This is a genomic window from Vreelandella lutescens (genome assembly GCF_014640815.1).
GTDB classification, from domain to species: domain Bacteria; phylum Pseudomonadota; class Gammaproteobacteria; order Pseudomonadales; family Halomonadaceae; genus Vreelandella; species Vreelandella lutescens.
Genome location: NZ_BMHM01000002.1, coordinates 1 through 57,671, shown reverse-complemented (window position 1 = coordinate 57,671; position 57,671 = coordinate 1). Strand labels below are relative to the sequence as shown.

At 56.4% G+C, this 57,671-nt stretch carries 43 protein-coding genes and 1 tRNA gene (1 of these 44 running past the window's edge); 19 read left to right on the top strand and 25 right to left on the bottom strand.

The window, feature by feature from the left end; all coding sequences use genetic code 11:
• Positions 1-1,334, bottom strand: the 5' portion of a protein-coding gene (gene pgi / locus IEW65_RS04535) for a glucose-6-phosphate isomerase (protein WP_188638325.1). It extends 370 nt beyond the left edge of the window; the window shows 1,334 of its 1,704 coding nt (coding positions 1-1,334); its start codon is at positions 1,332-1,334; the stop codon falls past the left edge of the window.
• 114 nt (positions 1,335-1,448) lie between these two features.
• Here pgi and cmoA point away from each other — a divergent pair, with 114 nt between their 5' ends.
• Both cmoA and cmoB read left to right on the top strand, forming a co-directional pair.
• Positions 1,449-2,192 carry a carboxy-S-adenosyl-L-methionine synthase CmoA gene (cmoA, locus tag IEW65_RS04530; protein WP_188638324.1) on the top strand — a complete coding sequence of 248 codons (744 nt, stop codon included), beginning with the start codon at positions 1,449-1,451 and terminating at the stop codon, positions 2,190-2,192.
• Between the two features lies 1 nt (position 2,193).
• Complete coding sequence (gene cmoB / locus IEW65_RS04525; protein ID WP_188638323.1) at positions 2,194-3,222, top strand: tRNA 5-methoxyuridine(34)/uridine 5-oxyacetic acid(34) synthase CmoB; 1,029 nt, start codon at positions 2,194-2,196, stop codon at positions 3,220-3,222.
• A gap of 9 nt (positions 3,223-3,231) precedes the next feature.
• Here cmoB and IEW65_RS04520 read toward each other — a convergent pair whose 3' ends face one another.
• From IEW65_RS04520 to IEW65_RS04505, 4 genes are all read right to left on the bottom strand, one after another.
• Positions 3,232-3,906 (bottom strand): zinc metallopeptidase, encoded by a 675-nt coding sequence (locus IEW65_RS04520; RefSeq protein WP_188638322.1) that lies wholly within the window; start codon positions 3,904-3,906, stop codon positions 3,232-3,234.
• Positions 3,907-4,042: 136 nt separating this feature from the next.
• On the bottom strand, positions 4,043-5,161 hold the full coding sequence (locus tag IEW65_RS04515) for an App1 family protein (protein ID WP_188638321.1): 1,119 nt from the start codon (positions 5,159-5,161) through the stop codon (positions 4,043-4,045).
• A complete protein-coding gene (locus IEW65_RS04510) occupies positions 5,161-5,724 on the bottom strand; it encodes a type 1 glutamine amidotransferase domain-containing protein (protein WP_188638320.1) in 564 nt (187 codons plus the stop codon). Before IEW65_RS04510 ends, IEW65_RS04515 begins: the two co-directional genes overlap by 1 nt.
• Positions 5,725-5,859: 135 nt before the next feature.
• Entirely contained in the window at positions 5,860-6,741 is an 882-nt protein-coding gene (locus tag IEW65_RS04505; RefSeq protein WP_188638319.1) for a helix-turn-helix transcriptional regulator, read from the bottom strand.
• A gap of 150 nt (positions 6,742-6,891) precedes the next feature.
• Here IEW65_RS04505 and IEW65_RS04500 point away from each other — a divergent pair, with 150 nt between their 5' ends.
• Genes IEW65_RS04500 through IEW65_RS04490 form a run of 3 tightly spaced genes read left to right on the top strand, consistent with a single transcriptional unit; the run spans position 6,892 to position 9,199 of the window.
• Positions 6,892-7,596, top strand: a complete 705-nt coding sequence (locus IEW65_RS04500; protein ID WP_188638318.1) for an ABC transporter permease — start codon at positions 6,892-6,894, stop codon at positions 7,594-7,596.
• The gene (locus tag IEW65_RS04495; RefSeq protein WP_188638317.1) at positions 7,593-8,345 is read left to right on the top strand and encodes an ATP-binding cassette domain-containing protein; all 753 of its coding nucleotides are present in this window, start codon (positions 7,593-7,595) and stop codon (positions 8,343-8,345) included. The genes IEW65_RS04500 and IEW65_RS04495 overlap by 4 nt, the downstream gene beginning before the upstream one ends.
• 38 nt (positions 8,346-8,383) lie before the next feature.
• Positions 8,384-9,199, top strand: coding sequence for an ABC transporter substrate-binding protein (locus tag IEW65_RS04490; protein ID WP_188638316.1), 816 nt, complete (start codon positions 8,384-8,386; stop codon positions 9,197-9,199).
• Positions 9,200-9,272: 73 nt separating this feature from the next.
• Here IEW65_RS04490 and IEW65_RS04485 read toward each other — a convergent pair whose 3' ends face one another.
• The 8 genes from IEW65_RS04485 to IEW65_RS04450 all read right to left on the bottom strand — a co-directional run bounded on the left by IEW65_RS04485 (position 9,273) and on the right by IEW65_RS04450 (position 17,179).
• A complete protein-coding gene (locus IEW65_RS04485) occupies positions 9,273-10,856 on the bottom strand; it encodes an ABC transporter substrate-binding protein (protein WP_188638315.1) in 1,584 nt (527 codons plus the stop codon).
• A 68-nt stretch (positions 10,857-10,924) separates the two neighbouring features.
• Positions 10,925-11,815: a homocysteine S-methyltransferase family protein gene (locus tag IEW65_RS04480; RefSeq protein WP_188638314.1), complete on the bottom strand. Its 891-nt coding sequence runs from the start codon at positions 11,813-11,815 to the stop codon at positions 10,925-10,927.
• Between the two features lie 120 nt (positions 11,816-11,935).
• On the bottom strand, positions 11,936-13,381 hold the full coding sequence (cysN, locus tag IEW65_RS04475; protein ID WP_188638313.1) for a sulfate adenylyltransferase subunit CysN: 1,446 nt from the start codon (positions 13,379-13,381) through the stop codon (positions 11,936-11,938).
• A complete protein-coding gene (cysD, locus tag IEW65_RS04470; RefSeq protein ID WP_188638312.1) occupies positions 13,381-14,340 on the bottom strand; it encodes a sulfate adenylyltransferase subunit CysD in 960 nt (319 codons plus the stop codon). Before cysD ends, cysN begins: the two co-directional genes overlap by 1 nt.
• A 189-nt stretch (positions 14,341-14,529) precedes the next feature.
• A complete protein-coding gene (locus tag IEW65_RS04465; RefSeq protein WP_188638311.1) occupies positions 14,530-15,264 on the bottom strand; it encodes a phosphodiesterase in 735 nt (244 codons plus the stop codon).
• A gap of 54 nt (positions 15,265-15,318) precedes the next feature.
• Positions 15,319-15,765, bottom strand: coding sequence for a DUF1249 domain-containing protein (locus IEW65_RS04460; RefSeq protein ID WP_188638310.1), 447 nt, complete (start codon positions 15,763-15,765; stop codon positions 15,319-15,321).
• A gap of 9 nt (positions 15,766-15,774) precedes the next feature.
• Positions 15,775-16,425: an NUDIX domain-containing protein gene (locus IEW65_RS04455; RefSeq protein ID WP_188638309.1), complete on the bottom strand. Its 651-nt coding sequence runs from the start codon at positions 16,423-16,425 to the stop codon at positions 15,775-15,777.
• 109 nt (positions 16,426-16,534) lie between these two features.
• Entirely contained in the window at positions 16,535-17,179 is a 645-nt protein-coding gene (locus IEW65_RS04450) for a TRAP transporter TatT component family protein (protein ID WP_188638308.1), read from the bottom strand.
• A 185-nt stretch (positions 17,180-17,364) separates the two neighbouring features.
• Here IEW65_RS04450 and greB point away from each other — a divergent pair, with 185 nt between their 5' ends.
• Complete coding sequence (gene greB, locus IEW65_RS04445; protein WP_188638307.1) at positions 17,365-17,907, top strand: transcription elongation factor GreB; 543 nt, start codon at positions 17,365-17,367, stop codon at positions 17,905-17,907.
• Positions 17,908-17,960: 53 nt separating this feature from the next.
• Here greB and IEW65_RS04440 read toward each other — a convergent pair whose 3' ends face one another.
• The 6 genes from IEW65_RS04440 to IEW65_RS04415 all read right to left on the bottom strand — a co-directional run bounded on the left by IEW65_RS04440 (position 17,961) and on the right by IEW65_RS04415 (position 25,063).
• On the bottom strand, positions 17,961-18,692 hold the full coding sequence (locus IEW65_RS04440; protein ID WP_188638306.1) for an SIMPL domain-containing protein: 732 nt from the start codon (positions 18,690-18,692) through the stop codon (positions 17,961-17,963).
• A gap of 116 nt (positions 18,693-18,808) precedes the next feature.
• Positions 18,809-19,798, bottom strand: coding sequence for a methyltransferase (locus IEW65_RS04435; protein ID WP_188638305.1), 990 nt, complete (start codon positions 19,796-19,798; stop codon positions 18,809-18,811).
• Entirely contained in the window at positions 19,795-20,613 is an 819-nt protein-coding gene (locus tag IEW65_RS04430) for a methyltransferase domain-containing protein (protein WP_188638304.1), read from the bottom strand. The genes IEW65_RS04435 and IEW65_RS04430 overlap by 4 nt, the downstream gene beginning before the upstream one ends.
• Positions 20,614-20,736: 123 nt before the next feature.
• Positions 20,737-22,422 (bottom strand): methyl-accepting chemotaxis protein, encoded by a 1,686-nt coding sequence (locus IEW65_RS04425; protein ID WP_188638303.1) that lies wholly within the window; start codon positions 22,420-22,422, stop codon positions 20,737-20,739.
• 542 nt (positions 22,423-22,964) lie between these two features.
• The gene (locus IEW65_RS04420; protein ID WP_188638302.1) at positions 22,965-24,698 is read right to left on the bottom strand and encodes a GGDEF domain-containing protein; all 1,734 of its coding nucleotides are present in this window, start codon (positions 24,696-24,698) and stop codon (positions 22,965-22,967) included.
• Between the two features lie 122 nt (positions 24,699-24,820).
• A complete protein-coding gene (locus IEW65_RS04415; RefSeq protein WP_229755476.1) occupies positions 24,821-25,063 on the bottom strand; it encodes a putative hemolysin in 243 nt (80 codons plus the stop codon).
• 226 nt (positions 25,064-25,289) lie between these two features.
• On the opposite strand from IEW65_RS04415, the gene IEW65_RS04410 reads away from it, so the two are divergent.
• The gene (locus IEW65_RS04410; RefSeq protein ID WP_188638301.1) at positions 25,290-28,538 is read left to right on the top strand and encodes a PAS domain-containing protein; all 3,249 of its coding nucleotides are present in this window, start codon (positions 25,290-25,292) and stop codon (positions 28,536-28,538) included.
• Between the two features lie 128 nt (positions 28,539-28,666).
• Positions 28,667-29,155: a pyridoxamine 5'-phosphate oxidase family protein gene (locus tag IEW65_RS04405; RefSeq protein WP_188638300.1), complete on the top strand. Its 489-nt coding sequence runs from the start codon at positions 28,667-28,669 to the stop codon at positions 29,153-29,155.
• 475 nt (positions 29,156-29,630) lie between these two features.
• On the opposite strand, the gene IEW65_RS04400 is transcribed toward IEW65_RS04405, so the two are convergent.
• From IEW65_RS04400 to IEW65_RS04390, 3 genes are all read right to left on the bottom strand, one after another.
• Positions 29,631-29,807 carry a hypothetical protein gene (locus tag IEW65_RS04400; RefSeq protein ID WP_188638299.1) on the bottom strand — a complete coding sequence of 59 codons (177 nt, stop codon included), beginning with the start codon at positions 29,805-29,807 and terminating at the stop codon, positions 29,631-29,633.
• A gap of 62 nt (positions 29,808-29,869) precedes the next feature.
• Positions 29,870-30,280: a hydroxyisourate hydrolase gene (gene uraH / locus IEW65_RS04395; RefSeq protein ID WP_188638298.1), complete on the bottom strand. Its 411-nt coding sequence runs from the start codon at positions 30,278-30,280 to the stop codon at positions 29,870-29,872.
• Between the two features lie 79 nt (positions 30,281-30,359).
• Positions 30,360-30,851 carry a GlcG/HbpS family heme-binding protein gene (locus IEW65_RS04390; protein WP_188638297.1) on the bottom strand — a complete coding sequence of 164 codons (492 nt, stop codon included), beginning with the start codon at positions 30,849-30,851 and terminating at the stop codon, positions 30,360-30,362.
• Between the two features lie 136 nt (positions 30,852-30,987).
• On the opposite strand from IEW65_RS04390, the gene IEW65_RS04385 reads away from it, so the two are divergent.
• Both IEW65_RS04385 and IEW65_RS04380 read left to right on the top strand, forming a co-directional pair.
• The gene (locus IEW65_RS04385) at positions 30,988-31,659 is read left to right on the top strand and encodes a heavy metal response regulator transcription factor (protein ID WP_188638296.1); all 672 of its coding nucleotides are present in this window, start codon (positions 30,988-30,990) and stop codon (positions 31,657-31,659) included.
• A complete protein-coding gene (locus IEW65_RS04380; RefSeq protein ID WP_188638295.1) occupies positions 31,659-33,023 on the top strand; it encodes a heavy metal sensor histidine kinase in 1,365 nt (454 codons plus the stop codon). The genes IEW65_RS04385 and IEW65_RS04380 overlap by 1 nt, the downstream gene beginning before the upstream one ends.
• A 697-nt stretch (positions 33,024-33,720) precedes the next feature.
• On the opposite strand, the gene IEW65_RS04375 is transcribed toward IEW65_RS04380, so the two are convergent.
• Together IEW65_RS04375 and IEW65_RS04370 are read right to left on the bottom strand one after the other, a co-directional pair.
• Positions 33,721-33,797: transfer RNA gene (locus IEW65_RS04375), tRNA-Arg, on the bottom strand.
• 69 nt (positions 33,798-33,866) lie between these two features.
• Positions 33,867-34,814 carry an AEC family transporter gene (locus tag IEW65_RS04370; RefSeq protein ID WP_188638294.1) on the bottom strand — a complete coding sequence of 316 codons (948 nt, stop codon included), beginning with the start codon at positions 34,812-34,814 and terminating at the stop codon, positions 33,867-33,869.
• Positions 34,815-34,944: 130 nt separating this feature from the next.
• Between IEW65_RS04370 and IEW65_RS04365 the strand changes: the two genes are divergently transcribed.
• Entirely contained in the window at positions 34,945-38,022 is a 3,078-nt protein-coding gene (locus IEW65_RS04365; RefSeq protein ID WP_188638293.1) for a bifunctional diguanylate cyclase/phosphodiesterase, read from the top strand.
• Here the strand turns inward: IEW65_RS04365 and IEW65_RS04360 are convergent.
• Positions 38,019-39,899 carry a sensor domain-containing diguanylate cyclase gene (locus tag IEW65_RS04360; RefSeq protein ID WP_229755475.1) on the bottom strand — a complete coding sequence of 627 codons (1,881 nt, stop codon included), beginning with the start codon at positions 39,897-39,899 and terminating at the stop codon, positions 38,019-38,021. The two genes, IEW65_RS04365 and IEW65_RS04360, sit on opposite strands and share 4 nt — an antisense overlap.
• A 399-nt stretch (positions 39,900-40,298) precedes the next feature.
• On the opposite strand from IEW65_RS04360, the gene IEW65_RS04355 reads away from it, so the two are divergent.
• From IEW65_RS04355 to IEW65_RS04320, 8 genes are all read left to right on the top strand, one after another.
• Positions 40,299-42,317: a capsular polysaccharide biosynthesis protein gene (locus IEW65_RS04355; protein WP_188638291.1), complete on the top strand. Its 2,019-nt coding sequence runs from the start codon at positions 40,299-40,301 to the stop codon at positions 42,315-42,317.
• Between the two features lies 1 nt (position 42,318).
• The gene (locus tag IEW65_RS04350; RefSeq protein ID WP_188638290.1) at positions 42,319-43,554 is read left to right on the top strand and encodes a capsule biosynthesis protein; all 1,236 of its coding nucleotides are present in this window, start codon (positions 42,319-42,321) and stop codon (positions 43,552-43,554) included.
• An 80-nt stretch (positions 43,555-43,634) separates the two neighbouring features.
• A complete protein-coding gene (locus IEW65_RS04345; RefSeq protein ID WP_229755493.1) occupies positions 43,635-44,396 on the top strand; it encodes an SDR family NAD(P)-dependent oxidoreductase in 762 nt (253 codons plus the stop codon).
• A 1-nt stretch (position 44,397) separates the two neighbouring features.
• Entirely contained in the window at positions 44,398-46,017 is a 1,620-nt protein-coding gene (locus IEW65_RS04340) for an LTA synthase family protein (protein WP_188638289.1), read from the top strand.
• Entirely contained in the window at positions 46,014-53,345 is a 7,332-nt protein-coding gene (locus IEW65_RS04335) for a type I polyketide synthase (protein ID WP_188638288.1), read from the top strand. Before IEW65_RS04340 ends, IEW65_RS04335 begins: the two co-directional genes overlap by 4 nt.
• The gene (locus IEW65_RS04330; protein ID WP_188638287.1) at positions 53,342-54,673 is read left to right on the top strand and encodes an aminotransferase class I/II-fold pyridoxal phosphate-dependent enzyme; all 1,332 of its coding nucleotides are present in this window, start codon (positions 53,342-53,344) and stop codon (positions 54,671-54,673) included. The genes IEW65_RS04335 and IEW65_RS04330 overlap by 4 nt, the downstream gene beginning before the upstream one ends.
• A gap of 356 nt (positions 54,674-55,029) precedes the next feature.
• Positions 55,030-55,545: a transcription/translation regulatory transformer protein RfaH gene (gene rfaH / locus IEW65_RS04325; protein ID WP_188638286.1), complete on the top strand. Its 516-nt coding sequence runs from the start codon at positions 55,030-55,032 to the stop codon at positions 55,543-55,545.
• 250 nt (positions 55,546-55,795) lie between these two features.
• Complete coding sequence (locus IEW65_RS04320) at positions 55,796-56,305, top strand: REP-associated tyrosine transposase (protein WP_188638285.1); 510 nt, start codon at positions 55,796-55,798, stop codon at positions 56,303-56,305.
• Positions 56,306-57,671 lie beyond the last annotated feature (1,366 nt).

Here is a 57,671-nt window from a genome sequence, read left to right as displayed (position 1 = left end):
GCTTTCAAATGGCGGCGGGTATCCGGATTTTCGACCTCATCGTAACGCTTAAGCGGCGCGATAAAGTCGCACACTACCGGTTGGGTGCCCTGGTGAAGCAACTGATAAAACGCATGCTGGGCATTAGGGCCTAGCTGGCCCCACAGCACGGGGCAGGTGGAGTAGTTCACCGCTTGGCCCTGGCGGGTGACCGATTTGCCGTTGGACTCCATCTCCAGCTGCTCAAGGTAGGCGGCAAAATACTCAAGTCGCCCATCGTAGGGCAGAATCGAGTGGGCGCGAATATCCAGAAAATTCACGTTCCAGATGCCTGCCAAGCCCAGCAACACCGGCAAATTATCGTCTAGCGGCGCATCACGGAAGTGGCTATCCATGGCATGGGCACCCGCCAACAGCTCGCGGAAGTTTTCCATCCCAATCACTAGCGCAATCGGCAGACCAATCGTGCCCCACAAGGAGTAACGCCCCCCGACCCACTCCCAGAACATCAGCTGATGGTCGGGGGTAATCCCCCACTCGCTCATTTTTTCAGGGCTGGCGGATACGCCAATAAAGTGCTGGCGCACAATCAGCTCTGCGCTGATCGGTTTGGCATGGGGGCTGGCTTCCGGCAGGTCGGCGTGCTGCGTGAGCCGCCCAATCAGCCAGTCGCGGGCCGTGTTGGCGTTGGAGAGCGTATCAATGGTGGTGAACGACTTAGACGAGAGCACAAACAGCGTGTTTTCTGGATTGAATCGGCTGAGGTAGTCCGCCAGCTGTGAGCCATCCATGGTGGAGGCAAAATGGACTTCTACCGGGTGGATATCGCTGGGTCGATAGTCCGCCAGCGCATGGGTGACCATCAGCGGCCCTAAATCTGAGCCGCCCACGCCCAAGTTCACCACATGGCGAATGGGCTTGCCGGTCGCTCCACGCCACTGGCCCGCGTGCAGGCGCTGCACCAGCTGCTCCATTTGCGCCAAGCTGTCATGCACGGCCCCCACGATATCTTCACCCTCAACTTCCAGGTGGGCATCTGCGGGCAAACGCAGGGCGGTATGCAGCGCTGGGCGATTCTCGCTGACGTTCACTCGCTTACCGCTCAGCAGCGCTTGAATGGCTCCTGGCACGCCCGCTTCTTCTGCCAACGCCAGCAGGTGCTCTAGCGTATCGTCATCCCAACGCTGCTTGGAAAGATCGAGAGTGAGCCCCGCCACCTGCCGAGTAAACTGCTGCCAGCGGCCTGGATCATCACCAAACAAATTTTTTAAATGGACGTGCTTAAGCGCCTGAGCATGCTGCGTAAGCGTTTGCCAAGCGGGTAATGTATCGGGAGTTGCTGTTGCTGAAGCCATATGCCCTCTCCTGTGGCGTCGTTCCGTGAGACAGGAATCTGAATGGATCAGGCCTGTTCTGCGTTACCAAGGGCGCGTAAACTACGCAGCCTCATTAACCATCCTGGCTTGCCCATGAGTGATGCATCTTACCGCGACGCTATCTTTTCAACACCCCTAGACAAGGTGGCTAGGTTCTCCTTTGATGAACAGGTGGTCGCGTGCTTCCCCGATATGATTCGCCGCTCGGTGCCCGGCTACGGCCAAATCCTGGGTATGCTGAGCCTGATTGCCAAACGCCATCTGCGCCACGGCGCCCATGTTTATGATCTGGGCTGCTCGCTGGGCGCATCCGGCCTCGCGTTGGCAGGCGCGCTGCCCGCCGACGCGTTTCGCTATACCGGTATTGATCTTTCACCGGCCATGGCTACCCGAGCAAAACAGACCTTTCTTGATGAGTGCCCCGATCACGCCATGCAGGTGGAAGAAGCCGATATTCGTACCTACGAGTATGCGCCTTCGGGGATGATCATTCTCAACTTTACGCTGCAGTTTCTGCCCCCGGCAGATCGTGATGCGCTGCTCAAGCGGCTTTTTGATGCGCTCGAGCCCGGCGGTGTGCTGATTTTGTCGGAAAAAACCATCGATGCCGACGAGCGCGACAACGCTTGGCGGGTCGAACGCTATCACGACTTCAAGCGTGCCAATGGCTACAGCGACATGGAGATCAGCCAAAAGCGCACCGCGCTTGAGAACGTGCTGATTCCTGACACGCTGGATGCCCTGCACGAGCGCTTGTCGCTGGCGGGCTTTCCCCGTTCCATGACCTGGTTCCAGTACCTGAACTTCACTTCGCTGATCGCTTTTAAGGAGGGTTAAGGTGGCGCTACTCCCAAACGATCACCGAGTGCTGTATCAGGCGTTTTTAGATCAGGCCACGCAGGATGCCTCGCTAACGCCCTGGCTTGCCAAACTGCCCGAGCAGCTTGCAAACGGGCTAGACCGCCAGCGCCACGGCGACCTTTCCGCCTGGGAAAAGGCCGTGGCCAAGCTGCCACCACTGCCGGAACAGCGCCGCGTGGATCTGAATAGCGATACGCTGACGGTTGAACTCGACCTCACCGACAGCCAGCAGCGCCAGTGTTTTAACCTACTGCGCAAGCTGGCACCTTGGCGTAAAGGGCCGTTTAGCCTGGGTGGTATCGAAATCGATACCGAGTGGCGCTCTGACTGGAAATGGCAGCGTGTCTCCCCGCATCTTGCGCCGTTGAAGTACCGTAAAGTGCTGGATGTAGGCGGCGGCAGCGGCTACCACGCTTGGCGAATGGCGGGTGCAGGCGCTGCTTTTGTGCTGGTGATCGACCCTTCACCGCGCTTTTACTGGCAGTTTCAGGCGGTGCGCCACTTTGTCGGCAACGCCGATGAAGGTCGCACACAGTTTCTGCCGGTGGGCATTGAAGACGTACCCGAGAACCTGGGCTTTTTTGATACGGTGTTCTCCATGGGCGTGCTGTACCACCGCCCTTCGCCCCTTGAGCACCTGCAGCAGCTAAAAGGCGCGCTGGCTCCCGGTGGAGAACTAGTGCTGGAAACCCTGGTGGTAGAAGGCGATGAGCAAACCGTGTTTGTGCCCGGTGAACGCTACGCGGCAATGCCAAATGTCTACTTTCTGCCCTCTTCCAAAGCGCTGTGCCACTGGCTGGAGCGCTGTGGCTTCACCAACGTCCGCGTGGTGGATGAGGCCGTCACCACCTTGGATGAGCAGCGCTCTACTGAGTGGATGACGTACCAGTCATTGGCCGACTTCCTAGACCCAGAAGACCGCACCCGGACGATTGAAGGCTACCCCGCCCCTCGCCGCGCGGTGATTTTGGCCAATAAGCCGGAAGCGTCAGTGGCAACCGCCTAGGTCTTAAAATCAGCGCCTTAAAATCACCAGCCAGCGGCCGAGGTTCATCACGCTGGCCAACGAGGCGGCCACATAGGTAAACGCACAGGCGGTGAGTACGTGGCGTGCACCGGCCATATCGGCGGGCGGCACGTACTCTTTTAGCAGCGGCAGCGCGCGGTTGAAGCTGGCGTCAAACTCCACCGGCAGCGTGACGAGATGCACCAGCGCCGCCGTGCCAAAGCTAATCACCGCCATGATGATAATCATCGCAAGCCCACCGGGCAGCCGTGTGAGCACAAACAAAAACGGCGCGGCCATCATCAAAATAGCCCCCAGCTTTTCGGCTTTTTGCGCCACCTGCACCAAGCGGCTACGGGCCAGCAGCGGCGCGTAACCTTCATGGTGCTGAATAGCGTGGCCCACTTCGTGTGCTGCCACGGTGACGGCGGTTAGCGAACGACCATCGTAGTGATCAGGCGTTAAGCGCACACAGCGAGCTTCAGGGTCGTAGTGGTCGCCGTGTTCAGTACGCTCCACCCGCACGCCCTCCACGCCCATCCGGCGCAGCAGGTGTTCGGCCAATTCCGCACCGGTGCCTGGGTAGTCGTCACGACCTCGGGTATGGCGCTTTAACACCCATTTCGCCCATAGGTTGGGCAGCACAAAAATGGCTAGCGCCATGACAATCAAGAGAATCAACATCGTAACACCGGGACCCTGCCAGTTAGGAAGAGGTAAACGCGAGAGGAGAACCCGCTAAAAGGCCACCTGTATTTAATCAATAAGGTGACCTTTTGAATGGCGTTTAGTTTTACCACGAATGGCCCAATTTCGCAGCTTAGGCGGGCTCGTTACGATGGGCTTCCACGTCACGCTGAACCGCTTGCAAACCGCGTGCTGAGATATCGCCTTTGGCATGGGCATGCTCTGCCATCAAAATGCTATCGGCGGCCAGCACCAGCTCACACTCGGTATGGGCTAGTTCATCACGCAGACGCTGAATGGCGGATTCTCGCTGCGGGTCGCTGTCGACGCGGCGAATGTAAATCGCCTTAATACGATCCGGATAGGCCTTCACCACCTCAGTGTAAACCTCGGGGTCGTGCTGGCCGCTATCGCCAATCAAAATGCAGGGCATGTCATCGTACAGCGCGAGCATGCGATCAATCAGATCCCGTTTGTGCGCTTCTGCACGGCGCGGCCAAGGCTTGCGCCAGGAGATCCCCCATTCTCGCAAGAACAGAATAGGCCCCACCGGAATACGGTTGAGCTGAAAGAACGTTTCCAGCATTTCATAAATAGCCCAGGGGCCACGCGACACATACAGAATGGGCCGTTCAGCTTTATCCGTGTGGCCGCGATAAAGCGCCTGATACAGCGATGCTACGCCAGGAAAGGCCGTTCGACGATGGGGCTTACGCACAAACAGCCGATAGAGCATTTTCAGTTTTTCAGCCACGCCGGTAAACATGACCGTGTCATCAATATCACTGATCACCAATAGGTCTGCTTCCGGAGGAGGCACATACACTTCCACACTCGTGCGCACGGGCGGATGCCCTTTCGCGTGTACTAAGATATCGGCGCGATGCCAGGAAACATCGACAGGTAAAGACGTCGAGATGGGGATATGAGCATCAAAGTAGCCATCGCGGTCGGTGGTCATGCAGAGCTCGTTATCGCCCACGCGGACTTCCACTTTGGCGTCGGCCAGCCCGCGACGAAAAATGCGCCGGGCCACGTCGGCCGTATCACGCAGCATGCCCCGTCGGGGAATGGCGCGGCCGAGAGCCGCTTGGCGGAACACTCGACCCATGACGAATATCTCTCGTTGCGAACCGTAACCACGATAAGGATGCACCATCATCCCGCTGCGGCCACTGTCCCGCTTCATCGGTTTGGCAACAACATGGGCAAGCCTTTTGGCAAAGCTTGCCCACTGGTGATACCACGCCATTAAGCGTGCTGACCTGAATGACGCCCTTCCTGCAGCTCTTCTAGCAGCTTGGCGTTAAAGGCATCCAGGTCTTTGGGAGTGCGGCTGGTCACGAGGCCGTTATCAACCATTACCGGCTCATCGACCCAGTTGACCCCCGCATTGCGCAGGTCTTGGGCGACGCTCGGCACCGAGGTCATCTTGCGCCCTTTTACCACGCCGGCGTTGATCAAAATCCACGGCGCGTGGCAAATAGCGGCTACGGGTTTACCCGCCCGGAAGAACGCTTTCACAAAGCTAAGAGCGTTTTCGTTCAGGCGCAGTTCGTCAGGGTTAAACAGGCCGCCGGGGAGCACTAAGGCGTGATAGTCAGAGGCGTTAGCATCTGCCAAGGCTTTATCGGCCTCGTAGGTGTCGCCCCAATCGGTTTCTGCCCAAGCGCGAATGCCCTTACCTTCTGGTGAGATCACGTGTACCTCAACGCCCTCTTTTTGCAGCGCCGCGCGGGGAACGCTCAACTCAGACTCTTCAAAACCGTCGGTGGCTAAAATAGCAACACGTTTACCGTTCAGTGCTTGATTCATCATGCTCTCCTTTTCGTGATGATCTTGTCGTGATGATCTTGTCGTGATGAAGTGACATCTACAACGCCTCTCCAGTTTGGCGCATCTTATACAATCGTCAAGCGTAGAGACCGAATCGCACCCGTCACGATGCGCCTAGGCGTTGTACAATACACGGCCTAGCTGGCTCACATTGTACCCCCTCAGCGTGCTGGCACGCTGTACAAAACGGGGCTCTCGGGCAAACTCAAACAGCGCTTGAACGGCAGGCTCAAAATAGCTGCGCCGGTGCATCACCACATCGAACGACTCTTCTATTAGCGGGATGAAATCAAGCTGCTGGCGCAGTGCCGCAGCCTCCATGCCCAGCCCCACATCGGCTTCGCCTTGGGCAATGGCCAGCGCTAAATCGTCTTCGCTGAGCGCAGGATGAGCCGCCCAGTTTAGCGTATCAAGCGCTATATCGGCCTGCTGTAGAAAGCAGTGCAGCAGTTGAGCTGCCCCCGCCCCCGGCTGACGATGTGCGAGCGTCGCGCCGTGCTTGGCAATATCTCTCACTGAACGAATGCCCAGCGGGTTGCCAGCGGCCACTAACAGCCCCTGACGGCGCGTAGCCCAGTGCAGCACGATCAGGTCACGAACGCCCCCTAACCCTAGCGATGCCGGTTCGTTGTAGCGCCCTGAGGCCGCATTGAGCAGGTGAATGCCTGCCAACATCGCCTTGCCTTCCAGCAAGCGTCTTATGCCATCGCCACTGCCATGACATAACGAGGCCAAGTCACTCCCGCTCTCTCTCACTGCCCACTCCAAGAGCGGGTCCTGGCTGCCTGCTAGCACCGATGGAGGCGGCACCCGCTGTGCTTGGTCCCCCTCTAAATGGCTAAGCACCCACATATCGATATGCTGCCGAGGGAACAGCAGCTTCCCTGTCGCGCGGCTGCAGGGGATATGGCCTTGGCGCACCAGATCGTAGACCTTGCGCTCTTTCAAGCGCAGGTAATCAGCGACCTCTGCAGTGGTTAAGTACTCGTTCGACATGGTCACTCTGCATTTTTATGCGTATGGCTGCATATATTTCAGCAGCCAGTGCATAACTGCAAGTTTACGTACACTATGCCGCCTATCTTTAGGCGTTGTGGAAACGTTGGCGCGACCCCACAACTGTTCATGACCCTATGTCAGGTGCTTATGTCTGCAAGTGATAACCCTTTTTATACCGCGCTCGCGCTGATTCTCGGAATAGATTCAGGCTTGTTCGACATCGTAGCGCTCTCACTGCAGGTGTCTCTGATCGCCGTGCTGATCGCCAGCGCCTTGGCACTACCCGTAGGTGCGGCACTGGCGTTATGGCGTTTCCCCGGCCGTAACGCGCTTATTGTGGCCCTCAATGCATTGATGGGCCTACCCCCGGTGGTTGCCGGGCTGTGTGTCTATTTGCTGCTTTCTCGCGCAGGGCCGCTGGGCAGTTTCGGGCTGCTCTTCACCCCCACTGCCATGGTAGTCGCCCAGGTAATTTTAGTATTTCCTATCATCGCAGCACTCACACGGCAGCAGGTAGAAGCGCTGCACAGTGAGTACGCCGAACAGCTACGCTCGCTGGGTTTGAGCCAGCTACGTATGATGCCCACCTTGCTTTGGGATGCCCGCTTTGGGCTACTCACGGTGATTTTGGCGGGCTTTGGCCGCGCCAGCGCCGAGGTGGGTGCTGTGATGATTGTGGGCGGCAACATTGATGGCGTGACCCGTGTGATGACCACCAGCATTGTGCTGGAAACCAGCAAAGGCAACCTGCCGTTGGCGCTGGGCTTGGGCATCATCTTGCTTACCCTCGTCACGCTGATTAATGCCCTGGCGCATCTCGTGAGTGAAGCCGCGAAGAGGCGACTAGGATGAACGCACCCCTCAAGACGCTCTCGCACTCACCAGTAGGGCAGCACTCCTTATCCAGCGTGCCTGCCCTGCACTTTCAGCAAGCAAGCTTTGAGCATCGCGGCCACGCCCTGTTAACACCCACAACGCTCACGCTATCCGGCTGCCAGCGCACGCTGATTATGGGCCCCAACGGCGCAGGCAAAAGCCTGTTGATGCGTTTGGCACACGGGCTGCTTCGCCCCAGCAGCGGCCACGTTCGCTGGGAAGGCACGCCCCCGGTGCAAGCCATGGTCTTTCAGCGGCCGGTACTGCTGCGCCGCTCGGCCATCGACAACCTAATCTATGCCTTAGCCGTGCAGCGCGTGCCACGCCGAGAGCGCAAGGCGCTCGCTCTCCAGGCGTTAGAAAAATTTGGTTTGGCCTCCCTTGCCAAGCGCCCTGCCAGAGTGCTGTCTGGCGGCGAGCAGCAGCGCCTAACGCTAGCCCGCGCATGGCTGTTAAAGCCCGCCGTGCTGTTTTTGGATGAGCCGACTTCCGCCCTCGACCCTGCGGCCATTAAAGCCGTGGAAGAGGCGGTGAATGAGTTCCATCACAACGGCACGCGCATCGTGATGACGACCCACGATCTTCATCAGGCCAAGCGCCTGGCCGATGACGTGCTGTTTATGTACAGCGGACAGGTGTTGGAACACACCCCCGCCGAGCGCTTTTTCGACACCCCGGCCTCATCACAGGCCAGGGCGTTTATCCGGGGCGAGCTGGTGTGGTAAGCCCTAGCAGCGTTGAAGTATATCCAAAGGAGCAGACCGTGAAAAAAACCACCGCGCTGATCACCGCCAGTGTATGCACCACCGCGCTTACCTTTAGCGCCTCCCTACTGGCGGATGACAACTTCATTACGCTGGCCTCCACCACCTCCACCGAAAACTCTGGCTTGTTTGGTGCCATTATCCCCACGTTTACCGAGGCCACCGGTATCGACGTGCGCGTAGTGGCGGTCGGCACCGGCCAAGCGTTTGAAATTGCCCGCCGTGGCGATGCCGACAGCCTGCTGGTACACGATACGACGGGCGAAGAGCAGTTTGTCGCGGATGGCTATGCCAGCGAACGTTTAGACGTGATGTATAACGACTTCGTGATTGTTGGCCCCAGCGACGACCCGGCGGGCATCCGCGAGAGCGAAAGCGTGTCCGATGCCTTTGCACTGATTGCCGAAAGCGAATCGCCATTTGCCTCACGCGGTGATGACAGCGGCACAAATCGCGCCGAGCTGCGCTTGTGGGAAGATGCGGGTGTCACGCCACAAGGTGCATGGTACCGCGAGCTGGGCAGCGGCATGGGCCCCACGCTGAACACCGCCGCGGGCATGAATGCCTATACCTTCACCGACCGCGCCACCTGGGCCGCCTTTGAGAACCCGCAAGACTTAACGCTGCTGTTTGAAGGCGATGAAGCGCTGTTTAATCAGTACGGCAGCCTGCTGCTGTCGGAAGAGCAGCATCCGCATCTAAAGCATGCGTTAGCCGCCCAGTGGCATGAGTGGCTAGTCTCTGAAGAGGGCCAGCAAGCGATTGCTGATTTTGAGGTAGGCGGTCAACCGCTGTTTTTTCCTAACGCCAAATAATGCTATCTCCCAATAAACCTATCGCCAAAGCGCCAGCCCGCTGTTACCGGGCTGGCGCTTTATCATCAACGGCTTAGCTTTCGATCCACATCTTTTCGACCGAGCGGGTGGCCACTTCTCCCGGCACATCGACATAACCCCGCACGTTGGTGCGATTGGCCGAAATCGAATCCATATAGAGCGGCGCCACGGTGCTGCCTTCCTGCTGATACAACACCTGAATGTCGTGATACATCTGACGCCGCGTGGCCTCATCCTGCTCGCCGCGGGCCGCCACAATCAGTTGGTCCAATTGCTCATTGGCCCAGCGCGCTTCGTTCCACGGCGCATTCGACAGATTCACCATCGAGAGATAAGCGTCGGCCGTCGGGCGGCTAGACCAACCCGAGGCGCAGAACTCATGCTGACGCCACACTTCCGACCAGTAGCCATCCGCAGGCACGCGGTTGACCTCCAACGGTATCCCCGCACGCTGGGCCGACTGCTGATAAAGCTCTGCGGCCGAGACCGCGCCTTCAAAGGTCGCCCCGTCGGCGGTGCTTAACCGAATGGGCCTATCCACGCCCGACTTACGCCAGTGATGCAGCGCTTTATCCGGGTCGAAGGCATGGCTAGGCAGGTCGTTAGTGAAATACGGATTGCTGGGGAACAGCGGCGAGTCGTTGCCCACCTGGCCATACCCCTGCACCAGCAAATTCAGCAGCTGCTCTCGGTCGAGGGCGTGCTTCATCGCTAGGCGAACATCCATATTATTGAACGGCGCACGGTCAGCCAAACCGGGAAAGGTCACCTGGAAACTTCCCACGTTGCGATTAATCGTGAGCGATGACGCGCTTTCCAAACGGCTCACAATGCTGGGCGTTACCCGGTTAACAAAATGCACCGAGCCGCTCATCAGCGCGGCCACTCGCGCAGTTGCATCGTTAAAGGCGCGGGTTTCGACGCTATCAACGAAGGCGCGATCCGACTTCCAGTAGTTGTCGTTGCGCTTAACCAGGGTACGCACCCCAGGTTCAAAGCTTTCCAGCACGAAAGGCCCCGTGCCAATACCGTCATCGAAATTCGCACCGGCCGGGGTAATGGCAAAGTTCACCTCTCCCAGCAGAGACGGTAAATCCATGTTGGGGGCGGAGAGCGTCATGACCACTTCATGGCTGCCACGGGCGGTCAGCTCGGTGATCTGCTCCATATAGCCTTTCACCGCCGACGGCGAATCTTCGGCACGATGATGGTTGAGCGAGTACACCACATCGTCGGCGGTAAGGGTTTTGCCGTTATGGAAGGTCACACCCTGGCGCAGCGTAAACACCCACTGCGTCGCGTCACTCGTCTCCCAAGACTCTGCCAGCCCAGGCGCGAGCGTGCCGTCATCATTGAGTTCCGTCAGCGTATTAAACAGCTGCCGCCCCACGTGGTACATGTACTGCTCGAAGTAGTAGGCGGGGTCTAAGCGGTCGCTGCTGGAAGCGTTATCAATCGCTAAAATCAGATGCCCGCCGCGCTGAGGCGTCCCCTCCTGAGCACTTGCCCAGCGTGGCAGTAAAAGCCCGCCCAAGGCGCTGGCAGAGACAGACAGTGCCGCCGACTGCTGTAAAAACTGACGCCGTGTAACGCCTGCTATGCGCCGCTCAACGGGCGCTTTACTTCGTTTCGTCATGCTGGTGACTCACCCTGTGGAATCAATCCTGTGGAACCAATCCTGTGAAACCAATGCACAAAACGCTCTTAACCGCGCACCGCTTCTGCCAGCTTGGCAATATGCTCTGGCCCAATGCCGCAGCAGCCGCCAATCATGGTGGCCCCTGCCGCCTGCCAGCGCTGGGCGAAGGCCGCATAGGCGTCTGGCCCCAGGTCATCGCGCATATCGCTAACGCCGGAGTTCGCTGCGATGCGATTCGTTTGGGGCACAAAGCTGTTGGCGTAGACCCCTAGGCGCAGCGTTGCGTCTTGGGCGGCCACCGCTGCCTGCGCTTGGGAAAGCGCCTCTTCCATCACTTCAGCCTGGCTGCAGTTAAACAGCAGCGCTTCACCGCCCGCTTCCAGCACCGCAGCAACGGCCTCTTCAATACGCTCACCGGAGCGCAGTGCGCAGGGCAGTTCGTCATTTTCATCGGCGTCTTTCAGCGTGAACGAGAACCAGCGCGGGCGAGTGTCGTTACCCAGTGCGCTGGCAACGGCTAGCGCTTCTTCCGTGGCGCTCAGTGTCTCGGCTAGCCACACGTCTACGTAAGGCGCTTGGCCTTCAATTAGCGTGGACAGCAGTTCCGGCGCGCGCTTGGCATCAAAGAGCTCCGGCTGATAAGAGCCAAACAGCGGCGGGAGCGAGCCCGCGACGGTCACCGCTTGCCCGGCCACGCTGTCACGGGCAAGCTTGCCCGCCAGCGTGGCAAGCGCCAGGCCGCGTTCCGCAAAGCTCTCCTCGCCGATATGAAACGGCACCACGGAATAGGCATTGGTAGTGATCACCTCGGCACCGGCTTGAATAAATGCCTGATGTGCCTGGGTCACACACTCGGGGGCTTCCATCAGTGCCAGCGCCGACCACTCTGGCTGACGGAAAGGCGCACCCAGCCGTTTTAGCTCACGTCCTAAGCCACCGTCTAAAAGGGTTAACATCGACTCTCGCTCCTTGGTGTCTCGATCACCTGTGTCTGGATCCCTAGTGTCTCGATTCAGCGTTACCTAAAAATTGACGCCGCAGGGCGGCGTCAAAGTGTGTCGTTTTATTTATAAGCGCTAGCGGCCCAGCAGTGAACCGATATCTTTCGCTTCCCAGTGCGGGAAGTGCTTACGCACCAGCGCGTTCAAATCACGCTCGAAGGCGGCCCAATCAGTCGTGGTGGCCTGCTCCCGGGCGTTAGCGACGCCACGAATCATGCCCGCTCCCACCGTCACGTTGGTGAGGCGATCAATCACAATAAAGCTACCGGTGCCCGGGCTGGTGCGATAATCATCGACCGGAATAGAGGCGGTCAACTCAACCTCACAGCGAGCGATGGCATTGAGCCCGAGGGAATCGGTGGCATGCTTTTCCAGCGTATTGACATCAATCTGATACTCAATGGCGCTGACCTGCCCTGCCAAGTCACGTGTGGCGAGCTTGATGTCGTAGAGCTTGCCCAGTGTCAGAGCGTCTTCGTGCATCCACACGATGTCGGCGCTAAACACGTTCGAGAGTGGGATGTCAGCATCCGCGCTCACGATCCAGTCGCCACGGGAGATATCAATCTCATCTTCTAACGTGACGGTAATCGCCTGCCCTGGGTAGGCGGCGTCTAAATCACCATCAAAGGTGACCACGCGTGCCACGCGGGACGTTTTACCGGAAGGCAGCGCCTTCACCGCTTGCCCTGGGCGTAGGACACCGGCCGAGAGCGTGCCGCAGTAGCCGCGAAAATCCAGGTTGGGGCGGTTCACATACTGAACCGGCAAACGCAGATCAGTGAGGTTTTGGTCGCGGCTAATTTCGACGCTTTCCAGCAGTTCAATCAGCGTTTTGCCTTCATACCCCTGGTGATCACCAAAGTACCAGGGCGTTTGCTCGCTGGGGTTCACCACGTTGTCGCCGTTCAGCGCCGACATGGGCACGAAGCGGATATCCGGGGCCTGCAGGTTCGTCGCAAACGCGCGATACTCGTCCACAATCTCGTTAAAGCGCGCTTCTGAGAAGCCGACCAGATCCATCTTATTGACCGCAATCACCAGGTGCTGAATGCCGAGCAAATCGGCAATGAAGCTGTGGCGGCGGGTTTGGGTCTGCACGCCGTAACGGGCATCAATCAGAATGATCGCCAGGCTTGCGGTAGAAGCACCGGTGGCCATGTTGCGGGTGTACTGCTCATGCCCCGGGGTATCGGCAATAATGAACTTACGCTTTTCCGTCGAGAAGAAGCGGTAAGCCACATCGATAGTAATGCCCTGCTCGCGCTCTGACTGCAAGCCATCTACCAACAGGGCCAGATCAACTGCATCACCGGTGGTGCCGCTGGTTTTAGAAGCCTTGGTAATCGCTGCCAACTGATCTTCAAAGATCATTTTGGAGTCGTGAAGCAGCCGCCCAATCAGGGTGGATTTACCGTCATCGACACTGCCGCAGGTAATAAAGCGCAGCAGGTCTTTGTTTTCGTGCTCGTGCAGGTATTGCTCGATGTTATCGGCAATTAACGTTGACTGGTGCGCCATTAGAAATACCCCTCACGCTTTTTCTTCTCCATGGAACCGGCCTGATCGTGGTCGATGGCACGGCCGCTGCGTTCGCTGGTTTTGGTCAGCAGCATCTCTTGGATGATGTCCGGCAGCGTGGCAGCCGTGGACTCCACCGCGCCTGTGAGCGGATAGCAGCCCAAAGTTCTAAAACGCACCCACTTCTCCTCCGGCACCTCGCCTGGAGCCAGCGGCAGGCGGTCGTCATCCACCATAATCTGCATGCCGTCGCGCTCAACCACCGGGCGCTTGGCGGAGTAGTACAGCGGTACAATCGGAATCGACTCAAGGTAGATGTATTGCCAGATATCCAGCTCGGTCCAGTTGGAAAGCGGGAACACGCGAATCGATTCGCCTTTATTGACCTTGGCGTTATACACGTTCCACAGCTCAGGACGCTGATTTTTAGGGTCCCAGCGGTGGTACTTATCGCGGAAGGAGTAGACGCGCTCTTTGGCACGAGAGGCTTCTTCATCACGGCGCGCACCGCCAAAGGCAGCGTCAAAGCCGTACTTATCCAGCGCCTGCTTGAGCGCCTGGGTTTTCATGATATCGGTGTACTTCGCGCTACCGTGATCAAAGGGGTTGATGTTGGCTGCCCGCCCCTCTTCATTGGTGTGCACAATCAGCTCCATGCCCGCCTCTTCCGCCATACGGTTGCGGAAAGCGATCATTTCGCGGAATTTCCAGGTGGTGTCCACGTGCATCAGCGGGAACGGCGGCGTACCGGGATAAAACGCTTTTCGCGCCAGGTGCAGCATCACCGAGGAGTCTTTACCGATGGAGTACATCATCACCGGGTTGCGAAACTCTGCCGCCACTTCCCGAATGATGTGGATCGATTCAGCTTCGAGCTGCTTCAGGTGGGTCAGTCGGGCGGCGTCAGGTGCGGTGGGCACCTGTTGCGTCGCTGCCGACGGCGCAGAAAACTGGTTCATTACCTACTCCCTCACAAAACGGTGCTTGCTTTTATCGAAGCGGCTTTTCAATAAAGCCTTTGCAAACATGAACTGCCGCCCAGCGGATAAACCGCAAAGCGGGCATTTGTGGGTAGGGTAACGCTAGGTCAATAATAACCCAAAAGAATTAATAACTATCTTTTTAGATCGATAGCGCCTAAAAAGCGATTAGACGATCACTCGCTCAATCCAGGTCTGCCACTCGTGGCCGCTGAAATCGACCACGCGATAGCCAGGGCGCGACGCTTCATCAATGGCAAAGGCGTCAGCACCTGGCAAAAACTGATCCGCCATGGCAGGGCAACCGTAAACGCCAATATCGGTGCCCGCTGCCTGATGATGCTGGGCATAGGCTTGGTGGGCATGGCCAAACAGAATGATTTTTACTTGGGGGTAAGCGCTGAGTAGCTGCCAAAAGGCGTCGCGGTCTTGCAAGCCAATCGCATCCATCCAGGCGGCACCTACGTCTACCGGCGGGTGGTGCATGGCAATCAGGGTGGGTCGGTCGTCTTGCTCCAGCTGTTCTGCCAGCGCACTCAAAGCATCGCTCCCCAGCTCGCCGTGTGGCTTGCCCGCTACCTGGGTATTGAGCAGTAGCAAACGCCACTGCTCCAAATCCACTTCGTTTAGCAGCGGATGTTCGGCGGCCATCAGCTCTGGCTGGTCATGGTTGCCAGGAATCCAAAACCACGGGCATGGCAGCGTTGAGAGCGCGTCTCCAGCATGGGCGTAGGAGGCAGCGGTTTCATCCTGACTGATATCCCCTGTAAAGACGACGATATCGGGCCGCTCCGCCGCCACCGCTTCCAGCACGCGCTGAAACTGCTGCCAGGGAATCCCTGCACGGGAGTGCGCCCGCTTGTCAGCATGTAAGTGTGAATCGGTAATTTGAATAAGCCGCATCCACCTAGCTCCCTAGACCTGGCATGATTGTCTGTGCGTTATTAACAGCGGTGTTTAACGTAATTCCGGCATATCAACGGCATGGCCGTGCGCTAGCCCATGGGCAAGCCACTCCCCCAAAAAGCAGTTGAGCTGCAGCTTTTCATCAGGCTGATGCATGCGCGCATTAGGGTAGCGGTAGCGGCCGCTAAAATGGCGCTCCCGCTGAAAATCGATGACTTCTGCCATGCGCACATCGTGGTAGAGATGCACGCGCATACGCGGCCCCTCGATAACGGCATCCAGTGGCCCGCTCTGGGTGACTTCTACCAGGGTGGTATAGGGTGCTTCCTGCAGAATCGCTAAATGCAGGTCACCAAAGTGCTGGTGATCGCTGCGCAGTGCGATATCACGGCGCTGACCGCTCTCCATATCCCCTACTAAGCGCAGCAGGCGCACATAATTTGCGCTGCATTCGCCCTGCAGGGTTTTTAAATCGGTGACATAGGCGGCTCTTGCCATGATGACTCCTTACTGGGTTCGCTTGGCGTCAGTATTTGAAAGGGCGGCGCGTTGAGAGGCGGCGCGCAGCGATGCCCGCTGCCCTGCCAGCCAATGCAGTCCAATCAAAGACATGGCGTTGTCGAGTCTTCCCTGCTCTAGGAGTTCCCAAGCGGTGGTGAACGTTACAATATGCACGCGAATATCTTCGTGCTCATCCTCTACCCCATACACACCGCCTAAGCCATGAGTATCCACTAACCCGCAAAAGAGCGTCACACGTTCGTTGCAGGCACCGGGGCTTGGGTAGTAGGTATGCAGCTTGGTTAATTGCCCTACTTGGCAACCCGCCTCTTCCATGGCTTCTCGACGGGCAACGTCTTCCAGCGACTCGTCTTTATCGGCGAGGCCTGCCACGAACTCTAATTTCCAAGGGGATGTGGGGTCGTCAATGGCGCCGGCACGAAATTGCTCAATTAGCACCAGCGCATCACGGCTAGGGTCGTAAAGCAGCACGCCCACCGCATCAAAGCGATTATGCACTTCTCGGCGCATGGTGGCGCTCCAGCCACCTTCAAACAGCCGGTGGCGCAGCTCCAGTGCTTCTAGCCGAAAGAAGCCTTGATAGAGGGTGTCGCGTTGGATGAGTTCAACATCATCACGACCAAGCGTAGGGCCCATAAGGCACTCCCGATGATAACAATCGTACTATTATCAATGCTGGCCACCGGGAATGCCAATGCGGTGATTAACCGCGGGATTCAACTTTGCGGGTCAATCAACGCGCTATTTAGAGCTGACCTAACAGCGCTTGTGCGTCGCGGCGCAGCGCCTCATCTGACATCTGGCGATTGTCACGTGCCGTTCCATTCACCGCGCGCTGAGCATGCTCGCGAGCCGCTTGAGTATTGCCTTCCTCTTTTAGGAACGCCGCGTAGTAGTAGTTCACATCAATGCCATCGGGGCGAAGCTCCAGCGCCCGCTGGAACATACGTTCGGCGGTATCGCTGTTACCAAACCCCAGCGGGCGGCCTGGGGCACGGTCATAGAGCGCGCCTAAAGTGACATAAGCAGAGCCGTTGCCACCAGCAGGGTCTATTTCAATGGCACGCTCTAACACGTCGCGGGCATCACCAGCAGTGCCTAAAGCACCTAAACCGCCACGCTCACGAGCATAAGAGGCCAGCACAATACCTTGCCAAATCAGTACCTCGGCCTCATTAGGATGCTGACGCGCCAGCTGCTCAGCTTCACTGGCGAGTGCCTTAAGTGTCTCTTCACGCTGGTTGGCAGGCATCTCAGTGACCGTATGTTCCCAACGGTTCTTCAGCGAGAAGACCTCTCCTTCAAATGCCGAGGCATTGAGGGGGGCCAGCGCCAGCGTACTGCCAAGGGCTGCGGCGATAAGTAAGCGAGAAAATGGAATAGCGCGCATAGTCACTCCAGGTTTGTTGTTGTCACGGCTTTCGTTGTAAGTCTGATCAAGCCAAACATCGGCTTACTTAGACAATGTAACGAACGTTTGAATGATTCGCCAGAGAATCGCACCTTTGTTATCAATTGCTCCTGTAGCGTAAGCTTAATGCCTTCCAGGAGAGCCCTTTAGGAGAGCATTCGCCCATGAAAGGTCGCAACATGACCCGCTGGCGGGATCCGGCCAAAGATCCTCGCCAAGCACCTAAAAGTAATTTGATTACTGCAGAAGGTGCCGCCCGTCTGCGCGGCATTTTGGATCATCTTTCGCGGATAAAACGCCCGGAGCTTTCCGCGAAAGTGGGCGAAGCCGCCGCCCTTGGCGACCGCAGCGAAAACGCGGATTACACCTACAACAAGAAAGAGCTAAACCGGGTGATTGCGCGCATCCGCTACTTAACCAAGCGCCTGGATGAGCTACAGGTGGTGGATCGCCTGCCCGCCAATACCGATAAAATCTTTTTTGGCGCACACGTAAGCTTGGAAGATGAAGAGGGAGAAGCGCTGAATATTCGCATCGTGGGCCATGATGAGCTCGATACCCAAAAGCGCTGGATTAGCATTGATGCCCCCATGGCAAAGGCGCTTCTAGGCAAGGAAGTCGGTGACGACGTCACGGTACTCACACCCAATGGCGATACGTTTTACACCGTGACGGCGATTCACTATGGCAAATCCGCTGCGCATTAACGGATCAGCCGCCTCGCTTTGAGGAGCTCTCATGCTGACCCTGCCTCATCGGCTTATTCTTCCTCTAACGCGTAGTCAATCGTGGTAACAACACGAATACGCTTAATATGCGGCGTGTAGCTATCCAGATCTTCAATGGAAAAGTAGCCCTGGGTGGCCTGCCGAATGCCCCCAACGCCGCTGCCCGAGTCCTCTGCAAACTGCTGCGCGGCGTTACGGGCATCGGCCGTGGCTGCAGCAATCATTTCCGGCTTGATGGCATCCAGGCCAGTAAACAGAAATTCGGTGCGGTACTCGTAGCTGGGCGACAGCAGCACACCTTGGCGCACTAATGCCGTGGCCTCTGGCACGGCCGCAATCACACCATTTACGTTATCCGTGCGTAGCAGCAGCGTGGCCTCGGCACGATAGCGCTCATCGGGCCGCTCTCCCCCGTAGGTTTGACTGAACTGGTCGGTAATTCGAGGCGGCGTGACGCTGACCTGTGCAGCATCAAAACCACGCGCTTCCAAAAAATCGCGAATAAGCTGCTCGTGCTGGGATAGCTGCCCTTCAAGATCCGTGAGCGTATTCGCATTGACCGTATAATTCAGCGGCCACAGCACCATATCCGCGTCAACTTGGCGCTCAGCTAATCCGCGCACCGTTACGCTGCGTGAAGATTGCTGCCACACTTCTGCCGCGCTTTTGACATAGCTTCCACTCCACGCCAACCCCAGTGCTAACAGCCCACCCAGTAGCAGTGCCCCACCTAACACCGCCGTACTGCGACTATTGCTTGTCATCGTCCATGCCTCGCTGAATCCAGCCGCCACACAGCGCGACTGTCATTATCTCGCTTATATCGTTGGGTTCACATCACCCTCAGGCGAAGCATAGACGCAAACATCACCTTGGGTGATTACTTTAACGCGCGAAAGACGCGGAAGCGGCGATTGTCAGCGAGGCTGTTAAATTCACCAAAGGCACGCTGCAACTTCTCTGGGTAGGGTAAGAACACATTGGCCACCAAGATCAGCTGCCCTTTGGGGTTCAAATGCTCAGAAGCTTGATTGATCAACCGCGTGCTAGGGCCATAGCTCACATCGCGCTCTTGATGAAACGGCGGGTTACTGACAATCACATCAAACTGTTCACCCTCAAGCGCTGAGTACACGTCACTTTCCAGCACCGTGCCCTCTAGCTCATTGGCAAGCAGCGTGCGACGGCAGGCCTCGGCAGCGAAAGCGCTGACATCCACAGCCGTGACTGCATGGCCGCGCTTGGCAAGCCAGGCACTGATAATGCCGTCGCCACAGCCCATATCCAGCACCTTCAAGGGCTTTTTAGGCAGTGCAGTTTCCAGAGCTTGCAACAGCAGTTGCGTTCCTTCATCCACCTTGCCATGGCCGAACACCCCGGGATGGCTGACTAAGCGTATATCGAGTGCATCAAAGGTTTCCCAGGCACTATCGGGTGCCTCCATCACCACCGTGCGCGTGGCAAACAACGAGCAGCGGCGAGCGTTATCCAGCTTGTCGCAGACCATGCCCAGCCCACTGAGCACTTTAGGAACGCGTTTCACGCCCCCCTGGTGCTCACCCACGATATCGATAGGCGTGTTAGCGGGCAGCACATGGCACAGCCACGCCAACCACCACATGCCCAGCTGATGCGTTTTTGGCCAAAACAGCACCACTTGGTCGGTGGGCAGTTCATTCACCGGTTCAAAAGGAGTCAAAGCCAAGCGATCACTAGCCTGCCACTGCTGGCGTAGTGCCACACTGTCACTCACCATGGCCGCTGAATGGTTTAACAGCCACGCATCTTCAGGGGGTGCTACCGGCCATAATTGGGCGGCCTGCCCGTAGTAACGTTCAAGGAGCTGGCACGCAGGCAGTTGAGCACTCATACATTCGCCTCAGGTTTGGTAACGGTATAAAGTAAATAGCGGCCTAGTCGCCAATGGGGGTCGAGCTGGCAATACTGCTTTTCAAGCGCCAGCAGTGCCTCTTGATCACTCATTTTCTCGGGGGGCTGGCGCACGTAATCCTGAAAAATACGGATGCCCGCGACGCTCTCAATGCGTAAGCCGTTATCGCTTACCCACTGGCAAATCTCATCATGGGTGACGGGAGAAATCGGGGTTAAGCGCTGGCGCTTGCCCTTACCTTCCAACTGGTCGCTTAAGGCTTTTTGGTAGTTGCCTTTCACCACGTTAGAAAAACGCAGCGCATCGCGGTTAAACACCATCAGGCTAAGCTGCCCCCCTGGAGCAAGTAGCGTTGCCAGTGTGTGCAGCGCTTGCTCGGGGTTGCCCAGCCACTCTAATACCGCGTGGCAGGTAATCAGAGGCCAGGGGCCGGGGGCTTGATGCTGAAGGGTCTGAAGAGGGGCTTCAAGGTAGCTTAGCTGCTCTGCCTGCCACCCACCTGCAGCCACTTGTTCAGCGTGCCAAGCCTTGGCATGGGCAAGCATATCTTGGGAAGGCTCTGCCATTGTCACCGCGTGGCCACGTGCCGCTAACCAACCGGACAGTTGGCCTAACCCACCGCCGACATCCAGCACAGCCTGAGCCTTTAAGTGCAGCATTTGCGGCAGCAGATAATCCAGCATCGCCAGGCGCAGCTCCCCTCGGGGTGCTTGGTAGAGCGAGCGGGAGAACTTATCCGCCAGGCCATCAAAGTAGCGGTCGCCAGCGTCGGTTAATTCGTAGGTTGGGTGCATGCCACTAGCAATCACGTTAAAAAGGGGCGCTAGTTTACCCGTTATCACCCTTAAAATCGCACCCACGATGACCTGAACATACCGCGTTCAACTATCACCGTGGGTGCCGATGCTGAGCGAAGGTTAGAACTGATCCCAGCCATCCGCAGCAGAGTGTTTGGAAGGCAGCGCTTTGGCTCTTGGCTTTTCAAGCCCTAAAGATTGCCCTGAAGACGGCGGGCGACGTAGCGCTGGTAGAGGCTGGGCTCCACTTTGTGATGTTCTGAAAGCATTCACGCTGTTGGTTAATGAAGCGGCTTCGCCGCTTAATGTGTCAGCCACGCGGCGGTAGCTCTCCATATCCGACGCACTGGCTTGAGTGGTGCTATCAATCTCGGCAATGGCGAGGCCAATTTGCGCCACTCCATCGCTTTGCTCGCTGGCGGCTCGGCTGATCTCTTCCATCAGGTCGTTCACACGCTGGCTGGCGTGGCGAATACGCTGCGTGGCGGCCTGAGTTTCGCGGGTGTGGGCAACGCTTTCCAGCACGCTTTGATTGGTATCCACAATCATACGCTGGACTTCTTTTGCCGCTTCGGCAGTTTGGTTAGAGAGCTTACGCACCTCTTGGGCCACCACGGCGAATCCACGCCCGTGTTCACCCGCACGTGCAGCTTCCACCGAAGCGTTAAGGGCTAAAATATTGGTCTGGAACGCAATGGCATCAATGGTTTGCACCATGTGCTTCATCCGCTCGGACTGCTTGGTGAGCGCTTCCATGGCATGGGCCAATTCATCGGTTAAGCGCGTTGCGGTGCCCACTTCCGCCAAGTTGGTGTCTGCCGCTTTACTCGCTAGCTGTGCATTTGATGCGCTTTGACGCACGGTGCTAGAAATTTCTTCCATACTGGCGGCAGTTTCTTGCACTGCTGAGGCCTGCTGTTCAAGCCGGTCAGCCATATTGGTGTTGTTGTTCAGGATTTGACTCACCACCGGACCAATGGCTTCCATATTGCGCTGAATATCGCTGGCGGTGGAGAGCAACGAGCGCCGCATGAGTTGCAGCGCGTCCAAGGTTTGGCGCAACGATTGACGATTGGTGGAAGGTATCACCGTGTTTAAGTTGCCCGCCGCCAGCTGCAGTGCAATATCTTTCAGCGAGGCGACCGAGCGGTTAAGCGAGCCAAGTAACAGCGCATTTACCGACCAAATGGAACTAACAAGCACCAAGGCGAGCACACCGAGTGACCACCCGGTTAAGCCAAAGCGTTGAGCGACCCAAAGCCCTGCGCCAAGCAGCGCAGCACTCGCAATGGAAGACCCAATCACGCGCGCTTTTACGCCCTCCCACTGGAAGGATGGCAGCTTGCCGCGCAGCCCTTTGCGCTTTAACTTTCCACGCTTTAAGTAGTAAGGGCAGTTATTCTCACGCATTTGGCGGTACAGGTGATCAAAGTAGCGCGCCTTCTCTTCCCCGGCGTATGAGCGTAGCGAGGCATAGCCCTGCAACTCTCCCCTATCCACTACCGGCACCACATTGGCATGCACCCAATAGTGGTCGCCGTTTTTACGACGGTTTTTGACATAGCCTTGCCAGGAAAGCCCTTCGCGCAACGTTGCCCACATATCACGGTAAACCTCGGGCGGCATATCGGGATGACGAACGACGTTATGAGGTTCGTTCATCAACTCCTCAATGGAAAAGCCGCTCACCTCGATAAAGCGCGGATTGGCGTAAGTGATATAGCCATTGATATCCGTACGGGATATTAAAAAATCATCTGGCTCAATCGGATAGTTGATTTGTGATACATAGCCATTGTTACGCATAGCCCACCTCTTTAGAAAACACCTTCGTTCACTCACAAACGCTATAGGCGTACTATGGCTCAAGGCTTAAAAAAAGTAACGACAGCAAGAAACACTGTGACATTTGTTGACATTCAGCTATTTTTCACTATAAAGCTATACAATACTTAAAAAGACACCATAAAACTTAAACAACTTTAAAAAAACATTAGCTATCAAGGCACTTACACTCTTTCACCCACCACTCTAAAAAAGCTGCCTTGCCACATTAAAAAGCACAGCGTCATGTATAGAAAAGTGTACCAATAAGTATTGGCTCTCTTGTTGATTGTCTAAATCCACTCTTATAAAACCACTATAAAAACCATTCTTTTAACATTCAAAAAGATAAATTTTTCTTCACCTTAGAAAAAATAAAAATCTTTATTAATGAATGCTGATATAGACAACCCCATGGTGAGGGTCGCAACGTTGAGGGGCTCTTGCCTTCCACTGGATGTGTCATACAGTCCTATTGCTACGTACTGCCACTAAGTACTGTCACTAAGTACTTTCGCCTAGCGCTAGCGCTCGCTTGATGAAGTCGCTCCTTCCCATACTTCACAGCGGTCACGCCCATTGTTTTTTGCTTTGTAAAGCGCCGTATCGGCCAAGCGTAGGAGCCTTTTTGGGTCCATAGTGTGGGAGGGGTAAGTCGCAATACCGCAAGAGAGCGTGATACGCCCCAGCGGCTGCTGGTGATAGCTCAGCGATTTGTGGCGTAGCGCTTCTAGCAGCTTTTCAGCGCGCGCTTCCGCTTCAGTAGCACCGGTGCCCGGCAGCAGCGCAACAAACTCTTCACCCCCCAAGCGGCAAACCACGTCCGTTCCACGAAAGTGCTGCTTCAAGAGTGCGGCAACATCAATGAGCACCGCATCGCCCGCATCATGACCAAAGTTATCGTTTACTTTTTTAAAGTGGTCGATATCAATCATCAACAAGGAGAGTGGGCTGCCCTGACGCTGCGCAAGCGCCATTTCTTGGTGAAGCAGCGTGTCGAAATGGCGACGGTTGTGCAGCCCGGTTAATGCGTCCTGCAACGACAAGCCTTTAAGCTGGTGAACCAGGGTATCCAACTCTGCCGTGCGCGCCGTTACCTGCGCTTCTAGCGTGAGGTTGGCCGCCGCCAGTTGCCGCTGTGTATGCCGGTAGTGCCAGAGTGAAATAGCCACAATGGCCAATGAAAATCCCAGCGCACCATAGCTTAAAGGAATATTTCGCCGTGGGATCAACCCATGCGCCACCAGCATATCGGCCAGTAGTAGCGGTGCAAACAGCAAAAAACTGACCACGAACAGCCGTTGCTCTAAGTTCAAACGCCGTACCCGCAGCAGCGCCAGGAGCAGCATCGTCGGTAGCGTGACTAACAGCAGTACATCAAACACGGGGAAGGTTAGCGCCAAGCTGATAACCCCTAGCTCCACTAACCCGATCGATATCACCAAATAAGCCAAGTGAAGCTGCCATAAACGTGCCATCCGGCGCTTTGGGGCACCTTCCAACCAGTGGCTTAGCAGCAAACCCATGGCAATAGGCAATGTAAAATAGCTGGCGGCTCTCACGATATCCCAAGTCAGGGGGGCATCGGCCAAAAGCTGGCGGACCGGTGTTTCTGCTAGGAGCATCAGCCCTGAGGAAAAAGCAAATAACGCAATGGCAAAAAAGCCCCGGCGCTCCGGCCCAATCATGGCGAAAATGGCGGCCAAGGTGGCCAACAGCAGGCTAAAGGCGCTGACCGCTAAATCCTGGACGGAATCGTGAAGCATGCCGTGAAGCGCATCGATCCGATCTGTCACCTCTACATCGCCCCATAACCCAATGCTGGTGTAATCGGAAAAAATGCGCAGCGAGAGCTGCTTGCCCGCAAAATCCTCCGGTAACGCCATAAGATGCCATGGCCAGCCGATAAAACGAGGCGCCTCCATATCGCCATGCTCATAGATCAGCGTGCCATCCAGAAAAATCTGGCCTACCAAATTAATACTGGTGATATGCAAGACCGGATCACGCCACTCCCCTTCTGGCAGGACCGTTTTAAACCACACTGCCTGCTGCCCGTTGCGCCCGGGCGGGTTGGAAGGAAACGCGATGGCTTGCCAAGGAGCGCTTGCGTCTAGGGGAGCATCTCCCCAACGATACTCCCAATCGGTGAGCGGCATAGGCGACGTATTAGCGGATGCCGAGCTATGGGCTAACAGCAGCAGTGTGACCGCCATCCCCATCCAGTAATAGCGCGAAATGATGTTGAGAATACCCATAAATAGTGTCCCAACCGGCTCTACGCCAGCCCACCCCCACCGTCAATGAAGTTTTCTTTATACGCTGAAAAGTGCGTTGATAACACGTTTGACGCGTTTTTAACGATGATCGATACGTCGGCCTAGTCATTATCCAGCTGTTCAGAGCGATATAACTGCCACTCGTTTTCTACCCGGCCATCTGGCAGGCGGCAGTAACGCCCGCTACCTAGCGCGCTTTCACGCGTTATTCGCTCGCCCCCCAGGCTTTCGCAATACTCTGCGGCTGCCGTTTGCATGCTCACTCCTACTCCCTTCGTGCCCGACCCCACGCCACCGGCACAGCCGGCCAGCATGAGTACCATCATCAACGCGGCATATTTCATTTTTGACGCTCCTTGGCAATAAAAAAGCTGCGCCACCTAGGCGACGCACTGCGCTCAACAATTTTTCACATATGAAACGAAGTTTACGCCGCCTCTCTCTCTACACCAGGCAACAATAAGCCATTATGCTGTGCTGACAGCCTTCCAGCTCGTTATAAGACTATGCACAACGGCTGACACCACGTCTGCTCCGCCAAATTTCAGTAGGTCATCCGATGGTTACGCCATGAAAACACACCAGGGCTCAGAAAATCGTGTTGCGCATTCACTTGAGTGGGATGAAAACCACTTGTTGAACTATGACAGCGACCCACGCTTTGACCGCATTACTCGGCTGGCGCAACAGGTGTTCACGGTGTCTACCGCACTGGTGTCCTTAATTCACCATGACCGGCTGCGATTTAAATCTTGCCAGGGGTTGGAAGGCGTTACCGACGCACCGCTAGCGCGCTCTTTTTGCAGCCACGCTGTTTTGGACAGTGGCCCCCTGATTGTTGAAGACGCGCTTAACGATCCACGGTTCATCGATCACCCGATGGTCAAAAACGCCCCCTACATACGATTCTATGCCGGCGTGCCACTACACACCCCTTCAGGCCAGCACGTAGGAACACTCTGCCTGATTGACCCCACTCCCCGCACCATCAGCGAACAGCAAATCAGCGTGCTTCAGGACATGGCCAGCATGGTCGAAGAGCTGATTCAACATGATATCGGCAACCATGCATCGCACTCAGCGCTGGCCCTTGCACTGCGGGAAAGCGAGCGGCGTGCGCGGCTTGTGATTGAAGGCACGGGCGTTGGCACCTGGCAGTGGAATGTGCAAACCGGCGACACCATTTTCAACGAGCGCTGGGCACAGATTGTTGGCTATAGCCTCGAAGAGCTCGGCCCGACGACGATTGATACGTGGCTGAACTTCGCCCATCCCGATGACCTCGCCCACTCTGGGGCCTTATTGAACGCGCACTTTCTAGGCGAAACGGAGAGCTACAGCTGCAAGGCACGAATGCGCCACAAGTTGGGGCACTGGGTGTGGGTGCATGACCGTGGGCAGGTGTTCGACTGGACCCCAGATGGCCAGCCGTTGTTAATGTACGGCACTCATACCGACATTACCCATGAGGTAGCCGCTCAGCAGGCTCTGCAAGCCAGCCGCGATGAGTTCGCCTCGCTGCTGAGCAATATGCCCGGCGTCACCTATCGCTGTTTGCCCGATGAAAACTGGACCATGCTCTACATCAGCGGCCAAATAGACCGCATTAGCGGGCATCCCGCCGAAGAGCTAATTAACAACGCCCGCCTGAGCTATGCCGACCTCATCCACCCTGACGATACCGACAGCGTAGGCGAAGCCATTGAAACCGCCAAAGCATTGAATGAAGGGTGGCATATAGAGTACCGGGTACGCCACATTGATGGCAGTTGGCGCTGGGTGGAAGAGCGTGGCAACTGGGTGAAGGGCGATGCACAGCATCCCATCATTATGGAAGGCTTTATTGTCGACATTACCCGCGAGCACGAAGCCCGCGCACAGTTACGCAAGCATCACGAAGCGCTGCTGCTGCTCAACGACATTGCGTTTAACTCGCTCGACACCCTCGATGCCAAAATTCAGTATGCGCTACACACCACCAGGCACTATCTCGGCTTAGACCTCGCCATTCTCAGCCAAATTGAGGGCGAAGTTTATACAGTTCGCTGGGTGGAAGCCGCGCCCACCTTCGCCCTAAGCCCTGGCGAGCGCTTCGAGTTGGGCAGCACGTGGTGTCATTTGCTGTTTTCTGGACAGAGTAAAGAGCTGTTTATTGCCAATGTGCCCGATAGCGAATTTCATGCCCACCCCTGCTATCAAGCGTTCCCCCTGGGGGCTTATGCCGCGCTGATGATTGAAGTGGAAGGCCAAGTATTTGGCACGCTCAACTTCTCCTCCGCCGCCCCCCGGCCCGCGGATTTTGATGAGAGCGAAACGCTCTTTCTACGCTTGCTTGCCCGCTGGCTAGCCGATACGTTAACCAACAGCCTAAGCAATGAACGCATCACCAAGCTAATGGCTCAGCTGCCGGGCGTCATTTATCAGTATCGGCAATTCCCTGATGGCCGCCCGACCTTCCCGTTCAGCTCGCAGCAGATTCAAATCATGTACGGCTTAACCCCTCAACAGGCAGCGCTGGATGGCAGCCCCGCGTTTGAGCGTATTCACCCAGACGACCTAGCGCCAGTAGCGGCCGCCATTCAACACTCCGCCAGCACGCTAGAGGATTGGCACGCTACCTATCGCGTTAAAAATTCCCAAGGTGCCTACCGCTGGACCTCTGGGCAGGCGCGGCCCGAACGGCTCGCGGATGGCAGTGTGTTGTGGCATGGCTACCTGCACGACATCCATGAACAAGAGTTGGCCCGTAAAGCCATGGAGCGAAACGAAAGCCGCCTAAGGGGACTGTTCGAGTTTGCCCCCATCGGTATTGCATTGAACGACTTCGAGACCGGGCAGTTTATCGACCTCAACGACGCCCTCACCCTGCCTTCCGGCTATACCCGAGAAGAGTTTGTTAATCTCAGCTATTGGGACCTCACCCCACAGGAGTACCAACAAGTAGAGCAGCAAGTGCTGGTGAGTCTAGAGACCGAAGGCCGCTATGGGCCCTTTGAAAAAGAGTATATCCGCAAAGACGGCAGCCGATATCCGGTACGCCTACAAGGAATGCTCAGCCAAGACCCCGACGGGCGATTAGTGATTTGGTCGCTGATTGAAGACATCACCGAGCGTCGTCGGCTAGAGAAAATGAAAACCCAGTTCATCGCCACCGTGAGCCATGAATTACGCACCCCGCTCACCTCTATTAACGGCTCGCTGGGGCTCATGGCGGGCGGTGCAGTGGGTCAACTCCCTGCCCCGGCCAATGCGCTGCTGGAAACGGCGCAGCGCAACGTGAACCGGCTAGCATCGTTAATCAACGACCTGCTCGATATGGAAAAGCTGGTGGCAGGCAAAATGCCCATGAACATGGAAGTTCAGCCCCTCACACCGCTGGTAGCGGAAGCGATTGAGTCCATGGCGGGGTACGGAGAGCAGCACAAAGTGAGTATTCACGCCACACCGCAGTGGCCGGAGATACGCGTTAACGTAGACGGCCCACGGCTCATCCAAGCGCTAACCAACTTAATGTCGAATGCCGTCAAATTTACGCCTCAAGGTAAAACCGTCGACATCTCGATTAGCTACCACCATGCCAACGCCCACATCTGCGTTCGCGACTACGGCCCAGGTGTCGACCCCGCGTTTCAATCCCAACTCTTCCAGCGCTTTTCACAGGCTGACGGCAGCGACACGCGCAAACTCCCCGGCACCGGCTTAGGGCTTGCCATTACTCGTGAAATCACCCAACAGCTTGGCGGTGAAGTGCATTACCGCGATGCCCAAAACGGCGGCGGCGAGTTCTATATCGAGCTGCCAGGAGAGCTAATTTGCTGATATGCACAATGGAAGCTAGGCTGTTGACAGGGTTTGTACAGCATTACGCAAACCCTGTTAGCTTTTGCACAAGCCATTGATAGGCGTGTAAGAGCACCCTGCTAGCCATTCATAAGGAGAGTGACACCATGTCTAGCCCAGAGCATAAGCAAAAAATCTGGAAGATGATCAAGGATATCAAGGTCGGCATGCTGGTAACGTTAGACCACGACACGCCCCGCGCCCGCCCCATGCACCTAGTGCAAGACGAATACGACGGCACACTCTGGTTCTTCACCCGCCGCAGCGCTGAAAAAGTACTCGAAACCCAAAGCGACCACGATGTGTGCCTCAGTTTCTCCGATCAAGACGATGGCGTGTATGTCTCTTTATCAGGCAAAGCCAACGTGATCGACAACCGCGAATTGATCGAGAAGTACTGGAACCCCTTTGTCGCGGCCTGGTTCCCCGAAGGCAAAGACGACCCAGATGTCGCGCTTCTAGAAGTGAAGGTAGAGATGGGGGAACACTGGAAAGCCAAAGAGAGCAAAGCGTTCCAGCTGTACGAGATTGCCAAAGCCAATCTCAAAAAAGACGCCACGCCCAACTTGGGCGAAAACGAGAAATTCGGTGGATAAACCACTCGCAAAGCGCCCGCTGGTTCGGGCGCTTTTTTCTACCGCGCTAACAGTGATGGTTTGGGTAGCCAGCCCTTTCGCGTGGGCTGAAAGCGATGCACCAGCCGCATGCGGCCCTACCGAACAGTTGGGGGCACCGCGCTAGTAAGCTGCCTGCTGGGTAAGAGTGACGCCTTAGGTCTTTGGCGCCCCTAACAGGAGTAGAGCCTGCAACCTGCCGCTTTCAAGCAGGATCTGAGTTAGTTTCATACATTATTAAGCATCCTTTTAAATCCCGATCAATTCAACAAAATCATTAACTTAAAACGAAAATCCATCTTATTGTGTCTCATGCTTTCCACCTCTATACTGCCACAGCTGTGGGGGAGAAAAATCCTCATTTAAGAGACACAATTCTTTAAAGCGAAAACAGAAAAGGACGAACTATTATTAGCCCGCCCTTTATTCAGATACAATATAAATATTACTTAACGACTTACTGGTTTAACACCTGCAACTCTGAAGACGAAAAATATTGCGTATCATTTAATTGTTGCTGTGCAGTAGACTCAGGATAGGAAATTTTATTATCTTCTCCAGATCCTCTTTCGGCCATCGCCATACTTGAAAAGAGAGCTAAAGCAACAGCGGCAGCGATATGAATAACTTTCATACTGTAAACCTCACAAGATAAAATAAGAATAAAGTTAGCCAGTGGCTCAACGACGGCTATGGTTAGTTGCCACGATAAGTGGAGTAGCCATAAGGGCTTAATAGCAACGGAATGTGGTAGTGCTGTTCCGTGTCTTCCACTTCGAAAGGCACCGGAATATCGGGGAAGAAAGTAGCTATGTCGCGCTCTTCAAACCAAGCACCCGTTTCAAAAGTGACGCGATAGACACCCGGCAAAAACGCTTCACTGTCTGGATAAAGCGAGGAAACACGCCCCACTTCATCTGTGGTCGCCGTTGACAAGGACTCCCAACCCGCATCGGTACGGCGTTCCAACTCCACCTCAACGCCAGATGAAGGCAATCCACTTTGAATGTTAAGCACATGGACGCTGAGCGGGTTATCGCTTGCCTGCGCCATGGCTGCCACGCTACTGAAGATAATTCCGGTTACTAATGCAGATACAGTTTTCATAAAACACCTCTGAAAGTGAAGCCATACTGGCTGATATTGCTCTCGTCATCTCAAATGAAGGTGACTGTTGGCTATTGCTTTACTGCGGTAAAACTCGCTCGACGGCCGCTATGGCACACCCTTCATCAATGGCTGAGCCACCGGCACCCGCCACACCCAATGCCCCAATGATTTCGTCGCCCGACCGCAGCGGAACACCGCCACCAAGCAGTAGTAATTCATCAAGCGTATTGAGATTTTCTGACTCGGAATCTTGGCGGGCACGCTCGGCAAGCTCTCGGCTGTAGCTGCCTGTCGACAGAGACGTAAACGCCTTGCGTTGTGCTGCCAGAGTGTTGTGGGGGCCAATATTGTCATCGCGCTGCAAAGCGACTAGGTTGCCTCCACGGTCAACGGCCGCCACAACAGCTGTTCGTCCGTCGGCATGACACGCCTCTAGGGTTGCGCTCACTAGTCGATTCGCTAGCTCTAGTGACAGGTTTTGCTGTTGAACAGGTCCAACATCGGCAAGTGCGCTACCTGCTAGTAGGACAGCGCCAAGCATCGGCAGGCGAGCGAATCGTAATGTCATGGGAACCTCCTTATGAATGAACGAGGCCATACTGACACGCTGAACTCGTCAGCTACCTGACGGCAACATTACAGATTTGTAATGTGAAAAGTGGGTTATTCCGGCTAATCTGTTCCGATTTAGCGGGGATGACGGCATGCGTATCCTGGTAGTAGAAGATGAACAAAAGACCGCTAACTACCTAAGCAAAGGACTCGGCGAATCGGGATATAGTGTTGAGGTAGCCAGGGATGGGTTAGATGCGCAGCACTTGATCAATGAGGATGAGTTTGACCTAGTGGTTCTCGATGTGATGTTGCCGGGTTTGGACGGCTGGCAGTTGCTGCAGCTGATACGCCGACGGAGCCAAGTGCCGGTCCTTTTTCTGACAGCGAGAGACGCTGTCGAGGATCGCGTAAAGGGGCTGGAACTTGGTGCCGACGACTACCTTGTTAAGCCCTTCTCCTTTATAGAGTTTCTCGCAAGGGTACGCACCTTGTTGAGACGCAGCCCGCCTCGAGAGCGAGAGCATTTTCGTGTTGCAGATATGGAGATGGATGTACTGCGCCGGCGTGTAACACGGCAAGGCGAGCGTATCGCTTTGACCAACAAAGAGTTCGCCCTGCTGGAGCTTTTTCTTGACCGGGAAGGCGAAGTATTGTCGCGTACTTACATAGCCTCTCGGATATGGAAAATGAATTTTGATAGCGACACCAACGTCGTTGAAGTCGCTGTACGACGCCTTCGCGCCAAAGTGGACGACCCTTTTACACACAAACTTATACATACCGAACGTGGTATGGGCTATGTACTTGAGGATCGTACCTAATGCGCATCATTAACTCCTTAGCAGTGCGCCTGTCGCTCTTATTTGCGTTGGTCAGCGTATTACTGTTGGGCTGCATTGGTACTTACCTCTATCACTCATTAACCCGTGAAATAGCGTGGCGTGATGACCAAATGCTACAAGGACGTTTGGAGCGTTTAGAGTCACTCATCGACAATGGAGAGAGCGTTGACATGCTTCACCGCCGCTCTCATCTCTATGCCAACATGCTGGGCAATCGAGACAGTCTGCTGTGGATATTGGACGCTAGCAGCCGGGTGCTGATTGAAATCAACCCGAGCGACTTATCCGTGCCTAATCTACCAATGACAGATACGGTTCGTATGTTGGACACCACTGGACCTGTTCAAGCGAGATTGGCATGGCATACGTTTATACATGACGGCCGCTCTTTCACACTGATTGCAGGAAAGTTATTGGATGAGCGCAACCAAATGCTCAGGGCTTACCAATTAACACTTTGGTTTGCTATGGCAATGGGTGCGTTGCTCGCCCTTTTGTTGGGATGGGGAGTGAGTCGCCATGGCTTGAAGCCGTTGCAACGTTTAGTTGAGCAAGCCAATCGCATCAATATTCGCCAGTTAGATCGGCGTTTAGAGGTTGCGAGCGAAGCCCAAGAAATCAGTCATCTGAGTCATGGCTTGAATCGTATGCTAGATCGACTCGAAGCCGGTTTTTCGAAGCTATCCCGCTACTCCGCTGATATGGCCCATGAGCTTCGGACGCCATTGACCAACCTACTTGGACAGACTCAACATACTTTGCGGCGGGAAAGAAGCGCATCTGAATATCAACAGGTGCTGGCATCGAATATTGAAGAGTACGAACGCTTGTCAAAGATGATTGATAGCATCTTGTTTCTCGCACGTACTGAGGCACCTTCTAAAGAGAGCGCCACGGAAGAGGTCGACATTGGATTGTTAGTCATGCAGCTCTGTGATTATTTTGAGGGCATGGCAGAAGACGATGGGCGCATGCTCATTAATAACGCGTCAGGCCTCATAGTCGCGAACCGTGACCTACTTCGCACCGCTTTGGCCAACTTGATCGCCAATGCACTGCAACACGGCCGTTCTAATACCCCTATTCACATCAGCACGCATATCACTGGGGAAAAGCTCCATCTCGACGTTCATAATCGAGGCGATATTATTTCCCAAGATGACCTACCTCGCGTTTTCGAACGCTTCTACCGCTGTGACCCTTCCCGCACTGGCGTAGCCGCATCGGGAGGGCTAGGACTGGCTATCGTTCAGTCGATTGCGCATTGGCATGGCGGAGAAGTATACGCAGAGAGTAGCGATAAAAATGGCACGACGTTTACTCTGATACTACCTAATTCCTAAGTATTAATATCGATGGTTATTTTCTTATCAAAAAAGCATGTCATGTGGACGTCATGTCAGCTGACGGATCAACAACTCTATCCTTTGGGACTCGCTTTATGAACATCACTGTCTCATGATCTCATTCAGCAACAGTGTCAAAATCAGACCACTCGACGAGTGAAAGAAGGGTTGGCTTTCGCCGACATGCTATTACCCCTTACCCTTGCAGGGTGAGGGCTTCACGGAGAGTTTTATGGACTACAAACATGCAATTGTGAAGATAGAAGATGGCACGGAAACTCTGCTTTGCAACAACTGCGGCATCGTCATTGCTAAGGGTGCGCAACATGAAGACAGGGAACACTACTGTACAATGTGTATGAGCGGTAATTGCAAAGCAAAATTCAAGGAAGAGTAGTAACAAAGTGAGGGCAAAAGGCCTAAGGTAAGACCCAAAAATGGCAACGCAAATGAAAATTTTCTGTATTACATACAGATATCCGATCTATCGCTAGCAGTTCAAGAGTTGCCACAGGCAATTAAACGGGCGTAAGCACCCTTCATGTAGGTACTCACAAGCCAGGCGCTAATACCCCCCGAAAACAAATGCCTAAAATGATCGTAGCGAGCGTTTTTTGTGGGGGCGTTTGTGGGGGCGAAACAAAAAATCGGCTTTCGGGCCATAGACACAGTAGCGCTAAACTATTGATATATCTGGCGTCCCTGGCAGGAGTCGAACCTGCGACCTGCCGCTTAGGAGGCGGCTGCTCTATCCTACTGAGCTACAGGGACTTATGGGGCGCATAGTATAGCCTCTTGATGCGCCCCGGCCAACCGCAGGTGTTTAAAACCTACGATGAGTTAAATCCAGCCCAGCAGGCGCAGTGCGAAGATGCCCAGAGTGACGGTGATACTCGCCATGAGCGTGGTCATAGCGATGATGTTCGCGGCCAGCGCGACGTTGCCGTTGATCGCTTTGACCATCACAAAACTGGCGGCGGCGGTGGGGCTGGCGAAGAACAGGAACAGCAGCCCAAGCTGGCTGCCCGAGAAGCCCATCAACCATGCTGCCACGGTGGAAAGCACAGGCAGTATGAGCATTTTCATCAGGCTTGCGCTGAGTGCTACCTGACTACCCTCTCGCATACTCGATACCGACAGCGTCGCACCAATGCAGATGAGCGCCAGCGGCAGCGTTAAAGAGGCAAAGTAATTACCCGAGGTCATCACCCAGCTGGGCAGCGAAACGGAAAACGCCGTAAACGGCAGCGCCGCAAACACTGAGAGAATCAGCGGGTTTTTGACGATATGGCTAAGCAGGCTGCGCCAGTCGGTAGATTGCCCTGGCTGGTAAGCCGCCAGGGCTACCACGGAAAGTGCGTTGTACATCACGATCACCACGCCCAGCAGCAGGCTACCGGCGGAGAGCCCGTAATTACCATACATACCTGCCGCGAGCGCTAGCCCCACGACCCCGCAATTACCGCGAAACGCCCCTTGCACGTAAATGCCTCGGTCCGCCATGGGCACACGAAAATGCGCCCAGCCCCAGCTCAGCGCAAACTGCCCAAGGGTCGCCACTGCAAAAAACAGCAGCAAAGGCACATCCAGCGCAACACTTAGGTCAGCTTTGACTAGACTTAGAAAAATCAGCGTCGGCAGTGTGGCTTTAAACACTAAGGATGAGGCGGTAGAGATGAAAGCACTATCAATCCAGCCTAAGCGCTTAAGGCCAATGCCTATAAACACCATGGCAAACACGGGTAGGGTAACGTCTAGGGTGCGTGTAAAAAGCTCAAGTAGGTCCACGAAAGCGCTCTCAGTCGAATCAGCATCCTCTTATACTCTACCGTTGACTGAGATTTGTCGACTCGCTAGACAGTGACGCCACCATAAGGGAAAGTAAGCACAAACGCGCATCATCACTTATAGGTCACTTATGGTTCCGCCAGCCAGCCCTGAATATGAAGAAAAGCGGCTTCTCACGCTCAAGCGGTATACCTTAGGCGACCTATCGGCTGACCAGCATTTTGACCGAATTACCCAGCTCGCCGCGGCCTACTGCGATACTCCCGTGGCGCTAATCACGCTGGTAGATGACACCCATGTGTGGATTAAAAGCAGCGTAGGAAAAGCGGTAGATGGCGTGTCGCGATACCACTCTTTCTGTGGTGCCGCTATTGAAGAGCGACAGTTTTTTGAAGTGCCAGATGCTCGCGAGGATGACGTTCTGAAGCATCTACCGGTGGTCACGTCACCGCCCCATATCGTGTTTTACGCAGGGATGCCGCTCATCGCCGATAATGGCAGCGTGATGGGGACCCTATGCGTGATGGACCATCAGCCTCGCCGTTTATCCTCTAACCAAAAAGATCTACTCCAGCAGTTGGCCAGCAGCACAGTGCTGCAGTTTGAGCACTACTTGTTTCATCGGGCTTCCCATGCGATCAGTAACGCCGCCATCGGCCTATGGGAAATGGACGTTCCCAGTCGGGCCACGCATTGGAACGAGGTAGTGAGCGAGCTCTACGATATTGAGAAGCGTGACGCGCGCACCTTTGAGCAGCGCATGGATGCCTACACCCCCGAAGACCGCAAGCGGCTGATTAACGCCATTGACACCGCCATTGAGCAGCGCCAAGCCTTTAACGACACGTTTCAGTTGACTACCTTCACTGGCGAGCCGCGCTGGGTCAGGATTACCGGCAATCCACTCATCGTAGAAGGCAATGTGGTGCAGTTAATTGGCACCATGCTGGATGTGACCCCGCGCAAACAGATAGAAACGCAGCTGCTGCGCCAGCAGGCATTAGAGCAAGCGATCATGCGCGCTCAAGCCAGCTTTATCGATGGGCAAGGCGATGCCCAAGCGCTTAACTCGCTCTTAGAAGACCTGCTAGCGCTTACGAGCAGTGGGTATGGCTTTATCGGCGAAGTGCTCTACAACGACGCCCAAGCGCCTTATTTAGTCGCCCACGCCATCACCGATATTACGTGGGACCAAGCCTCTAAGCAGTTTTACGACCACAACGCCCCAGACGGCATGATATTCAGCAACCTCGACACCCTCTTTGGCCACGTGATGCGCCATGAAGAAGTGGTGATTTCTAACGCCCCTGCGATAGATGCACGGCGCGGTGGATTACCACCAGGACACCCACCGCTGAATGCCTTCTTAGGCGTGCCGATACACTCCAATGGCCACTGTATTGGAATGATTGGCCTAGCCAACCGCCCCAATGGCTATGATGAGGCGCTGGTAGATTTCTTGGCACCGCTGCTGGGCAGCATTGGTCAGTTTATTAACAACCTACGCAACCACCGCCAGCAGCGCCAGGATCAAAAAGCGATTGCGCGCCTCTCGATGGTCGCCAAAAACACCAGCAACGGTGTGGTAATTACCGATGCCAACGGCAACATTGAGTGGATCAACGATGGATTTACTCGGCTAAGTGGCTACACATTTGAAGAAGCTGTTGGCCAAAAGCCGGGCAAACTGGTGCAAGGGAGCGCGACGGATCACGCCACCGTACGCCGAATTGCCCATGCCCTGCGCCATCGTCAACGCTTTGAAGAAGAGCTGCTGAACTACCGTAAAGACGGTACCCCTTACTGGGTACATATCAGCTGTAACCCACTGCCCGCCAGCGAACAGGCAGGTGGGGGCTTTATTGCCATTCAATCGGACATTACCGAAACCAAGCGTCATGAAGAGGCGCTTTATAAAGCCGCCAATATTGATGAACTAACGGGACTGCCGAACCAGCGTTTAGCGCGCACTCAGTTAGAAGCATTAACGCAGCATCGCGAACCGCTTACAGTCTTTGTGCTCAACATTGATGACTTTAAACGCCTGAATGATCTGTTTGGCTACCCTGTTGGGAATCATATTTTAAAGCGTCTTGCTAAGCGCCTAGAGGCACTGGTGAGACCACTGCATCAGCAGGGCATTGCCGGTAGGTTAAGCGGCGACGAATTCGTGGTGATCGCGCCTAGGCAGCAGTTAACCAGCGCAGCGCTGCAGCAAACGATTCAGCAACCTATGAGGATACAAGGCCATACATTAAAGCTGACCACCTGCATTGGCATGACCTGCTACCCAGAAGATGAGGTAGATTCAGACACGCTGTTTCGCCACGCCTACCAAGCACTGTATCAAGCCAAAACTCAGGGGGTGGCGCAATGCGTGCGCTACAGCACCGATGAGGAGCATCTCTCGCGAATGCGCCAGCAGGAGCGCAGCGCCATTCAGCACGGGCTGAACAACCGCGAATTTCAACTCTTTTACCAGCCTCAGGTCGACCTCCAGTCGAAGGAGGTGGTGGGTGCCGAGGCGCTTATCCGCTGGCAGCATCCCAAGCGGGGCTTATGTGCACCTGGGGAGTTTTTACCCCTGATTGAAGGGAGCGAATTAGAGTTTCGCTTAGGTGAATGGGTCATTGAAGCTGCGTTAAAACAGCTTCAACAGTGGCAGCAACAGGGCATTGCGCTACAGGTGAGTGTCAATATCAGCCCGCAGCATCTGTTGCATCAAGGCTTTTTACCTCAGTTAGAACAGCTTTTAGAACGCTATGCCGATGTACCTACCAAGCTGCTGGCCATTGAGATTCTAGAATCCGCCACGCTGGATGATATGCAAGCCGCCCTGCATGTGCTCGAAAACTGCCAACGGCTGGGAATTGATGTCGCGCTGGATGATTTCGGCACCGGCTACTCATCGCTGGCCTACTTCCGCCGTCTGCCGGTGCAGCTCATTAAGGTTGATCGAGACTTTGTTCGCGACATGCTGGAGAGCGAAGATGACCGGGCGATTGTGGAGAGTATCGTCTTCTTGGCGAAGAAGTTTTCTAGGCCTGTGCTGGCGGAAGGGGTCGAAACCTTAGCACACGCGCAGGCGCTGCTGTCGTTGGGCTGCTTTCTTGCTCAAGGCTATGGCATTGCACGCCCTATGCCCGCGGAGAAACTGCCTCAGTGGCTAGCAGCGTGGCAGCGCGAGGGCTTTCCAGAAGCGTATTAATCGAACAGCGCCATCGGATCAAATTCGCTAGGCAGTTTCACGACCACGCCGTCACGCCCCTGCCCTTTGGCTTCATAGCTGGCAGCGTCTGCACGAGAAAGCGCGGCTTCTACGGTGTCATCATTATCATCAAAGGTCGTCACACCGATACTCAGAGTCACGGTGTACTCCTTCCCCTCATGGGTGACTGAAACCTCGCTCACTGCTTGGCGCAACGACTCCGCAATACGCTCTGCCTGGTTCAACGTACAACTGGGTAGCAGCACGCCAAATTCATCACCGCCCTGGCGGGCAACATGGTCGCTACGGCGCACTTCCCAAGCCACTATCTGAGCAATACGGCGCAGCATTTCATCGCCCAGGGCGTGGCCGCCCTCATCGTTAATGGGCTTAAAATGATCCAAATCAAACAGTAACAGCGCTGAGGGAGTGCTGGTCTTCTGGAAGTCGGCAAAGGCTTCTTCTAAACGGCGGTCAAACCCTCGGCGATTCAAGAGCCCGGTGAGCGGGTCGTGCTCCGCCTCCCAACGCTGCAGTGCCTCCTGCTGGCGGCGTTCGGTAATGTCCTTCACTACCCCGACCAACCCTAACGAGTGCCCTCCCTGGGAAAGCATCACCACTCGCGCATGTACATCTAGCCACAGGGTTTCTTGATCGCTGCGCACAAAGCGCAGTTGGCGCACAAAGTCGCTACCTGTTTTTAAACTATGCACCCACATATCCCTGGCCCCTTCACGATCATCCGCATGGACTTGCTCTATCCACGCTTCCATAGGGGTGTCCGAAGGAATGTCCAGCATCTCGAGGAGGGCGGGATTCATATAGGTGATTTTGCCGCCAAAGTTGGCAACAAACATACCTTGAGGGGTCGCGCTTAACACCGAGTCTAAAAACGCCTGACGCTCTTGCAGGTGGCCCACCAACTGCTGACGCTCGTGCTCTACCCGGTTAAAGGTGACTGCGACCTGCTGCAATTCTTGCATACTCGTGGCTAAATCCAGGCTTTCTCGTTGACCAACGCCCACCTCACCAATTTGCGCCTCAAGATGATCAAGCGGCTTGAGAATACGAGCGAGCAGCCACCATAAAAGTGGCATCATGATCAATGCAGTCACAAACCAGATGCCTAACAGCTTGTAAATAAATCCTGATAGCGGAAGCTGTGCCTGGTCGGCAGGCAAAAACAAGCCGACCACCCAATCGGCGGGCCATACTTGGGCATACGCCTGCAGGCTGACATTGCCATTCGCAAGCTCTGCAACGCCCTCGCCGTTCCAGCCAGCCAAAGCGAGCTCTAATAGCGGGTTTAATTGAACATCACTGATTTCAGCATTCACCAGCGCATGATCAGGATGATAAAGAATTTTGCCGGACGCAGTAGAAACAGCAGCATACCCTTCGTTACCTAATCGGATAGTACTTAGCCGATTAAACATCCCACTGCTTTTAAGGCTAACAATACCTCCCACAAACCCAGCAAAACGACCATCTGAGTCCATACGAGGGACACTGATCAGAACTAATGGCATGCCGCTGGCACGACCCACAAAGGGCTCACTGACATAAGGACGGCGCACCCCCCTCACCATTTTAAAATACTCAAGCTCTGAGGTATCTAGGCCTACTCGCCCCACAACGCTTGGCCAGTCGCTAAGAATGACACCTTTTTCATCACTGATGACTAAGCCTTCAAACCACGCCAGTAGAGAACTATTTTTTTGCAGTTCATAGTTCAACCATGACGTGTCATTTGACAGACCAAGTGCCCCGTTCAAGCGCTCCAATGCATTAATGCGCTGATTGATCTGCTGAGTAATTTCATCAGCCAGCAGGTCAGCCTCGTACCGCAGATGGGCCATATTTGTATCGTGGACCATGGTTTTACCCACCTGCCATGCCATACCAAGCACTGAGGCCGCCAATATGGCTAAGGCACAGGAAAGTCCCAGCAAAAGCCGGCTTTTTAAAGAACGAAACGTAATAAGCCTATGAATTATGGGGGCTAAGCGCACCAAAAATCCCTATTTCGTTAACTTTCCTTAAATTGAGACTGCGGGTTGAGTCTCAATCGTGATATTGACAACGAATTTACCAAAAACAACTGACGTGTGCGCGTTGATATAAGTCAACTTAGATAACTCTTTCAAACTGTATCACTGCATGACGGATATTGCACAAAGGTAAACCAGAAACCGCTTAATTGATAACGACGCTTATTTCACGTATGTTCGCCGCCTACTCGGCAAACCACCTTTTAAGACACTGCGGCCTCCTCTATGGCAAAACGTACGGCGGGTTATACCTCTAAAGGCATTGGCAGCATTACGTCGCTCGCCGCATTTTTAAACGAGTTTGACGACGTCTCGCTGATACGTCCGCTAAGTTCTCAACCGCATGCTGTTCTGGGCTGGGGATTAAAGCCTACCAGCCTACTCGCTAGGCGCTATGCCAAGCGGCACAACCTCCCTTACATTGGTTTAGAGGACGGTTTTTTGCGCTCGTTAGGGCTTGGCGTCGCAGGCTATCAGCCCCAGAGCATGGTGGTTGACTACACCGGCATCTACTACGACGCCTCACGCCCTAGCGATATAGAGAATTGGCTGAACACAGCCACTTTCAGCCCTGAGGAGCTATCACGAGCAGAGCACTGCATGGCACTGCTCCGGCAGCATCGGCTCTCCAAATATAATCATGCGCCTGACCATGCGCCTACCCACGCTAACGCCCAGGTGCTGGTGGTTGACCAAACCGCAGGCGATGCATCGATTGAATACGGTGGTGCCAGCGCAGCAAGCTTCTCGCTCATGTTAGAACACGCCTTAACCCATCACCCTGACGCCCAGGTGCTGGTTAAAATCCACCCTGATGTGATTGCGGGTAAGAAACAGGGGCACCTCACCAAAGCACTCAACCACCCCCGCTGTAAAGTGATGAGCGCCAACATCAACCCCTGGGCGCTCTTCGACCAGGTGGAAGACGTCTATGTGGTCACGAGCCAGTTAGGCTTTGAAGCCTTAATGGCAGGTAAGCGCGTTCACTGTTTTGGACTGCCCTTTTATGCAGGCTGGGGGCTAACCCATGACCGGCTTCACTGCCCGCGCCGGGTTCAAAAACGCACGCTTGCAGATGTTTTTGCAGCGGCTTACCTGCGCTACACCCGCTATGCCAACCCTTACACGGGGCAGCCAGCCACGTTAGAAGACACCATTCATCTGATTGCCGACCAAAAGCGTCAGCAAGAGCGGCTGCGTGGCGAATGGCAAGCCTGTGGCTTTTCTTCCTGGAAGCGTCGCTTTATCGGCAACTTCTTAGGCCCAGCGGCTAACGTGCGCTATGAGAAAGAGCTCCCCGCCCACGTCAATGAGACTCAGCGGCTGCTGGTCTGGTCAAGCCGTATTGACGATGCCTTTAAAACCCGCCACAGCGACCAGATGCCTCATATTTGGCGTATGGAAGATGGTTTTATCCGCTCCGTTGGCCTGGGGGTAGATCTTACCCAGCCACTTTCTCTGGTGATTGATCGTTGCGGGATCTACTACGACCCCCGTCAGCCCAGCGAGCTGGAGACACTGCTCAACGAAAGCACGTTCAGCGAAGACTTGATCGCCAGGGCAGCCCAACTTCGCCAACGTCTCGTGGCGTTGAAGTTATCAAAATATAACGTGCCCGGCGAAGCCGATGTCGCCCTACCCGATAACCAAACGGTGATTCTGGTGCCGGGTCAAGTAGAGAGCGATGCGTCTATCGCCACCGGCTCGCCGGAGGTCAGCACTAACAGCGCGCTATTAAAAGCCGTACGCAAGGCTGAGCCGGATGCGTTTATCATTTACAAGGCTCACCCTGATGTGATCAGCGGCGCGCGAATTGGCAAACTCGATACTGATGCCAAACGTCTGTATGATTTAGACGCCAGCCATATCGACATCACCGCCCTTTTGGAGCACGTCGATGCGGTACACACCATGAGTTCGCTGACCGGTTTTGAGGCCCTGCTGCGTCACCGCAAAGTGACCACTTATGGTTTACCGTTTTATGCAGGCTGGGGATTAACACACGATGCCATGCACTGCCCAAGGCGCACACGCACACTCTCCTTGGATGCTTTGGTCGCTGGCACGCTATTGCTGTACCCAAATTACGTCGACCCCGCCTCTGGTCAGCTGTGCAACGCCGAGACTGTCGTCAGCCTGTTGGAACGGGCAAAGTTACAACAATCTAGAGCACAAAAACCTCTACTTACATGGAAGCAGCGCATTTATCGTTGCTATCGTAACTTATTGATTGGAAGCCATTGAGTTGAAGCAAAAGCGCGCATTCTTATTCTTACAAGGCGTTTGCTCGCCCTTTTACCAGCGTTTAGCCCGCCGCCTAACCGATGACGGCCACCGCGTGGTGAAAGTCAACTTCAATGCAGGCGATCTCGTCTACTGGCAGCGCACTCATAGCCACAGCCACCTGTTTCGCGGCCCGCTCAGCGAACTGCCCGCCTACATCACCTCGCTATGGCAACGTTATGGCATCACGGACCAAATTCTTTTCGGAGACCGCCGCCCCATTCACCGCCCTGCGGTAGACCAAGCGCCCGCTGCCGGCATTCGCACCCATGTCTTTGAAGAGGGCTATTTTCGCCCTTTCTGGGTAACGCTGGAGCGTGAAGGTGTGAATGGGCATTCGCTACTGCCCCGCGACCCCACTTGGTTTTATGAGACCGGCAAAGCACTTCCTGAGCTTCCTACCCCGGTACGCTTTCGCTCATCGTTTAAAATTCGCGCCATGCACGATGTGGCCTACCATGTTGCTGGGCTGGCTAACCCGCTAGTGGCACCCCGCTACCGCAACCACGCGCCGATTACCGCGCCGGTAGAGTACGCAGGCTATATAAAACGCTTCACACTGCTCAAACAGTGGAAGAAACATGATGCACAACGTATTAAAACGCTGATTGAAAGCGGCAAGCCCTACTTTATGTTGCCCTTACAGCTCAATACAGACGCCCAAATTCGTGACCACTCTCCCTACGCCAATATGGAAGAGGTGATGGATCACGTTATGGGGTCGTTTGCCGAACATGCCCCCAGCGATGCGCTGCTATGCATTAAAAATCATCCCTTGGACATGGGGCTGGTCAACTATCCCAGCATCATTGCGCGGCTCTCTGACTTTTATGGCTTAAACGGGCGCATCGTGTATCTGGAGTCGGGGGATCTCAACGCGCTCATTAAGCATGCGGTAGGCACCGTCACTGTGAACAGCACCGTTGGTATTGTCTCGCTGGAGCATCAATGCCCTACATTCACCCTGAGCGACCCCATCTACAACCTAGCAGGCCTTACCTACGAAGGCTCGCTGGAGGAGTTTTGGCATCAACCGCCACCGCCCAGCACAGAACTGTTTGGTTACTTCCGCAATACCGTGATGCATGCGGCGCAAGTAAACGGCGGTTTTTACTGCCAGCCAGGCATTGATCTCGCGGTTAATAACGCCGCGCAGATATTAGAAGCCTGCCCATCGCCGCTGGAGAAGCTACTGTGAGCATTAATGCCCCCGCCGATGCCACACCTGACGTCACCGCTAATTTTACAACAACGGAACAGACAAAACGCTCACGCTGCGTGCTGATCACCGGGGCGACAGGCGCGATTGGTGGCGCACTCGCCAGGGAGTACGCCTCAAACGAGACGCACCTCATTCTCCATGGCCGAAACACCGGCGCGCTAGAACAGGTGGCTAGCCAGTGCCGCGAGCAAGGGGCCCAAGTGACGCTCTCGTCTGTCAATCTCAACGATAGCGATGCACTTGCGCAGTGGCTCACCACACTCAGCAACGAGCAGCTACCAGACATCGTCATCGCCAACGCGGGCAAAAACACTCACCCGGAGCAGTTAGGCGAGCTGGAGCCCTGGCCCGAGGTTCAGGCGTTGCTGGATATTAACCTCACGACCCCCATCGCCATGGCGCACCACTTGGTGCCCGCCATGCGCGAACGCGGGAGCGGCCAGTTAGTATTTATCAGTTCGCTAGCTGGCTGGCATGGGCTGCCCAGCACGCCCACCTACAGCGCCAGCAAAGCGGGCATTAAAGCCTACGGCGAAGCCCTGCGTGGGCTGCTTTCCCCCTGTGGCATTGGCGTGACGGTCGTCATGCCTGGCTACGTTACCTCACCGATGTGCAACGCCATGCCCGGCCCCAAGCCTTGGGAGTGGCCGCCAGAACGGGCGGCGAAAGTCATCGCTCGCGGCATTCGAGCCAACCGTGCACGGGTCAGCTTTCCCTTCCCGCTGAATTTTGGTACTTGGTGGCTGGCCGTACTGCCGGCAGGCGTCTCGCAGTGGCTGATCAAACGGCTGGGTTTTGATCATGTAGGGGGCCAGTAACATGCTTTCCAGCCTGCTGATATCGATAAGCCTGCCACTGCTCGTAGGGCTATTGGGCAGCTTCGCGTTTGAAGCGCTGCTATCGCCACGACCTGCTCCTCTTTGGAAACGCTCCATTGCCGCGAATGCTGTCCACGTAGGCAGCTGGCTACTGCTGTTTGGATTATTTACCCTACTCCTTCAGCGCCCCTGGTTTGCCGTCGTCTTTGTGCTGTCGCTTCAGCTGGTCGTGGTTCAATCGAGCAATACCAAATCCAACACCCTGAATGAACCCTTTATTTGCCACGACTTTGAATACTTCTGGGACGCTATTTTGCACCCCAGGCTTTACGTACCGTTTTTTGGCATTGGCCTTGCCATCGCTGCCAGCAGCGCGGGGGCTATCGCCATTGGCAGCTTCCTCTACTTAGAAGCGTCTTTCGTCAGCCAATGGGGCGCTAGTCTCTTCTTGCAAAGCACGCTGCTACTGAGTGCAGCGGGCGCTCTGCTGGTAGGTGTGGGAGTACGCGCACTTCCCGCCATGACGCTTGACCCCATCGATGACCTTCACCGCGTTGGGCTGCATGCCAGCCTTTGGGCCTACGGCGTCGCGCTTATGCGCTCTACTCCACCCTCGCCTGATGCCTCGCCCTTTAAAGAAGTCAGCCAGCAGGCGTTGACGTCCACCGCCCTCGACGCCGTCTTACCCAACGTGGTTCTGGTACAGAGTGAGTCATTTTTTGACCCGCGCCCCTGGTGCCCAGACGTTGCTAACACGCTGCTGCAGCATTTTGATGCCACGTGCCAGGAATCCATCGAAAAAGGCGAACTCAGCGTGCCCGCCTGGGGGGCCAACACCGTGCGTACCGAGTGCGCCGTCCTCACCGGCATTGCGCCTCATCACTGGGGGCCTCGGCAGTTCAACCCCTATCGCACCGTAAGCCGCCACCCACTGCCAAGCGTGGCCAGCGCTTTTCGGGCACAGGGTTATCGCACCGTATGCGTTCACCCCTACCCAGCCACGTTTTATATGCGCGATAAGGTGATTCCCCTACTAGGCTTTGACACCTTTATAGATATCGCCTCCTTTACCAGCCAAGATAAGCATGGGCAGTACATCGGCGACCGAGCCGTAGCACGAAAGGTTGGACGCCTGCTCAAAGATGACGATAATAGGCCGCTATTTATTTTTGTGATCACCATGGAAAACCACGGCCCGCTGCATTTAGAAGCCCCTACCCAGGCGCGCTTGGCAGACACACTGCCCCATGCGGCATGGCCTCTTCCTAGCCACCTACGCGAATTAGCCGTGTATTTGCACCATTTAGGTGAAGCTGATCAAATGTTGGCAAACGTTAAAACAGCGCTAAACGAACGCGCTAGGCCTGGTTTACTGGGCTGGTATGGCGACCATGTACCTATACTGCCAGATGCGTATGGGCACTTTACGCCCCCTACGGGGAGCACCCCATACATGATATGGTCAACCCAACCAACACCGCCTGACCAAACGCCTGCGGAGCACCCTACGCAGGGAGTAGCAGCCAACGAACTTGGCGTCCGGCTATTTAAACAAGTGTTTGGACGCGATATAAGTAACGATGTGATCAAGGCAGAACCAGAACCTCAGGAGCAAGAATGACTAAACGTGTGGCCATTATCGGCGCCGCCCATCGTTTCCCCGGCACCACCCCTGAAACGTTCTGGCAAGACCTGCAAGCCGAAAAAGACCTCGTCACCCAAGTGGCCCCAGATCGCTGGAGCCATGATGCCTTCTGGCATCCTGATAAACGCCACCCCGGCACCAGCGTCACGTTTGCGGCGGGCAGCCTGGGCGATATCAGCGGCTTCGACGCAGAGTTTTTCGGCATCTCCCCCCGCGAAGCCGCCAATATGGACCCCCAGCAACGCATGCTGCTGGAGCTTGCCTGGGAAACCATGGAAAGCGCGGGCATTCTGCCCAGCACTCTGCGCGGCAGCCAGTGCGGCGTTTTCCTGGGCGTCGCCAGCCTTGATTACTCTTATCGCCTAGCGGATGACATGGCGGCGATTGATGCTTCCACCGCCACGGGTAATACCTCCAGTATTGCCTCAAACCGTCTTTCCTACGTGTTCGACCTGCATGGCCCCAGCATGTCGCTGGATACCGCGTGTTCGTCCTCCATGGTAGCGTTTCACCAGGCTTGTCAGTCGATCCGCAGCGGCGAAACCACCATGGCACTGGCGGGCGGCATCAGCCTGCACCTGCACCCCTACGGCTTTATCATTTTTTCCAAAGCCAGCATGCTCTCGCCCACTGGACGCTGCCAAGTGTTCGATGAGGCGGGCAATGGCTACGTGCGCTCTGAAGGTGCAGGGATATTCCTGCTCAAGGATTACGATCTAGCCGTCGCCGATGGCGATAATATTTTGGCCGTGGTCGCAGGGTCAGCGGTGAATACCGATGGTCATAAATCGGGCCTGACGGTGCCGAACCCCAGCGCCCAAACGGATCTAATGCGCCGCGCCTATGAACAAGCGGGCATTTCCCCGGATGAAATCGATTACTTAGAGGCCCACGGCACCGGCACCGCCGTTGGCGACCCCATCGAAACCCGCGCCATTGGCGAAGCCATCGGCAAACATCGTAAAACGCCGCTATTGATTGGCTCGGTGAAGAGCAACGTCGGCCACTTAGAAACCGCCTCAGGGGTAGCCGGGCTTGCCAAGGCGCTTTACAGCCTGCAGCACCGTGAAGTGCCCGCCACCATTGGCATTCGCAAGCTGAACCCGCGCATCAAATTCGATGAGTGGAATTTAAGCGTGGTCACCAAAGCACAGCCCCTGAAGCCAGAAGGCCGTTTGGTGATTGGCATTAACTCGTTTGGCTTTGGCGGCGCTAACGCCCACGTGATTTTAGAAAGCGCACCGGAAAAAGCCGCCGCGCCGTACCAAACACCAGACACCCCGCTGCCCATTCGTGTCAGCGCCCGCAGCGAAGCCGCCCTCACGGAAAATGCCCGCGCCCTAGCGAAGCACCTGCAGGAATCTGGCCAAGGGTTTTACGATATCGCCCATACGCTGTTCCACCACCGTGAGCAGCACAGCCACGGCGCACTCTGCTTCGCCAGCAACGCAGAGGAGGCCGCCAACGCACTGCGCCAGTTTGCCGAGGGTAATGCCAGCCAAGTCCTAACGCTGGAGCGCCTCGCCGACGCCAAAGGGCCGGTCTTTGTGTATGACGGCAACGGCTGCCAGTGGGAAACCATGGGGCATGATCTGCTCGATACCGATGCCGACTTCACCGCCGCCATCGACCGCGTCGACGCACTGTTCCAGCGCTACGGCAGTTTTTCACTGCGTGACGAATTAGCAGGCCGTAACAAGCCTGAAGGCGAAGAGAGCCGCTTCGTGCGTACCGAAATCGCCCAGCCAGCCCTCTTTGCCCTGCAAGTAGCGCTCACCGAGTGGCTGAAAGCCCAGGGCGTTACTCCAGCAGCCGTGTTTGGCCACAGCGTGGGCGAAGTCGCCGCTGCCTGGGCCTCCGGTGCGCTTAGCCTGGAGGATGCGGTTAAGGTCATCTACTACCGCAGTGACTACCAAGGCAAAACCCGTGGCCTAGGTGAGATGACCGCTGTTGCCATGAGCGCCGACGACATCGCACCGTGGCTAGCCAAACCTGAGTTCAACCGGGTAAGCCTTGCGGGCATTAACAGCCCCAAAGGGATTACCCTGGCAGGCGATCGTGACCAGCTTAGCGAGCTTGAAGCCACGCTAAGTGGCCAAGATATCTTCGCAAAGCGCCTGCCGCTGGATTACGCCTTCCACAGCCCGGCCATGGATAGCATCCAGTCAGGGGTGGTCGATGCCCTGGCGGATATCCAGCCCCAGGCCACCAAGGTCCCCTACGTCTCTACCGTCACGGGTGACGTCAGTGAAGGCACCGCGCTAGACGCCCACTACTGGTGGCTCAATATTCGTGAGCCGGTGCTGTTTGATAGCGCCGCCACCGCGCTCATTGAGCAAGGCTACAACGTCTTTGTCGAAGTGGGTGCGCACCCCATTTTGCGCCGCTACCTCAACGAATCACTGCGTGAGCAAGAGCGCAGCGGCCTAGTGTTCGGGACCATCGAGCGTCACAAGCCTGGGTTAGAGGGATTGAACCGCACACGCAGCCAATTGCTGCTCAGCGGCTTACACCTAGACAGCCAGCGCTTCTTCCCGGTAGAAGGCCAGCGCGTGTTGCTGCCTCGCTACTCGTGGCAGCGCACTCATCTATGGGTACAAGGCACCAACGATGGCCAAGGCTTGCTGTCGCGCTACTACCAGCACCCGTTGCTGGGTTACCCGCTAGCACAGCAAGAGCACACCTGGGAAAGCCAGCTAGACACCAAGCGCCAGCCTTGGCTTTCCGACCACGTGGTAGGTGAAGGCGCGGTATTCCCGGGTGCTGGCTTTGTAGAGTTGGCACTTGCCGCCGCGCTCCAGCAAAAAGAGACACCGGTGCTGGATATCGAAGAGCTGGAAATTCGCGCGCCGCTACTGCTGGACGGCCCCAACGGCCGCGCCATGCGCCTTACCCTCGACCCCGATGATGGCCGCTTGGAGATTCATTCCCGCGAGCCCGCCACGGGCAGCGAGTGGCAGCTCAATGCCGTCGCACGCCGCATGCGCGAAAGCCGCGGCTTCCTACTCAACCGCCAAGCGCCCGCGCTGCCTAAGCGCGATGCTGACTATACGCTGGCTGAACACCTGCAGATGGCTGAACGTATTGGCCTGCACTACGGCCCTGCGTTCCAAGCCATTCAGCGCGGCTGGATTGAGGGCGATAGCGTCATTGGTGAGATTCAGCTCTCCGATGAGGTCACCACGCAACTGGATACGCTGCATGTTCACCCCGGCATTCTGGATAGCGCCTTCCAGATGTTCATTCCGCTGCTGGCACAGCACAGCGAGTTTGCCGCACAGCTCGCCTTCGTACCGGTACGCGTAGGCCGCATTCAGGTCAACGCGGAAGCGGGCGCGCCCGTTCTGGCACGAGCAGTGATGGGCAAACGTGCTCCGCACTCCTTCACCGCCGATTTTGAGCTGTATGACGCCCAAGGCCGCGCCGTCGCTGTGCTGAGCCAAACACGTTTCAAGGCCATTCGCCTGAACCGGGCGCACCACCAGCACTTTAGCTACCTGGATGTGGAGCTCACGCCCGCCCCGCTAAACGCTGTCGCGCTGCCGCTGCCTGCAGATGCGCTAACGCGCTTGATGGGGCTAAGCGATGCGTATAGCGCCAGCACCGGACAGCGCTACGCCCAAGAAGTCGCGCCGCTGCTCGATAGCCTAAGCGAAGCCTTTGCACACGACGCCAGCAGCACCGCTGACGATGACGAAGCGCCGCTACCGCCGGAAGCCATTTGGCAGCTACTGGTGCAAGATTACCCTGATTACTTCGCCCCTATTCACGTGGTGGGCCGGTTAGGCCTGCACCGTGAGCCGCTGCTCACCGGTAGTGATACCCTGGAAAGCCTGGGCATTAGTGCCGAGCACTTGGCGGGTATTAATCGGGTGCTGATTGGTGAACATGGCTGGCAGGTATTGGCTCGCGAGCTAGGCTCACTCATGGAAGCGTCGCTAGTCGCACTACCCACCGGGCAACGTCTCAACCTACTCGAGGCTGGCCCCTGTGCGCCCGCCCTTGGTCAACGCCTGCTAGAGCAGCTTGCCCACGGCAAGCCAGGGGTGAACGACACCTATCGCTACCGTGCGCTCACCACCAGCGACACGGCACGCCACCAAGCGGAGCAGTTGCAAGAGCGCTACCCGCTGATGGATATCCAGCCGTTAGACGAAGCGCTGCCCGCCCTAGCCGATGCCCAAAAAGCGCAGCTGGCGTTCGTGAGTGCCGATATCACCCAGCCCGACCGCACCCGCCAGCTCATCGATGCCTTACCTGCACAGCTCGCCCCTGGTGCGCAAGTAATGGTGATTGGCCTTCATCCAAGCCGCTGGTTGGATGACCTGCTGGCAACACCGGGCATTGATCAAGCAGCGCTAGAACAGAACACGCTGATTGAGTGGCTAACCAGCCAAGGGCTGAGCGTCTCTGCGCCTATGGAGCTAGAAGAGAACGGCGCTTACCTGCTGCATGCGCAACAACCGGCGCACAACGACACCAACGTTCAGGTATCCATCGCCCAAACGCTGCTGGTGGCCGATGCCCAGCAAGAAGCGCTCGCGGTAGCGTTAGCCGAACAGCTAAACAGTCATGCAGACCACAGCGTATGGCTTCGCGTAAGCGATGCAGCGCCACAAACGCTGCTGAACGAGGCGCTTGCCGACCAGCTCGAAACACCTGCGGCACTGAACGTGCTTGACCTGCGTGAACTGGGCAGCACGACCACGCAAGCCCAAACCCAGCGCTGCTTTGGCGCGCAGCAGTGGTCGCTCGCGCTTGAAGCCAGCGGCCTGGAAGCCCAAGGCACTACCTTAACGCTATGGCTAGCTACCCAGGGCTACCAACACGCTGATGACGCCGCGCTATGGGGTTTTGGGCGCTCGCTCGCCAATGAGGCGGTGGGTCACAGCGTGACCCTGATTGACCTACCCGACGCCCCCAGCGCTGCCGCGCTAGCGTGCGTAGCAGGCTCTATCGCCACGCCAGATAGTGAAAACGAGCTGGTAGTGACGCAGGAAGGCACCCGCTTTGCCACGCGCCTTCGTACGCTGCCCGCACCGCACCCGGAAAAAACCGCCAGCGAAGCACCCCGCCAAGCCATGACGTTGGGCTTCACGCTGCCCGGCCAACTGCGCCAGTTGCAGTGGCGGCCGCGCCAGCTGCCAGAGCTAGGCGCTGATGACGTAGAAGTACGCGTCAAAGCCACCGGCCTCAACTTCCGGGATGTCATGTACACCCTGGGCCTACTGTCAGATGAAGCGATTGAAAACGGCTTTGCCGGGCCGACGCTGGGTCTGGAATTTTCTGGCGAAGTGGTCGCGGTGGGCAGCAACATTCAGCACCTCACCCCCGGACAGGGCGTGGTAGGCTTTGGCCCCGCCAGCTTCAGCGACCGCGTGATTGCCAGCCAGCATGCCGTGGCACCGCTGCCAGAGGGCGTCAGCTACGCGGCGGCGGCCACCATTCCCACCACCTTCTTTACCGTGTACTACGCGCTGAAGCATCTGGCGCGTTTAGAACCCGGCGAAAAAGTGCTGATTCACGGCGCAGCAGGCGGTGTGGGTATTGCCGCGCTGCAAATCGCCCAGTGGATGGGCGCTGAAATTTACGCCACGGTGGGGTCAGAAGAGAAGCGCGACTTCCTACGCCTGATGGGCGAAGAGCGCCTTTACGACTCCCGCTCGCTCACCTTCGCAGAAGAGATTCTCGAAGATACCCAGGGTGAAGGCGTTGATATCGTGCTCAACTCCCTGGCCGGTGAAGCCATTAACCAGAACCTGCGCGCCCTGCGCCCGTTCGGTCGCTTCCTAGAGCTCGGCAAGCGCGACTTCTATGAAAACACCCATATTGGCCTACGCCCGTTCCGCAACAACCTGAGCTACTTCGGTATTGATTCCGACCAGCTCATGAAGGTACAGCCCGCCCTCACCCAGCGGCTGTTCGGCGAAATGATGGCACTGTTTAACGACGGCACGCTCAGCCCGCTGCCGTTCACCGCCTTTAGCCACAGCCAAGTGATTGATGCCTTCCGCTACATGCAGCAGGCGCGCCAAATTGGCAAGGTTGTAGTGACCTACGAACAGCCCATTGCTCAGCCACATCAGGAGCAGCTGGGCACCGCCAGCATGACGCTAGCGAGTGACGCCAGCTACTTGGTCACCGGCGGCCTGGGCGGGTTTGGCCTGAAAACCGCGCAATGGCTAGTAGATAAAGGCGCGCGCGAGCTGATTCTACTCAGCCGCAGCGGCCCCGCCAGCGAAGAAGCCCAAGCCGCCGTGGCAGCGTTTGAAGCCCAAGGCGTGAAAGTGCTGGCAGCGGCTTGCGACATCACCGACCGTGATGCCCTCGCCAAGGTGCTGGAACGTGCGAAAAGCGAGCTAAGCCCGCTGCGTGGCATCGTGCATGCCGCCACGGTGATTGACGACGGCCTGATTCGTAACCTGGATGCCGAACGCATTCAAAAAGTGCTCTCACCGAAAATTGACGGTGCCAAGCACTTAGAAGCGCTGACCGCCAACGACACCCTCGACTTCTTTGTGCTCTACTCGTCGGCGACGACGCTCTTTGGTAACCCCGGCCAAGCAAACTACGTGGCCGCTAACCACTGGCTCGAAGCGTTTGCCGCCCGCCGCCGCTCGCAAGGCCTCCCGGCCACCTGCGTGCGCTGGGGTGCCATTGAAGACGTCGGCTTCTTAGCGCGTAACACCCGCACACGGGATGCACTGCAAGAACGTCTGGGTGGTTCAGCGCTGCGCTCAGATGATGCGCTCAAGGTGCTGGAGCAGATGCTACTCACTCCTGGCACGAGCCTGGGCGTACTGGAGCTTGAGTGGGGTGCTCTCGCGCGCTTCCTGCCCACTTCCAACGCGCCGCGCTTTGATGAGATTGCCCGCGCCAGCGATGATGATGGCAGTCTGGATAGCGATGACGACATCAGCGCGCTGCTAGCGGATCTCTCGCCGGAAGAGCTGCACAGCACAATTACCGAACTGCTACGCGCTGAGCTTGCCAGCATTCTGCTGATCGACGAAGAGAAGATCGACGTGAACCGCTCGGTTTACGACATGGGCTTCGACTCGCTGATGGGCGTTGAACTGATGACCGCTATCGAGAATCGTCTAGGCGTTCAGGTACCGGTGATGGTGCTCAGCGAAGCCTCCACGCTTGATAAACTCGCGGGCGTCCTGATTCAAAAACTTCACCAGCATGACGACGATGTTGAAGAGTCGCCGCAAGATGCGTTAGCCTCTTTGGCTGCCCGCCACGGTGCGGATGGCATTACCAGTGAGCCAGCATCATCCCCTGCGACCGAGACACCATGACCGCCAAGCGTTCTGAGTTAAAACGCCAGCTTCTGGAACAAGCGCGCAAGCGCCCCACCGCCAGAGCCGCCAGCCCATCTGCCCCCAGCGCCCAAGGCGCGGGGGCAGCCCGTTCTGTTCCTGAGCGCTTTACACGCTTTGATGCCCACCCGGGCTATCAACAGCTCATGTTGCTGCGCGAAGGCGCTAAACAGCTTGGCCTAAAAGTCCCTTTTTTCAAGGTACACGACGGCCTCGCAGGTGCCACCAGCATGATGAATGGGCGCACTTGTATCAACTTCGCCAGCTACAACTACCTGGGCTACTCCGGTGACCCGCGCGTGGTTCAAGCAGCCAGTGATGCAGCCGCCCACTACGGTACGTCTGTCTCGGCCAGCCGCGTGGTCTCAGGCGAACGCCCCATTCATGGTGAGCTAGAGCGTGCTATTGCCAACGCCTATGCCGTTGAAGATGCCGTCGCCTTCGTCAGTGGCCATGCGACCAATGTGTCTACCCTTGGCTACCTGCTCGGCCCGAAGGACCTCATCCTGCACGACGAGTACATTCACAACAGCTCGTTAGTGGGCGCGCAGCTCTCTGGGGCCAAACGCATGTCGTTTAGCCACAACGACCCGGACGCTCTGGAAGCGCTGCTCACCCAGCACCGCCACCAGTTCGAGCGCGTGCTGGTGGTGATCGAAGGGCTCTACAGCATGGACGGCGACATCCCCGATTTGCCTCGCTTTATCGCGCTAAAACAGCGCCATCAAGCCTGGCTAATGGTAGATGAAGCTCACTCCTTCGGCGTGATGGGAGAAACCGGCCTGGGCCTGCGGGAACACTTTGCGATTGACCCCACCGATGTCGACATCTGGATGGGCACCATGAGCAAAACGCTCTCCGGCTGCGGCGGCTACATTGCCGGGAACACCGCGCTAGTGGAAACCCTGCGCTACTTCGCGCCGGGCTTTTTGTACAGCGTGGGCATGCCCGCGCAAGTGGCCGCCCCTTCGCTAAAAGTACTTGAGCTGATGGCCCAAGAGCCCGAGCGCGTCGCCAAGCTCCAAGAGATCTCCCGCTACTTCCTAGAGCAAGCCCAAGCCCGCGGCATGGACACCGGCCACAGCATCGGCTCTGCCGTAGTACCCGTCATCGTAGGCAGCTCACCGCTAGCAGCGCACCTGTCCAACGAACTGCTAGCGCACGACATCAACGTCCAACCCATTCTGTACCCCGCCGTACCGGAAAAAAGCGCTCGCTTACGCTTCTTCCTCTCCTGCGAACACACCCAAGCCCATATTGATGAAACATTAGATGTGCTTGAAAAGCTGATGGCGAAAGGGATGTGATTGGTGGTGAATGGTGAATGGTGAATGGTGAATGCCAACACCGTAGCGCGGCGTAACGAATCTTGCGAGGCACGAGCAAATGAGGCACCCGCGAGGGCGGCGATAGCCGCCTGATCAACCACCGTGAAGCATCAATCCTCGGTGGCACCTTCGGCACTCCTAACGGAGTGCTTCGCGGGTGCGCTCCGCTTACACCGCGCTACGGATACCCACTTAAATGCCGTGGAGCCCCGTAGCACGGCGTAACGAATTTTGCGAGGCACGAGCAAATGAGGCACCCGCGGGGGCGGCGATAGCCGCCTGGAAGGTGGCACGTTAACCTGGGGAGCCACCTGGGCAATCAGAAAGGTAGTCACATGGTAGTAGAAACAATCGAGACCGGCACTGCCCACTGGTACGTCATTCAGTGCAAAGGTAGCGAATCGTTTCGCGCAGCTGAACACCTTGTCAATCAAGGCTATGAGGTGTTCCACCCGGTGCTGGATGTAAAACGCAAACGCCAAGGCAAGCTTGCCACCGTCACCGAGCCGCTGTTCCCCTACTACCTATTTATCCGCTTAGACCAAGTCGTCAGCAACTGGCGGCCCATCCGCTCCACCCGGGGCGTACTGCGCTTGCTCACCTTTGGCAACACCCCCATCGCCGTGCCCGACGCACTCGTAGAGACCCTTCGCGCCCAACCCCACCGCCAAGAAGGCAGCCACAGCTACTTCACCGCCGGCGAAAAAGTCACCATCACCGACGGCCCCTTCAAAGACCTAGAAGCCATCTTCACCCGCAGCAAAGGCGAAGAACGTGCCATCGTCCTACTCAACGTCCTCCAACGCCCGCAACACGTCGAGCTTTCCGTAGAAAGCCTGGAAAAGCGATAAATGGTGAAGGGTGAAGGGTGAAGGGTGAAGGGTGAAGGGTGAAGGGCAACATCGTAGCGCGGCGTAACGAATCTTGCGAGGCACGAGCAAATGAGGCACCCGCGGGGGCGGCGCTAGCCGCCTGATCAAGCCACCGAGAATCATCAAATCTCAGTGCCACCGCCAAAACCCTGAAACCTGACCCACCAAGGATGCACATCACTTTTAATCACGCTACCCTATTCCCCTCACTCACTGCAGGGAAGCAGCCATGGCGACTTACCGACGCGCCCATATCCCAGGCGGCACCTACTTCTTTACTGTCGTCACCTACGGCCGCCAACCGCTCTTAGCGGATCGCTTAAACATCGACGCACTGGGCCGAGCGTTTCGACGTGTACGCGATGAACAACCCTTTACAATGGATGCCTTTGTTCTCCTTCCCGACCACCTGCACTGCCTCTGGACCCTCCCCGAAGGAGACGCCGATTACTCATCCCGCTGGCGCGACGTCAAAAAATACGCCTCCAAAGAGTTCCTCTTCCCACCCGGCAGCCAATACGCATGGCAACGCGGATTTTGGGAACACGTGGTCCGAGACGAAAACGACTGGCAGCGCCACATGGATTACATCCACTACAACCCGGTGAAGCACGGCTGGGCGCAGTCCCCTCGCGAATGGCAATGGTCCAGCTTTCACCAATGCGTGAAAAAAGGATGGTACGAACCAGACTGGGGCACGCAAGACATACCCGAAGTGGCCGACATGAACTGGGAGTAACCCCCAGGCACTCCTAACGGAGTGCTTCGCGGGTGCGCTCCGCTTACGCCGCGCTACGGGTGCCCACCTTAAGTGCCAACACCCATCAACACGGGGCAATTGCACGTACCCGTAGCGCGGCGGAACGAAAGAGCGAGAGCAACGAGCGAAAGAGGCACCCGCGGAGGCGGCGGATAGCCGCCTGGATTAAGCCACCGAGAACGATCACACCTCAGTGCCAAGATCGGCACTCCTAACGGAGTGCTTCGCGGGTGCGCTCCGCTTACACCGCGCTACGGGAGCCTTCCCTTAAGTTCCGTGACACCCATCAACACGGGGCAATTGCACATACCCGTAGCGCGGCGTAACAAAAGAGCGAGAGCAACGAGCAAATGCGGCACCCGCGGGGGCGGCGGTAGCCGCCTGGATGAGGCCACCGCAAATCATCACACCTCAGTGCCATCATCGGCACTCCTAACGGAGTGCTTCGCGGGTGCGCTATCGCTTACACCGCGCTACGGGAGCCCTCTCTTGAGCGCAGCGAACCATTAGAGCAGAGTGCCTGCCACGTAGCGCGGCGTAACGAATCTTGCGAGGCACGAGCAAATGAGGCACCCGCGGGGGCGGCGGATAGCCGCCTGGATGAAGCCACCGTGAAGCATCAAACCTCAGTGCCATCATCGGCACTCCTAGCGGAGTGCTTCGCGGGTGCGCTATCGCTTACGCCGCGCTACGGGTGCCTATCTCAAGTGCCGTGATACCCATCAACACGAGGCAATTGCACATACCCGTAGCGCGGCGTAACGAATCTTGCGAGGCAACGAGCAAATGCGGCACTCACGGGGGCGGCGGATAGCCGCCTGGATGATGCCACCGTGAAATATCACACCTCAGTGCCATCATCGGCACTCCTAACGGAGTGCTTCGCGGGTGCGCTATCGCTTACGCCGCGCTACGGGTGCTCACCTTAAGTACCGCAAACCATTAGAGCGGAGTGCCTGCCACGTAGCGCGGCGTAACGAATCTTGCGAGGCACGAGCAAATGAGGCACCCGCGGAGGCGGCGGTAGCCGCCTGGATGATGCCACCGTGGAATATCACATCTCGGTGCCAAGATCGGCACTCCTAACGGAGTGCTTCGCGGGTGCGCTATCGCTTACGCCGCGCTACGGGTGCCTATCTCAAGTGCCGTGATACCCATCAACACGGGGCAATTGCACGTACCCGTAGCGCGGCGTAACGAAAGAGCGAGAGCAACGAGCAAATGAGGCACCCGCGGGGGCGGCGGATAGCCGCCTGGATTAAGCCACCGTGAAATATCACACCTCAGTGCCATCATCGGCACTCCTAACGGAGTGCTTCGCGGGTGCGCTATCGCTTACGCCGCG

Excerpts from the sequence above, each read along its gene's own strand:
- IEW65_RS04450 (WP_188638308.1), bottom strand. The coding sequence starts at position 17,179 with ATGCGCGCTATTCCATTTTCTCGCTTACTTATCGCCGCAGCCCTTGGC.
- cmoA (WP_188638324.1), top strand. The coding sequence starts at position 1,449 with ATGAGTGATGCATCTTACCGCGACGCTATCTTTTCAACACCCCTAGAC.
- IEW65_RS04360 (WP_229755475.1), bottom strand. The coding sequence starts at position 39,899 with ATGGTCCACGATACAAATATGGCCCATCTGCGGTACGAGGCTGACCTG.
- IEW65_RS04355 (WP_188638291.1), top strand. The coding sequence starts at position 40,299 with ATGGCAAAACGTACGGCGGGTTATACCTCTAAAGGCATTGGCAGCATT.
- IEW65_RS04340 (WP_188638289.1), top strand. The coding sequence starts at position 44,398 with ATGCTTTCCAGCCTGCTGATATCGATAAGCCTGCCACTGCTCGTAGGG.
- IEW65_RS04415 (WP_229755476.1), bottom strand. The coding sequence starts at position 25,063 with ATGAAATATGCCGCGTTGATGATGGTACTCATGCTGGCCGGCTGTGCC.
- IEW65_RS04335 (WP_188638288.1), top strand. The coding sequence starts at position 46,014 with ATGACTAAACGTGTGGCCATTATCGGCGCCGCCCATCGTTTCCCCGGC.
- IEW65_RS04405 (WP_188638300.1), top strand. The coding sequence starts at position 28,667 with ATGTCTAGCCCAGAGCATAAGCAAAAAATCTGGAAGATGATCAAGGAT.
- IEW65_RS04385 (WP_188638296.1), top strand. The coding sequence starts at position 30,988 with ATGCGTATCCTGGTAGTAGAAGATGAACAAAAGACCGCTAACTACCTA.
- uraH (WP_188638298.1), bottom strand. The coding sequence starts at position 30,280 with ATGAAAACTGTATCTGCATTAGTAACCGGAATTATCTTCAGTAGCGTG.
- IEW65_RS04510 (WP_188638320.1), bottom strand. The coding sequence starts at position 5,724 with ATGAATCAAGCACTGAACGGTAAACGTGTTGCTATTTTAGCCACCGAC.
- IEW65_RS04420 (WP_188638302.1), bottom strand. The coding sequence starts at position 24,698 with ATGGGTATTCTCAACATCATTTCGCGCTATTACTGGATGGGGATGGCG.
- IEW65_RS04410 (WP_188638301.1), top strand. The coding sequence starts at position 25,290 with ATGAAAACACACCAGGGCTCAGAAAATCGTGTTGCGCATTCACTTGAG.
- IEW65_RS04425 (WP_188638303.1), bottom strand. The coding sequence starts at position 22,422 with ATGCGTAACAATGGCTATGTATCACAAATCAACTATCCGATTGAGCCA.
- cysN (WP_188638313.1), bottom strand. The coding sequence starts at position 13,381 with ATGGCGCACCAGTCAACGTTAATTGCCGATAACATCGAGCAATACCTG.
- cysD (WP_188638312.1), bottom strand. The coding sequence starts at position 14,340 with ATGAACCAGTTTTCTGCGCCGTCGGCAGCGACGCAACAGGTGCCCACC.
- IEW65_RS04455 (WP_188638309.1), bottom strand. The coding sequence starts at position 16,425 with ATGGGCCCTACGCTTGGTCGTGATGATGTTGAACTCATCCAACGCGAC.
- IEW65_RS04380 (WP_188638295.1), top strand. The coding sequence starts at position 31,659 with ATGCGCATCATTAACTCCTTAGCAGTGCGCCTGTCGCTCTTATTTGCG.
- IEW65_RS04485 (WP_188638315.1), bottom strand. The coding sequence starts at position 10,856 with ATGACGAAACGAAGTAAAGCGCCCGTTGAGCGGCGCATAGCAGGCGTT.
- IEW65_RS04460 (WP_188638310.1), bottom strand. The coding sequence starts at position 15,765 with ATGGCAAGAGCCGCCTATGTCACCGATTTAAAAACCCTGCAGGGCGAA.
- IEW65_RS04515 (WP_188638321.1), bottom strand. The coding sequence starts at position 5,161 with ATGGCGTGGTATCACCAGTGGGCAAGCTTTGCCAAAAGGCTTGCCCAT.
- IEW65_RS04480 (WP_188638314.1), bottom strand. The coding sequence starts at position 11,815 with ATGTTAACCCTTTTAGACGGTGGCTTAGGACGTGAGCTAAAACGGCTG.
- IEW65_RS04390 (WP_188638297.1), bottom strand. The coding sequence starts at position 30,851 with ATGACATTACGATTCGCTCGCCTGCCGATGCTTGGCGCTGTCCTACTA.
- IEW65_RS04330 (WP_188638287.1), top strand. The coding sequence starts at position 53,342 with ATGACCGCCAAGCGTTCTGAGTTAAAACGCCAGCTTCTGGAACAAGCG.
- IEW65_RS04505 (WP_188638319.1), bottom strand. The coding sequence starts at position 6,741 with ATGTCGAACGAGTACTTAACCACTGCAGAGGTCGCTGATTACCTGCGC.
- IEW65_RS04320 (WP_188638285.1), top strand. The coding sequence starts at position 55,796 with ATGGCGACTTACCGACGCGCCCATATCCCAGGCGGCACCTACTTCTTT.
- IEW65_RS04495 (WP_188638317.1), top strand. The coding sequence starts at position 7,593 with ATGAACGCACCCCTCAAGACGCTCTCGCACTCACCAGTAGGGCAGCAC.
- IEW65_RS04435 (WP_188638305.1), bottom strand. The coding sequence starts at position 19,798 with ATGAGTGCTCAACTGCCTGCGTGCCAGCTCCTTGAACGTTACTACGGG.
- IEW65_RS04440 (WP_188638306.1), bottom strand. The coding sequence starts at position 18,692 with ATGACAAGCAATAGTCGCAGTACGGCGGTGTTAGGTGGGGCACTGCTA.
- rfaH (WP_188638286.1), top strand. The coding sequence starts at position 55,030 with ATGGTAGTAGAAACAATCGAGACCGGCACTGCCCACTGGTACGTCATT.
- greB (WP_188638307.1), top strand. The coding sequence starts at position 17,365 with ATGAAAGGTCGCAACATGACCCGCTGGCGGGATCCGGCCAAAGATCCT.
- IEW65_RS04500 (WP_188638318.1), top strand. The coding sequence starts at position 6,892 with ATGTCTGCAAGTGATAACCCTTTTTATACCGCGCTCGCGCTGATTCTC.
- IEW65_RS04400 (WP_188638299.1), bottom strand. The coding sequence starts at position 29,807 with ATGAAAGTTATTCATATCGCTGCCGCTGTTGCTTTAGCTCTCTTTTCA.
- IEW65_RS04365 (WP_188638293.1), top strand. The coding sequence starts at position 34,945 with ATGGTTCCGCCAGCCAGCCCTGAATATGAAGAAAAGCGGCTTCTCACG.
- IEW65_RS04520 (WP_188638322.1), bottom strand. The coding sequence starts at position 3,906 with ATGTTGATTCTCTTGATTGTCATGGCGCTAGCCATTTTTGTGCTGCCC.
- IEW65_RS04465 (WP_188638311.1), bottom strand. The coding sequence starts at position 15,264 with ATGCGGCTTATTCAAATTACCGATTCACACTTACATGCTGACAAGCGG.
- IEW65_RS04430 (WP_188638304.1), bottom strand. The coding sequence starts at position 20,613 with ATGCACCCAACCTACGAATTAACCGACGCTGGCGACCGCTACTTTGAT.